Source organism: Nanhaiella sioensis (assembly GCF_046557775.1).
Taxonomy (GTDB): domain Bacteria; phylum Bacillota; class Bacilli; order Bacillales; family SM2101; genus Nanhaiella; species Nanhaiella sioensis.
Genome location: NZ_JBKAEG010000002.1, coordinates 115,343 through 173,013 on the forward strand (window position 1 = coordinate 115,343; position 57,671 = coordinate 173,013).

68 protein-coding genes and 2 pseudogenes (1 of these 70 cut by a window edge) are annotated in these 57,671 nt (G+C 32.9%); 11 read left to right on the forward strand and 59 right to left on the reverse strand.

Translation table 11 applies throughout. The features are described 5' to 3' along the window. Nucleotides 1-308 precede the first annotated feature (308 nt). The 5 genes and pseudogenes from V1503_RS23880 to V1503_RS23900 form a co-directional block, all read right to left on the reverse strand. Nucleotides 309-767: a hypothetical protein gene (locus V1503_RS23880; protein WP_410629656.1), complete on the reverse strand. Its 459-nt coding sequence runs from the start codon at nt 765-767 to the stop codon at nt 309-311. A gap of 239 nt (nt 768-1,006) precedes the next feature. Next, the gene (locus V1503_RS23885; protein ID WP_410629657.1) at nt 1,007-1,408 is read right to left on the reverse strand and encodes an RDD family protein; all 402 of its coding nucleotides are present in this window, start codon (nt 1,406-1,408) and stop codon (nt 1,007-1,009) included. Nucleotides 1,409-1,831: 423 nt separating this feature from the next. Then, nucleotides 1,832-2,686: pseudogene (locus tag V1503_RS23890) on the reverse strand (alpha/beta fold hydrolase). A 353-nt stretch (nt 2,687-3,039) separates the two neighbouring features. Next, nucleotides 3,040-3,324: pseudogene (locus V1503_RS23895) on the reverse strand (DUF1456 family protein); the annotation flags it as partial. 393 nt (nt 3,325-3,717) lie between these two features. Then, the gene (locus V1503_RS23900; RefSeq protein ID WP_410629659.1) at nt 3,718-4,191 is read right to left on the reverse strand and encodes a DinB family protein; all 474 of its coding nucleotides are present in this window, start codon (nt 4,189-4,191) and stop codon (nt 3,718-3,720) included. A gap of 309 nt (nt 4,192-4,500) precedes the next feature. Between V1503_RS23900 and V1503_RS23905 the strand changes: the two genes are divergently transcribed. Further along, a complete protein-coding gene (locus V1503_RS23905; RefSeq protein ID WP_410629660.1) occupies nt 4,501-5,214 on the forward strand; it encodes an ArsR/SmtB family transcription factor in 714 nt (237 codons plus the stop codon). A 168-nt stretch (nt 5,215-5,382) separates the two neighbouring features. Here V1503_RS23905 and V1503_RS23910 read toward each other — a convergent pair whose 3' ends face one another. The 7 genes from V1503_RS23910 to V1503_RS23940 form a co-directional block, all read right to left on the reverse strand. Next, the gene (locus V1503_RS23910; protein WP_410629662.1) at nt 5,383-5,817 is read right to left on the reverse strand and encodes a GNAT family N-acetyltransferase; all 435 of its coding nucleotides are present in this window, start codon (nt 5,815-5,817) and stop codon (nt 5,383-5,385) included. Nucleotides 5,818-6,354: 537 nt separating this feature from the next. Further along, entirely contained in the window at nt 6,355-6,858 is a 504-nt protein-coding gene (locus V1503_RS23915) for a hypothetical protein (protein WP_410629664.1), read from the reverse strand. Between the two features lie 650 nt (nt 6,859-7,508). Beyond that, nucleotides 7,509-8,042 (reverse strand): signal peptidase I, encoded by a 534-nt coding sequence (lepB, locus tag V1503_RS23920; protein WP_214484805.1) that lies wholly within the window; start codon nt 8,040-8,042, stop codon nt 7,509-7,511. A gap of 649 nt (nt 8,043-8,691) precedes the next feature. Further along, entirely contained in the window at nt 8,692-9,402 is a 711-nt protein-coding gene (locus V1503_RS23925; protein WP_410629665.1) for a hypothetical protein, read from the reverse strand. After that, nucleotides 9,374-10,252: an ATP-binding cassette domain-containing protein gene (locus V1503_RS23930; RefSeq protein ID WP_410629667.1), complete on the reverse strand. Its 879-nt coding sequence runs from the start codon at nt 10,250-10,252 to the stop codon at nt 9,374-9,376. The genes V1503_RS23925 and V1503_RS23930 overlap by 29 nt, the downstream gene beginning before the upstream one ends. 18 nt (nt 10,253-10,270) lie before the next feature. After that, nucleotides 10,271-11,443, reverse strand: coding sequence for a hypothetical protein (locus V1503_RS23935; protein WP_410629669.1), 1,173 nt, complete (start codon nt 11,441-11,443; stop codon nt 10,271-10,273). Between the two features lie 497 nt (nt 11,444-11,940). Next, nucleotides 11,941-12,324: a hypothetical protein gene (locus V1503_RS23940; RefSeq protein WP_214484801.1), complete on the reverse strand. Its 384-nt coding sequence runs from the start codon at nt 12,322-12,324 to the stop codon at nt 11,941-11,943. Between the two features lie 330 nt (nt 12,325-12,654). Here V1503_RS23940 and V1503_RS23945 point away from each other — a divergent pair, with 330 nt between their 5' ends. Beyond that, a complete protein-coding gene (locus tag V1503_RS23945) occupies nt 12,655-12,822 on the forward strand; it encodes a YncE family protein (RefSeq protein WP_214484800.1) in 168 nt (55 codons plus the stop codon). A gap of 350 nt (nt 12,823-13,172) precedes the next feature. Here the strand turns inward: V1503_RS23945 and V1503_RS23950 are convergent, their stop codons facing one another. The 8 genes from V1503_RS23950 to V1503_RS23985 form a co-directional block, all read right to left on the reverse strand. Further along, entirely contained in the window at nt 13,173-13,409 is a 237-nt protein-coding gene (locus V1503_RS23950; protein WP_410629671.1) for a phage holin family protein, read from the reverse strand. Nucleotides 13,410-13,714: 305 nt separating this feature from the next. Continuing rightward, nucleotides 13,715-14,263: a reverse transcriptase domain-containing protein gene (locus V1503_RS23955; RefSeq protein ID WP_410629673.1), complete on the reverse strand. Its 549-nt coding sequence runs from the start codon at nt 14,261-14,263 to the stop codon at nt 13,715-13,717. 377 nt (nt 14,264-14,640) lie between these two features. Next, nucleotides 14,641-15,051, reverse strand: coding sequence for an NUDIX hydrolase (locus V1503_RS23960; RefSeq protein WP_410629675.1), 411 nt, complete (start codon nt 15,049-15,051; stop codon nt 14,641-14,643). 256 nt (nt 15,052-15,307) lie between these two features. Further along, on the reverse strand, nt 15,308-15,712 hold the full coding sequence (locus V1503_RS23965; RefSeq protein WP_410629676.1) for a cytidine deaminase: 405 nt from the start codon (nt 15,710-15,712) through the stop codon (nt 15,308-15,310). Between the two features lie 989 nt (nt 15,713-16,701). After that, the gene (locus V1503_RS23970) at nt 16,702-17,067 is read right to left on the reverse strand and encodes a hypothetical protein (protein WP_410629678.1); all 366 of its coding nucleotides are present in this window, start codon (nt 17,065-17,067) and stop codon (nt 16,702-16,704) included. Nucleotides 17,068-17,509: 442 nt separating this feature from the next. Then, nucleotides 17,510-18,187 (reverse strand): alpha/beta fold hydrolase, encoded by a 678-nt coding sequence (locus tag V1503_RS23975; RefSeq protein ID WP_410629679.1) that lies wholly within the window; start codon nt 18,185-18,187, stop codon nt 17,510-17,512. Further along, nucleotides 18,180-18,377 (reverse strand): hypothetical protein, encoded by a 198-nt coding sequence (locus V1503_RS23980; RefSeq protein ID WP_410629681.1) that lies wholly within the window; start codon nt 18,375-18,377, stop codon nt 18,180-18,182. The genes V1503_RS23975 and V1503_RS23980 overlap by 8 nt, the downstream gene beginning before the upstream one ends. Before the next feature lie 160 nt (nt 18,378-18,537). Then, complete coding sequence (locus V1503_RS23985; RefSeq protein ID WP_410629683.1) at nt 18,538-18,948, reverse strand: hypothetical protein; 411 nt, start codon at nt 18,946-18,948, stop codon at nt 18,538-18,540. 150 nt (nt 18,949-19,098) lie between these two features. Between V1503_RS23985 and V1503_RS23990 the strand changes: the two genes are divergently transcribed. The 3 genes from V1503_RS23990 (at nt 19,099) to V1503_RS24000 (ending at nt 22,330) form a co-directional block, all read left to right on the forward strand. Next, nucleotides 19,099-19,854: a hypothetical protein gene (locus tag V1503_RS23990; protein ID WP_410629685.1), complete on the forward strand. Its 756-nt coding sequence runs from the start codon at nt 19,099-19,101 to the stop codon at nt 19,852-19,854. Nucleotides 19,855-20,538: 684 nt separating this feature from the next. Next, complete coding sequence (locus V1503_RS23995) at nt 20,539-21,627, forward strand: hypothetical protein (RefSeq protein WP_410629687.1); 1,089 nt, start codon at nt 20,539-20,541, stop codon at nt 21,625-21,627. A 433-nt stretch (nt 21,628-22,060) separates the two neighbouring features. Then, nucleotides 22,061-22,330, forward strand: coding sequence for a YolD-like family protein (locus tag V1503_RS24000; RefSeq protein WP_410629689.1), 270 nt, complete (start codon nt 22,061-22,063; stop codon nt 22,328-22,330). A gap of 543 nt (nt 22,331-22,873) precedes the next feature. Here the strand turns inward: V1503_RS24000 and V1503_RS24005 are convergent. After that, nucleotides 22,874-23,449: a hypothetical protein gene (locus tag V1503_RS24005; protein WP_410629691.1), complete on the reverse strand. Its 576-nt coding sequence runs from the start codon at nt 23,447-23,449 to the stop codon at nt 22,874-22,876. Next, nucleotides 23,433-23,966 (reverse strand): RNA polymerase sigma factor, encoded by a 534-nt coding sequence (locus tag V1503_RS24010; protein ID WP_410629693.1) that lies wholly within the window; start codon nt 23,964-23,966, stop codon nt 23,433-23,435. Before V1503_RS24010 ends, V1503_RS24005 begins: the two co-directional genes overlap by 17 nt. 166 nt (nt 23,967-24,132) lie before the next feature. Between V1503_RS24010 and V1503_RS24015 the strand changes: the two genes are divergently transcribed. Both V1503_RS24015 and V1503_RS24020 read left to right on the forward strand, forming a co-directional pair. After that, nucleotides 24,133-24,831: a hypothetical protein gene (locus tag V1503_RS24015; RefSeq protein WP_410629950.1), complete on the forward strand. Its 699-nt coding sequence runs from the start codon at nt 24,133-24,135 to the stop codon at nt 24,829-24,831. Nucleotides 24,832-24,922: 91 nt separating this feature from the next. Continuing rightward, the gene (locus V1503_RS24020) at nt 24,923-26,047 is read left to right on the forward strand and encodes a hypothetical protein (protein WP_410629695.1); all 1,125 of its coding nucleotides are present in this window, start codon (nt 24,923-24,925) and stop codon (nt 26,045-26,047) included. A gap of 776 nt (nt 26,048-26,823) precedes the next feature. On the opposite strand, the gene V1503_RS24025 is transcribed toward V1503_RS24020, so the two are convergent. The 3 genes from V1503_RS24025 to V1503_RS24035 all read right to left on the reverse strand — a co-directional run bounded on the left by V1503_RS24025 (nt 26,824) and on the right by V1503_RS24035 (nt 28,389). Beyond that, nucleotides 26,824-27,771, reverse strand: a complete 948-nt coding sequence (locus V1503_RS24025) for a helix-turn-helix domain-containing protein (RefSeq protein ID WP_410629697.1) — start codon at nt 27,769-27,771, stop codon at nt 26,824-26,826. A 14-nt stretch (nt 27,772-27,785) separates the two neighbouring features. Next, complete coding sequence (locus V1503_RS24030; RefSeq protein WP_410629699.1) at nt 27,786-28,007, reverse strand: hypothetical protein; 222 nt, start codon at nt 28,005-28,007, stop codon at nt 27,786-27,788. A gap of 85 nt (nt 28,008-28,092) precedes the next feature. After that, nucleotides 28,093-28,389: a hypothetical protein gene (locus tag V1503_RS24035; protein ID WP_410629701.1), complete on the reverse strand. Its 297-nt coding sequence runs from the start codon at nt 28,387-28,389 to the stop codon at nt 28,093-28,095. Between the two features lie 335 nt (nt 28,390-28,724). Here V1503_RS24035 and V1503_RS24040 point away from each other — a divergent pair, with 335 nt between their 5' ends. Further along, nucleotides 28,725-29,813 carry a tyrosine-type recombinase/integrase gene (locus V1503_RS24040; RefSeq protein WP_410629703.1) on the forward strand — a complete coding sequence of 363 codons (1,089 nt, stop codon included), beginning with the start codon at nt 28,725-28,727 and terminating at the stop codon, nt 29,811-29,813. Nucleotides 29,814-29,984: 171 nt separating this feature from the next. Here the strand turns inward: V1503_RS24040 and V1503_RS24045 are convergent, their stop codons facing one another. The 21 genes from V1503_RS24045 to V1503_RS24145 all read right to left on the reverse strand — a co-directional run bounded on the left by V1503_RS24045 (nt 29,985) and on the right by V1503_RS24145 (nt 43,494). Continuing rightward, on the reverse strand, nt 29,985-30,128 hold the full coding sequence (locus V1503_RS24045) for a hypothetical protein (protein ID WP_410629704.1): 144 nt from the start codon (nt 30,126-30,128) through the stop codon (nt 29,985-29,987). Continuing rightward, nucleotides 30,103-30,951: a hypothetical protein gene (locus V1503_RS24050; RefSeq protein WP_410629706.1), complete on the reverse strand. Its 849-nt coding sequence runs from the start codon at nt 30,949-30,951 to the stop codon at nt 30,103-30,105. The genes V1503_RS24045 and V1503_RS24050 overlap by 26 nt, the downstream gene beginning before the upstream one ends. 4 nt (nt 30,952-30,955) lie before the next feature. Further along, nucleotides 30,956-31,288: a hypothetical protein gene (locus tag V1503_RS24055; RefSeq protein ID WP_410629708.1), complete on the reverse strand. Its 333-nt coding sequence runs from the start codon at nt 31,286-31,288 to the stop codon at nt 30,956-30,958. Between the two features lie 13 nt (nt 31,289-31,301). Further along, complete coding sequence (locus V1503_RS24060) at nt 31,302-31,757, reverse strand: metal-dependent hydrolase (protein WP_410629710.1); 456 nt, start codon at nt 31,755-31,757, stop codon at nt 31,302-31,304. A 134-nt stretch (nt 31,758-31,891) separates the two neighbouring features. Further along, nucleotides 31,892-32,242, reverse strand: a complete 351-nt coding sequence (locus tag V1503_RS24065; RefSeq protein WP_410629712.1) for a hypothetical protein — start codon at nt 32,240-32,242, stop codon at nt 31,892-31,894. Nucleotides 32,243-32,272: 30 nt separating this feature from the next. Beyond that, on the reverse strand, nt 32,273-32,572 hold the full coding sequence (locus V1503_RS24070) for a hypothetical protein (protein WP_410629714.1): 300 nt from the start codon (nt 32,570-32,572) through the stop codon (nt 32,273-32,275). Further along, on the reverse strand, nt 32,559-33,452 hold the full coding sequence (locus V1503_RS24075; RefSeq protein WP_410629716.1) for a hypothetical protein: 894 nt from the start codon (nt 33,450-33,452) through the stop codon (nt 32,559-32,561). Before V1503_RS24075 ends, V1503_RS24070 begins: the two co-directional genes overlap by 14 nt. Nucleotides 33,453-33,848: 396 nt before the next feature. Continuing rightward, nucleotides 33,849-34,334 carry a hypothetical protein gene (locus tag V1503_RS24080; RefSeq protein WP_410629717.1) on the reverse strand — a complete coding sequence of 162 codons (486 nt, stop codon included), beginning with the start codon at nt 34,332-34,334 and terminating at the stop codon, nt 33,849-33,851. Nucleotides 34,335-34,398: 64 nt separating this feature from the next. Then, entirely contained in the window at nt 34,399-34,797 is a 399-nt protein-coding gene (locus V1503_RS24085; protein WP_410629719.1) for a hypothetical protein, read from the reverse strand. 130 nt (nt 34,798-34,927) lie between these two features. After that, a complete protein-coding gene (locus V1503_RS24090; RefSeq protein WP_410629721.1) occupies nt 34,928-35,065 on the reverse strand; it encodes a hypothetical protein in 138 nt (45 codons plus the stop codon). Then, nucleotides 35,066-36,325 (reverse strand): AimR family lysis-lysogeny pheromone receptor, encoded by a 1,260-nt coding sequence (locus V1503_RS24095; protein ID WP_410629723.1) that lies wholly within the window; start codon nt 36,323-36,325, stop codon nt 35,066-35,068. It lies immediately after the preceding gene. Nucleotides 36,326-36,938: 613 nt separating this feature from the next. Beyond that, nucleotides 36,939-37,220 (reverse strand): hypothetical protein, encoded by a 282-nt coding sequence (locus V1503_RS24100; protein WP_410629725.1) that lies wholly within the window; start codon nt 37,218-37,220, stop codon nt 36,939-36,941. Beyond that, on the reverse strand, nt 37,213-37,605 hold the full coding sequence (locus V1503_RS24105) for a hypothetical protein (RefSeq protein ID WP_410629727.1): 393 nt from the start codon (nt 37,603-37,605) through the stop codon (nt 37,213-37,215). The genes V1503_RS24100 and V1503_RS24105 overlap by 8 nt, the downstream gene beginning before the upstream one ends. 114 nt (nt 37,606-37,719) lie before the next feature. After that, complete coding sequence (locus V1503_RS24110) at nt 37,720-38,487, reverse strand: hypothetical protein (RefSeq protein WP_410629729.1); 768 nt, start codon at nt 38,485-38,487, stop codon at nt 37,720-37,722. A gap of 208 nt (nt 38,488-38,695) precedes the next feature. Further along, nucleotides 38,696-39,283: a hypothetical protein gene (locus V1503_RS24115; RefSeq protein ID WP_410629731.1), complete on the reverse strand. Its 588-nt coding sequence runs from the start codon at nt 39,281-39,283 to the stop codon at nt 38,696-38,698. A gap of 190 nt (nt 39,284-39,473) precedes the next feature. Then, entirely contained in the window at nt 39,474-40,382 is a 909-nt protein-coding gene (locus V1503_RS24120) for a ThiF family adenylyltransferase (protein ID WP_410629733.1), read from the reverse strand. A 62-nt stretch (nt 40,383-40,444) separates the two neighbouring features. Beyond that, entirely contained in the window at nt 40,445-41,101 is a 657-nt protein-coding gene (locus V1503_RS24125) for a Mov34/MPN/PAD-1 family protein (protein ID WP_410629735.1), read from the reverse strand. After that, a complete protein-coding gene (locus V1503_RS24130) occupies nt 41,101-41,457 on the reverse strand; it encodes a hypothetical protein (RefSeq protein WP_410629737.1) in 357 nt (118 codons plus the stop codon). Before V1503_RS24130 ends, V1503_RS24125 begins: the two co-directional genes overlap by 1 nt. A gap of 33 nt (nt 41,458-41,490) precedes the next feature. Next, the gene (locus V1503_RS24135) at nt 41,491-42,639 is read right to left on the reverse strand and encodes a hypothetical protein (RefSeq protein WP_410629739.1); all 1,149 of its coding nucleotides are present in this window, start codon (nt 42,637-42,639) and stop codon (nt 41,491-41,493) included. Beyond that, nucleotides 42,623-43,153 carry a hypothetical protein gene (locus V1503_RS24140; protein ID WP_410629741.1) on the reverse strand — a complete coding sequence of 177 codons (531 nt, stop codon included), beginning with the start codon at nt 43,151-43,153 and terminating at the stop codon, nt 42,623-42,625. The genes V1503_RS24135 and V1503_RS24140 overlap by 17 nt, the downstream gene beginning before the upstream one ends. Further along, the gene (locus tag V1503_RS24145) at nt 43,153-43,494 is read right to left on the reverse strand and encodes a hypothetical protein (protein ID WP_410629742.1); all 342 of its coding nucleotides are present in this window, start codon (nt 43,492-43,494) and stop codon (nt 43,153-43,155) included. The genes V1503_RS24140 and V1503_RS24145 overlap by 1 nt, the downstream gene beginning before the upstream one ends. A gap of 723 nt (nt 43,495-44,217) precedes the next feature. On the opposite strand from V1503_RS24145, the gene V1503_RS24150 reads away from it, so the two are divergent. Then, a complete protein-coding gene (locus V1503_RS24150; protein WP_410629744.1) occupies nt 44,218-44,862 on the forward strand; it encodes a hypothetical protein in 645 nt (214 codons plus the stop codon). A 44-nt stretch (nt 44,863-44,906) separates the two neighbouring features. On the opposite strand, the gene tnpB is transcribed toward V1503_RS24150, so the two are convergent. The 11 genes from tnpB to V1503_RS24205 form a co-directional block, all read right to left on the reverse strand. After that, nucleotides 44,907-46,028 carry an IS200/IS605 family element RNA-guided endonuclease TnpB gene (tnpB, locus tag V1503_RS24155; RefSeq protein WP_410629746.1) on the reverse strand — a complete coding sequence of 374 codons (1,122 nt, stop codon included), beginning with the start codon at nt 46,026-46,028 and terminating at the stop codon, nt 44,907-44,909. Nucleotides 46,029-46,239: 211 nt separating this feature from the next. Further along, on the reverse strand, nt 46,240-49,362 hold the full coding sequence (locus V1503_RS24160; protein WP_410629748.1) for a hypothetical protein: 3,123 nt from the start codon (nt 49,360-49,362) through the stop codon (nt 46,240-46,242). Nucleotides 49,363-49,493: 131 nt separating this feature from the next. Next, on the reverse strand, nt 49,494-49,970 hold the full coding sequence (locus V1503_RS24165) for an LPD11 domain-containing protein (protein ID WP_410629750.1): 477 nt from the start codon (nt 49,968-49,970) through the stop codon (nt 49,494-49,496). 73 nt (nt 49,971-50,043) lie between these two features. Then, on the reverse strand, nt 50,044-50,250 hold the full coding sequence (locus tag V1503_RS24170) for a hypothetical protein (RefSeq protein WP_410629752.1): 207 nt from the start codon (nt 50,248-50,250) through the stop codon (nt 50,044-50,046). Between the two features lie 24 nt (nt 50,251-50,274). After that, complete coding sequence (locus V1503_RS24175; protein ID WP_410629754.1) at nt 50,275-50,421, reverse strand: hypothetical protein; 147 nt, start codon at nt 50,419-50,421, stop codon at nt 50,275-50,277. A 13-nt stretch (nt 50,422-50,434) separates the two neighbouring features. After that, entirely contained in the window at nt 50,435-50,782 is a 348-nt protein-coding gene (locus V1503_RS24180; RefSeq protein WP_410629756.1) for a hypothetical protein, read from the reverse strand. Between the two features lie 13 nt (nt 50,783-50,795). Beyond that, nucleotides 50,796-51,830, reverse strand: coding sequence for a DUF6094 domain-containing protein (locus V1503_RS24185; RefSeq protein WP_410629758.1), 1,035 nt, complete (start codon nt 51,828-51,830; stop codon nt 50,796-50,798). 113 nt (nt 51,831-51,943) lie between these two features. Next, the gene (locus V1503_RS24190; RefSeq protein WP_410629760.1) at nt 51,944-52,243 is read right to left on the reverse strand and encodes a hypothetical protein; all 300 of its coding nucleotides are present in this window, start codon (nt 52,241-52,243) and stop codon (nt 51,944-51,946) included. A 190-nt stretch (nt 52,244-52,433) separates the two neighbouring features. Further along, nucleotides 52,434-52,622 carry a hypothetical protein gene (locus V1503_RS24195; RefSeq protein ID WP_410629761.1) on the reverse strand — a complete coding sequence of 63 codons (189 nt, stop codon included), beginning with the start codon at nt 52,620-52,622 and terminating at the stop codon, nt 52,434-52,436. A gap of 228 nt (nt 52,623-52,850) precedes the next feature. Further along, nucleotides 52,851-53,252 (reverse strand): hypothetical protein, encoded by a 402-nt coding sequence (locus V1503_RS24200; protein WP_410629763.1) that lies wholly within the window; start codon nt 53,250-53,252, stop codon nt 52,851-52,853. Between the two features lie 101 nt (nt 53,253-53,353). Beyond that, entirely contained in the window at nt 53,354-54,754 is a 1,401-nt protein-coding gene (locus V1503_RS24205) for a DUF3854 domain-containing protein (protein ID WP_410629765.1), read from the reverse strand. 303 nt (nt 54,755-55,057) lie between these two features. Here V1503_RS24205 and V1503_RS24210 point away from each other — a divergent pair, with 303 nt between their 5' ends. After that, nucleotides 55,058-55,762 (forward strand): hypothetical protein, encoded by a 705-nt coding sequence (locus V1503_RS24210; protein ID WP_410629767.1) that lies wholly within the window; start codon nt 55,058-55,060, stop codon nt 55,760-55,762. A 265-nt stretch (nt 55,763-56,027) separates the two neighbouring features. Next, entirely contained in the window at nt 56,028-56,474 is a 447-nt protein-coding gene (locus V1503_RS24215; protein WP_410629768.1) for a hypothetical protein, read from the forward strand. Nucleotides 56,475-56,571: 97 nt separating this feature from the next. Here the strand turns inward: V1503_RS24215 and V1503_RS24220 are convergent, their stop codons facing one another. Further along, nucleotides 56,572-57,174 (reverse strand): HNH endonuclease, encoded by a 603-nt coding sequence (locus V1503_RS24220; RefSeq protein ID WP_410629769.1) that lies wholly within the window; start codon nt 57,172-57,174, stop codon nt 56,572-56,574. Between the two features lie 243 nt (nt 57,175-57,417). Then, nucleotides 57,418-57,671 carry the 3' end of a DUF3895 domain-containing protein gene (locus V1503_RS24225; protein WP_410629771.1) on the reverse strand. The gene runs 787 nt beyond the window's last position, so 254 of the gene's 1,041 nt are visible here — the last part of the coding sequence; the start codon falls outside the window, past its right edge; its stop codon occupies nt 57,418-57,420.

Genomic DNA, 57,671 nt, shown 5'->3' on the forward strand with positions numbered 1-57,671 from the left:
AATCCAAATTTCTTTTAAGGCATTGTTCTAGAATATGGCCCAATACAAGAAAAAGACGCACTGTTAAATAAGTGCGCCAGATTGTGGAATAATATTTAATTAGTAAACTTTATTCCAAGACCCTTTCAATTCATTGGAGAAATTTTTCGATGTGGAGGTTGAATGTAGGTTGCTGTACCCCTTAAGTTATTGTCACATATGCTTGTATAACTCTAAAAAAAAGAGATTTAAACTCAATTATATTAAGTAAACTTCTTCCTTTTACTATCTTCAATTTACCAAATATATCTAATTAAAATACACTTTGTTTAATTATTGATGAAAAATTGTTTGTACTTTTTTTCTAATTTTGAATAATCCTTGTCGACCCATTTATTTTCTAAAAAATAATCTAACATCCGCTTTGCATTGTTTCGTTGGTTATTTTTTAGATAAGAGTCTATCACAAATGTGAAATCTTGGTGAAATGCAAAGCCTTTTTTATATTCTTCATCAAAAACTAAATCAAAGTAGTAGGTTGCTTGCTGATAGTCCCTTTTCTTCGCATACCATTTTCCTAGAATAAACATAACGTTCCTTTGTTCATCCTCATTAATCATCATATTAACTAAGGCATCTTCATATACTTTTTTTTCTTTATTTTTCAAACCAATAATACTATATATAAATCCTCTATGAATAACATCCTTATATTTTCTTATTCGTTTAAAGAAAAGAAAGTACACTACAAATAACAGGAATATCAAATTTAAGATGTGTAGTATCATCCTTATTTCAGCCCCCTAAATTTTACTTACTAAATAGTTTTCTGCTTTCTTAAGAGCTTTATCAATATTTTTTCCGACCCAAGTCTTATCAAACCATTTTTCATAGATACCAACTTTTGAAGCCCAGTATTGTATTTTCCTTCCCCAAGCAGGGAGCCAGGAACCTATAGCTTATACTAGATTATTGCGCCACATTGTGGAAAATTCACAGATTATAAAACTCCAATCTACACCAAATACTAAGTTCTATTTATAACAATAGTTCCAGCTAATAAATCATGAAAAGCACGATTATCTTGTCGCAAAATCACCATAAAAATGCTTATGATTAGAAGTATTCCAAATGAAATTAAATAGAGAAAACTTCCACCTATATATCTAATAACCATTGTTCCAATTGTAACCTTCTGGCCATTTGTTTTTACTACTCTGATACCCATTAAACGCTTTCCTATTAGATAACCATTCCAAAATACAGGTAATACCATCACATATAAACTGGTTATAATCTGAATTAGAAGTAAACCCTCTTCTGATTTAGTTATCAAGTAAATTGGTAGTGAAATAAACAAGAATATAAAGACGCTATCTATAAAATATGCAAAAAATCGCAACGCTAAATTGGCTGACCTCGGTTCCACTTAAACACTTCCCTATAAATAACTTATTTTAGAAAAGTATATCATCTATATTCTTTTTCGATTACTTCCAAATTTATGAAAGATAACATCTTTTTTTAACATAAGGCTAAACTAATAATACCTAGAAGGTAGTCTCTCTTTAATCAAGAAAGGCGCCATATTGCTGAATAACAATTTCAATTTGCATTTTTATACTTAATCTCGTAAGTTCTTTCTGATATCCTCTCTCTAACACAAATTCAGAGATGAAGCTCAAATTACCATGGAATATACGATTTCTAAAACTAGCTAAACAAAACATTCATCTTATCCTTCTTCTTAATCAATATTCTAATAGCATTTCCGGTTAATATACCTATAAGGACAGCTATAGAGTAAAAGACAATCTCCATTCCAGTTCATCCGCCACATAAAGAATAAAGTTCAAAGTGTAGCCTTTGCATTTAAAAACGAACTATATTCTTCAATAAATAATTGAGCCTCTTCTAAGAATGGATAATGATTACTTTTTTCAAATATTATCAATACTGAGTTAGGTATATTCTCACTCATTTCAAGAGAGTACTTTATCGGACATTGTACATCATATCTACCTCAAATTATTAATGTGGGTGTTGTTATAAGTTTCAATTTTTTGGTTACATCATATACTTGCACTTCTCTACTAAAGTAGTTCAACCTAATTGCTGACATTTCTTTACTAATTTTTAATGGAAAATATTCATCATACCTTGCAGGTTCAAATAAAGATAGTTTTGTTCTCGCAACTTTTAGTTTATTTCTTTCTTCTATTGATAAATTGGGCTTCTTCAATAATTCACTTAGTTCTTGCATTCGTTGGAATTGTGGGTGTACTGAATTATAAATGCAATCTATTGAGAACGTCATATATTCCCTTGCTGCTGCCCCAACTATAACATTGAAATTTAAATGGTCAGAAAAATAAATACCATAAATAATACCCAACATTCCTCCCGTTGAATGGCCTGCAAACCCCCACCTTTCAAAACCTAGGGATACACGGATTGCTTCTAAGTCAAAAACAGTTTCCAATAAGCTTAACTGATAGGGTTCATTTGCCTTTTCTGAATTACCCGCCTCTCTTAAATTTACTAAGATCACTTTATTAAATTGGGTAAATGTCTCTGCAAAATAATCTCCTGTCTCATTAAATTCAGAGTAATGGTGAGTAACACAAAGAGGTTCCCCATTACCCTTTGTATATATTTCAAATACACCACGCTTTGTTACGAGATGTTCCCTTTCCCATTTCTTCATACAAATCCCCTTTTCCTAAATTCTTGTACCTTCCCTAATTACTCCTTCCTAAACTTTAACATCATCTATTAATTTTATTATTCAACAATCGGTCCTAAAATGATTAATGGCACATATCTATATTTCAGATATGCGCCATATCGTATTATGAGGTCAGCCAGTAACATTTCTGGTTGACCTATTTTTAATAGGTATTAATCTTAAGGTAGCCGGGGTAGAACGCTAGCCACATTGGGACTCGATCCGTTCGGCAAGACTGTTCAACTCCTACTTGTAGAAACAGTTTATCCTGGTAGATTAACCTTCGTAATATAAGCTTAGCAAGAAGTATGGTTCAAGTCTTATCCCCTGTATCATATCGTTAGTCCTTTTAAGAAATTCCACGTGTACCGATCATCGCACACTTTGTAATTCTTATGGCCTTCTTTACGTAATAGGGCACCTAATTCCCCTTTTGTTATGATCACTCCAGTCACTCCAGCGTCTTCCAATATCTCGATCATATCCTCACTTGTCAAAGAGAGAGCGATTTTCATTTTTTTTAGAAGAAGATTATTCACATGTTCATACGTTAATGCTTGTCGTTCTGGCTGTCCCGGTTTTGGCGTGGTAAAGTTGATAAACGTACTGTTCAGAAATATTTAAAGCAACAGAATAAAAAAGAACCAGTAAATAATGTGCTTTCTGAAGATCTAAAAGGATTTAAATTCGACAAACAAAAAGCTGAGCATGCAGAAAAATTCCGCATGACTCAGCTTTTTTATCTAAATTTATTACTTAAATGCTATAGTTTTTCCACTCATTCTAAAATTGTTTTGGACATTTACATTTATCAAGACGGTACGATTTTTTTATAAACAGTTCAAATTGTTGGTTTAGAATAAAGTTTGATCAAAAACATTTTACAAACCTTACGGAATTCGAGATAACTTGTTATATGATTTTCGATTTAAGCCCCCAATTGTGGAGAAAGGGTACATAAAGTCATTTCAATTTTGTAACTATTTTAATTTGAAGGTATATATTGAAATTTAATCCCATATCATAGGCCTCTCCAAACCAGCCATCCGTAAATATTGTAAAAATTGACCTGCATGAACTGCATCGTGATAGGCAATCCGCAATAGCATGTCTCCTAAATATCGCTGGTAGTCAACATCACTTCTATCAATTAGTCTTGATTCAAACTCCTCTTCTGAAAGCGATTGGACATATTCTATAAAATCATCAAAATACTGATTTGATAATTCAACCTCTTTTTCAACTGAAACAATTGGTTCTTGAAAGTATGGAGGAGCTGTTTTAGTCTTAACCGATCCATTATTTCTTATAATCATATGGTAGTCAAAACTGCCACTCCATACATGTCGAATCATCTCTCCAAACGTCATCGCATCCTTGTCTGGCCTCCAAGTTATCCAACTATCAGGAAGAGACCTCCATAGTTTAATTGAGCGTCGACGTGTTTCTTTCAAATTCAATACACTAAGATCAATTACATTCATATTTAATTTCTCCTTACCATTAGATTCATGTTGATTGTAGGGGTCCTACCAACAAAAAGAGCAAAACATACGCTAAGGAAAAAAGTGTTGATATATATGGGTATTCCAATAATGACCGTTTTTGATGCTAGAATCTGTAGAGCTACTTTTTCTCTGATTATAAATTCAAGACCCAAAACTTATTCTCTAAAACAAAGTACCCTTTATATCGAAAGAAAACCCTTTTTGGTACTGTCTTAGCGTATGTTTTCTGCGAAATGTTGGCGTGACCCCATTGTAGCAAAATTATAATTAGGGTATCATCAAAATATGAATGTTTATCCGAATATCTCATATATAGCAAAACTAATTGCTGAACCTACAAGAGCAATAATTTTAGATTGTTTAATGAGTAATCAGGCTCTTCCTGCTAGTGAATTAGCTTATATGGCTAAAGTGTCACATCCAACAATTAGTTCTCACCTCTCTAAATTAGTCGAAGGTAATCTGCTTATTGCTGAACAACATGGTAGACATCGCTATTACCGACTTGCTAATCAAGAGGTTGCAGAAGTTCTCGAAAAATTAGGGACAATCGCACCAACTGTTCAAGTACGCTCTTTAAGACAGTCTGATCAACTAAAACAGGTTCGGTATGCTCGAACATGTTATGATCACCTTGCCGGAGAGCTTGGTGTAAAGATAACTGAGAAGCTAATTGATAAGGAATTTCTGACCTTGGAGGACGGGGAATACGTTGTGACTAATCAAGGCAAGGCGTGGTTTTTAAATTTTGGAATTAATATCGAAGAGGCAAATACAAAAAGGAGAATATTTGCAAAGCCTTGTCTTGATTGGAGTGAACGGCGTTATCATATTTCAGGTTGGCTAGGGTCTGCGATAGCTAAACTATTTTTTGAGCAAGAATGGATTACAAAAGTAGAAAAGAATCGAGCGGTACATCTTACAAAAAAGGGTACAAAGGTATTGCAAGATCAACTGGGTATTAACATGAATAAAGAGAAAAATGTTGGTTTGGAGTAAAGTTTGACAAAAACATCTCTCAAACATTTCTATTTTCCCTAACAAAAAGAAGCCATTTTGAAAAAGATTGATCAAAATGGTTTCTTCTCTTGAAGGTTAAATGTAAATTTTATAAAAAAGTTGTCTCAATTTCTACCTCTGTTATATCATCGCGCCAGATCGTGGAAGTCACCTTTCCAAGTTCTTTATAAATCTATAACCAGTTATTTCATAGCCGAGAAGTTTATATAGTTCGTGTGCCTGTACTCTCTCTTCACTTATTCCACTAAAGAGATATATAAAATTAGCTCCTCTTCTAATTGCCCATTCTTCTACATGTTTAACCAAGGATTTAGCAATACCTTGACTGCGATATTCTTTTTTCGTAACCAACGCTGTTATTTGAATCTTAATTTTGTTACTTGTGTAAGTTGTATGACTGGTTATTCCAATCATACCAACAAGAACTTTTTCTTTTTCTGCAACAAAGGTGTAGCAATTCGGATTAGAGTCGACACGTTCCATTCTTACTTTCATATCTTCCAATAAACTAGGATGTCCCCAATCAGCCATCAAACTTATGAATTGTTCTAAATCATTAGATTCATATTCTCTTATATCCACTAAGTAACCACCTTCTTCCCCGATATTATATCTTCTCTTCCATGATTCTCTTATTCAAGATTGCTGCCCTTTAACTTAAAACTAATTATTTCAAATGTTCAATACTTAGACAATCCTTTTTTAGTGAATATCTCACCAAAATGAAAAATGACGCTTATCTGTTTCAGATTTGCGCCATACAATGGAATAAATATTATGCATTGTTTTCTAAAATAAAATTGTTATATAACCAATTTATAGCATCCTGAAGATGATTAGCTATATAGTCTATGTTAATGTCAAATCCAGCACCAAAGGTTCTTAATGTCCTCCTCTTTAAAAAAGGATAATTTTCAATTGTTCAATAATCACTACCTTATAATTTAATACCAATTATTTTGAATTGTTATCATTCAGGCAATCCTTATTACAGTGCATCTCTCTAAAATAAATAAGACGCTTATCTATATTTCAGATGAGCGCCATATCATATTATGGGTCAGCCAGATACTTTTTCTGATTGATCTATTATTAAAATAGTTAATGTCTTAATAGCATTTACCTCCTTCTTACACTTCGGAGCAGTTCCTCTGACTTATTTATAAAGGTTTTCCAATCACGGCTGATTTTCATATTCATTCCAAAACCCACATTTTGAAGTTTTGATTGTAAATCTTCAAAATCATTTTTGTCATTCTGTGTTAATACACTAAACTCATACAATTCATCGTGAGGGTATTGTCGTAAAGCAACATCCAGTTGCTCCATAGTCAGTCGTTCACCATTTGAAAGCCAGCCTGAATATTTACCAATCTTAGTTGCTACATCAAATCCATTTAAAACATCGCTTAATTGAGTTGTAACTAAGTTAGGGTCAGACCAATCATTCCTTTTTTGATGTTCTATTAAACCATCAAGTTCAACAAGTTTACGTTGCACTTCTGAGTAAAATAACTCTTTATGGACTAAACTCATTTTTTGATATCCAATAACCAACCAAACAATCAAAAGTGCGTTTACTACTAACGAAACAATAAAAATGGTTTTCTGTTTTTTACTCACATTACTCCCCCTTAATGAATGCAATATAGATTTGAGATTCTTTTCATAATATCAAACATTAATACATTATTTTACCAATCTAATTATACGGAAATTGTTTGTTTAAAGAAATAAAAACTAATAGAAGAATAGGCTATATTGCACCTGTTTTATCAATTATAGATCTAAATCAAAAAAACTTGTTATTCCACAATATGGCCCTTTTCTGGAATAAGAAAAAATCCGGCTAACCTTTCAACAGGATTTTTGATCAATCTTTTTTATAAGTTATCGAACTTTTTTACAAATAAAACTTGGTTTTAAAGCTACACATATTAGCCATATCCTTTTAATTTTTTGCTTTTTTATTTTAGGTCTTGAAAAAACTTCAACCAAAGGGGCAAAGCTTCGCATCTTTTTTATAAACATCGTGACTTTATTTCAAATCTACAATAAAAAGGGGTACCTCGTACCCCCTTTTTTGCTTGTGTTTACTAAACCTTAGTACCATTTAACATTTTAAGCATACTATTTTATAGGATCTCCAGTTATTATATGCCAATGAAGGTGCTTAGAATCTTGGTAATTACCTAAGCAAGTCCTATTGAGTACAAAAATAAATACCTTAAGAAAATTGTCTAGTTAGGTGTTGACAGTTCAAAATACCAATATTATTTTGGTAAACCTATTTCATTTAGCGGAGAATAACGGAACTTTACTTCTCCAACCAAATCCTTTTCTGAAATAAAACCGAAATTTCTACTATCTATACTATTTTTACGATTATCTCCCAATACATATAACATACCTTTTGGAACAGTTACTTTTAAATCTTCTGTTAGTGTATTTCCTCTAGTATGTATACCGTTATGTGCTGTTAAGTATGGTTCTTCAAAAATATCCCCGTTAATGTATAAAAAATCATCTTTTATTTCTACTGTATCTCCTGGAAGACCAATAATTCTTTTTATATAATAAGTATTTTCATTTGAAGTTGGAGAGTTAAATACAATCATATCAAAATGTTGTAGTTTACTTATTTTAGAAACTATTACTTTGTCTTTATTTTTAAATGTAGGAGACATGGAATCCCCCTCAACTTTTATTGGTTCAAATATGTATTGTCGGCAAACGATGACTATAACCAATACCAACAAAATAGTTTTTATCCAGGACCAAGCTTCTTTTTCAGTACTTACTTTCACCTATATCATCCCCTAAATTAATTGACTACATAAATGTCACTTGCATTATACACTCATACGTGCAGATAGATGTACACTGAATAGAAACATATTTTTTAAAATAGTCTAAACACTGAAATAACTGAGGTGTATGTTTGGTACGAAGGGAAGCAATAGGGCTTCCAATGGGGGCTTATCCTGCAATTAAATCTATCATATTTTTTTAGTTAGCAGTTTTACAACTTCATTTAACTATCCTAAATATTTGCATTCAATTTCTATAATTCACTTCCTATGATGATGTAGCAATATGACTGCTCATTTGAACGTTTTCAAGAGAGCTAACTTCAAAAGTATAGTAATTCCTTACTGTCTGTGTTGTAAGTTCCATCAAGATCTTATTTATTCAAAAAAACTCACCTATGCTGTTTACTTTGTTAGATAGAAAGATCTACTTCCAAATCATCATAAATAAATTTTATTCCTTACCTACCAATCAATTTTTTAGTCCTTGACTTAAGCATTGGACTGACACTGTATCTATAATTAATTGCAAAATAAAAGAACTTACACCTTACGGTAAATTCTTATACTTTAACTAACCAATACAGCATTTTATTTTGAATAGCACACCGTTTTTCGATGATGTTTTTTTTGGTTTTAAACTTGCTTACTTTATAATCCTATTTTTACAAGACAGATATATAAAAGTAACAGTTAATAAAATCAAAATGATCCTGTTTAAAAAATAGTACTCTGGAGAAATAATATAGTAGTAATTATTTGAATGTGCTCCGATAGAAAATATATAAAATAATCTTCCACCTGATAATAAATCTCCACTAAAATAAGTCAGAGTAATTAATAAACCAAAATAATTGTTCTTCGTTAATGATGTCATGCATAATAAAAAAGAAGAGAGAAATAATATATTAGGTATGAATCTTAAACTTAGCAATAAATTTGTAGTATCTAGAAAAGAAATATTACGATAATAAAAAACTCCTGAAATAAATGTTCCAATACAAAAGACAATTGTATAAATAAGATAGCGCTTCAACATCACATAATTAAATTTATTTTTATTCAAAAACATTAAATATTTATATGCACTGTCTTTATAATCATTATAAAATACAATAAATATTATAAATGAAGATAATAATGGTATAGTATAATCAAATAAATTATCAATACTTATTAGCTTATATTGATTTTTGATAGAGATAAGATAATCTGAAGTAACCGGATTAAATACGGAAAATATAAGAATTAGGGTAATAATACAGAAGGTTAATTTAATTTTCAAACCATTTGTATCATATATTTTAAAGTAATGATCTGCTAGAGCTTTATCTTTTTTGAAAATAAATGTAAGCATTCTCCAATGATATCTCCTTTTCTCGATTATTTTCTATATCTATGTCTAACCCTTCGGTGTTAATGTAGCGTACTTTGATTTTATCAGAATTAATTCTTTGTTGTTCGATAATAGTGAAACTATTTTTAATTTCAAAAAACTCTTTAATCGAGAGTTCAATAGTACGTATATTTGGTATGCTTTCTGCTAATATTTCATCTATTGTGCCATTATAACTTATATGCTTGTCTTTCAATATTAAAAGCTTTTTACTAAATAGCTCTACATCTTCAATAATATGAGATGAAATAATTGTGATTGCATTATCACTTATTTCTGATAGATAATTCCTAAATTCTACTCGTTGTTCAGGATCTAACCCTACTGTAGGTTCATCAATAATGATTAGTTTAGGCTTTCCCAGTACTGCTTGGGCAATACCAAGCCTTCTTTTATATCCACCGGAATAACTTTTAACTTTCTTATTAATTATAGGGCCTAAATTGAATTTTTCTACTACCTCTTTTATTTCTTTATTTTTATCTCTATTATTTGAATATTTGGAATCATATACATATGACAGAAAATCATAGCCTGTAATATTATCGTAAATTTTGAATTCCTGAGGTAAATATCCAACTAAATTAATAGGGTATTCTTTTGTATCTACTAAATTTATTCCATTTAAGGTTATTTTTCCGTATTTTGGTTTTTTTAATCCTGTTAATAGATTTATTAAAGTTGTTTTACCGGTACCGTTATTGCCTAATAATGCAAAAATGCCATTATCACATGTAAATGATACATTATTTAATATGTTTTTATTTCCATATGAAAAGGATATGTTTTCTACTGTCAATTTGTTTGTCATTTCGGTTATTCCCCTTTTCTATAATTCTAAATAATTTACCAGTAGTGTATCATCATTCAATTGAAAGTATTTATAGTAAACTGGCCAGATACCTACTATAATACGATTGTAATTTTTATTTTGTATTTGTGCTATCTCAGCATCAGAATACTCTTTACTCGATAATTGTTCACTTATATTATTCAAATGTTCATTAAAACGATCAAAGTTATAACTTATGGGAATAATATACTCTACTCCATATTTATTAACTTTTTTATATTGTCCTGCAAAAAAAGATATACTTCCTGTTTTACCTTGGTAAAGGTCTGAACTTATTTCAGTTAAATTAGAAAATAAAGATACTTGAGTGTTAGTTTTAATAGAAAATTCACTTATTTCTTGCTTTGAATTTTTAGGGTACCAATAAAAAATATTTCCGGGTAAGTTAATTGCATTTTTTGTAACATAAAAACTAGGAACCCCTAGATCATTATTTACAAAAATTGTACCTTCATACTTTATACTTAATGTTACTCTTTCTCCTTTTTTATGAGGAGTATGTACTACTAATTTATTGTTAGTAAATGAGTAATCAATTGGTGAATTATTCATCTTTATTTCTTTAATCTTGAATACTTGATCTAACAATAAAACTATTTCATCTATATCATTTTCTATTTTTATATTCATTAACATGTCGTTTTTAATTTTTTCAGAAAAATCAATATTCATATTATAAGATGTTATTAAATATAAATCATCATTCACAGTTGGGTACTCAAGAGTAAAGGTTTGTTCAGAGTTTATTAAATATTTTGTAGTTACAACAACTGAAATGATACAGCTTAGTGATAGACATAAATATATGAACCGTCTTTTGGTATTATGAAATAATCCAACTAGAATTATAAACATTAGAATAAGTAATACAATAAATATCTTATCTAATATATATTGAAGATTAAATACTAATCCTAATAAATTATTAGTCATAACTCTAAGATTGTCATCATATATATTTAACATTTTTTGAATTGCTTTATTGTCTAAAGTTAAAGAACGCCAAATAAAAAAACTATAAATAAAGATAGAAATTAGTGCTGACCACTCATTTTTAATAATACTCCCTATAGTGGTTCCTATTGCAGCTGCAAGTAAATTTGTTAATATCCATATTATTAAAAAATGTAGAATTCCTACTGTAGTCATATTAGAGTCAATAGAACTATTCTTGAAGATCATAATAAATAATATTGGAATAATAGAAATGACAATGCTTAAAAAAGTAGACGCTAATAGTACAATTGATTGTTTTTTTATAATATTTCTTTCAAGGAAATTATGTATTTCTGAATTTTTGTTCATTGTAATCGTTGGAGCAATTAAGAAAAATAGATTAATGATGATAAAACCGTAATAAAAAAATTTCACAAAGTTAAATATTGAAATGTCTAGTGTGTTCTTTGTAAATAATAATAAAAAAAATAAGAATATAATTGAAAAGGTGAATAGCGGATTTTTGATTAACACTTTTAAATAATATACAGATGATTTTAGCATAATAATGTGTGAAGTAAGTGCTTATAAAAGCTATTACTAACTCCTTTCTAGATTCATTATAAAATAGCTAACACTACTAGAGAAAGAAAGTCTCTAATAGTGTTAATTAAAAAACCTAACTCTATTATTTTCTGATTATACTAGTATCAGTCGGTAACATGCAGATCTGCACTAGCTGTTGAAGTATCACCCAACCAACGAACATAGTAAGACTGCCCGTCACCAGCACTATTTGTCGATACGGCAGTAAAAGAAGAAGTCGCTGAATTTGGATTTGTCAGGTTTGTTAAAGTTGCTACTGAACTATCTGGAAACCATTTAACTATTTTCATGGCATGTGCATCACCTGATCCTTTTGTAGCTGTACCTTTTAGGTATCTTGTTCCAGAACCTAAACTATAGTCACCTGAATCTGCGCTTGTACCAGTAAGGCTCTGGGTAGGTATAAAAGTTGCAGCACCTGCAGAAACAGAGGTAGATAGTATTAATCCAGATATACCTAAAGCTAGTAAATTTTTCTTCAATGACATTCAAACCACTCCCTTAAATTAGATGTTTTTTCTGTAACAATAGTATAATTTTAAAAATTAATATATGTATACCTATATTAATTGAATAAATTACCTATTAATTACCACAAAACTAGTTTACTATTTTTCCCTTTTTTGGTCAATGATTTTATTGTAAAAATTTGTTGATTAATGTAAAAAATATAAATATATGCAAATTTATGGTGTGTGATGTTCATATATTTATATTTTATTAGAGATAGATCTACTGCATTAAAGTAGAATCAAAAGCTACTGTGGTTTGGGGATGCCTAAATAATGTATTCGATCTAGTAATTGCTATTTCTCCCGATGAGATTAGCTTATGTTGCAAATGATTCAAGTAACGATGTAACAGTCATTGATACAAAAACACAAAATATCATTGATACTGTTTCATTACCAACCTGTGTAGATTTTCCAGTTGGAATGGCAATTAACTCTTATGGAAATTATGTATATATCAGTGAAGGTAACTAACACAGATAGAATAAAACACATAGTGTGATAGCGACGTGACTTTTGGAGTCGATACGAGGGATATAACAATCACCCCTGACTAATCGAATTGAATAAGAGACTTCTTATAACCACTATTATGTGAACTAGAAAATGATGGTTGGTGATGTCATATATCGACAATTAAGTGTTTTGCAACTATTTATCACCTCCGTTGCTTTTATCTCTCATTTGTTCGAATACAGCTATAAAGCATGCAGAGAAAGGCACACCGAGCTTTGATAAATTTTCTATTATCCTTCAGTACCGATTAAGAACATCAATATGGCATTTCTCATAAAGCTTGATTCATTACCAGTTATAATTTCTACTTAAATACCCGCGAAGATTAATGACAGCATACTTGCTTTTTTTAGTAGTCCTTTAAAAGCCGATTTTGAAGATGTAGTCTTATCTCCAACGCTTGCTGCAGTTCCAATCCAATAATCTACTATCATCAATAAAGCTACAGTCTTTAGAAAATTAATTACTATTCCCATTAAAAAAGCGAGACTTGCAAAAGCTCCACCAGTGACGAATGTATATAAAGTATCTGTATTTTGTTTCATATTTTTCCCCTTTCCAAACGAGTAGAGGGAAAATAAGGACATTATTTTCGCCCCTCTCACAACACCGTACGTACGGATCTTGTATACGGCGTTTCATTTTACTTTCAGATAATGTTCTAAAGCAGATGGTACTCCCCTCTGCTTTAACCTTTTATTTGAGATTGCTCTTTGAACAACTTTCGATAATCCTATATAACGGTATCCTTTACGACAGAAAGTTAATTTCCTGGGTATCTTCCATTGCTTCCAGATGATTACCCTTATTCTTGAGAGTAGCTTCTCATCGATTCGTTTCAAAACTACTTTCATATTTGCGATTCTAAAGAGCTCACCCATCCTACTATGACTAGTTTCAGTTTCTCAGTTCGGTAGTCTAACTGGATACTCCAATTTCGCTTTGTCAGTTTTCTCAGTTTCCTTTGGAATTTCTGAACTGAATTTGTGTGAGGTTTTACGTGATATCTCTTGTTTTTAGTTTTGTAATAGTACCCAAATCCTAAGAATTTCAGTTCTTTTGGGCGAGATATTTTACTCTTTTCGGCATTGACTATCAACCCTAGTTTCTCTTCTATAAATCCCACGATTGATTTCATTACTCGATTAGCTGCTTTCTCGCTCTTCACAAAGATAAGATTGTCATCAGCGTACCTCACGAATCGTAATCCTCTATTTTCTAGTTCCTTATCTAGTTCGTTCAACATAATGTTACTTAAAAGAGGACTTAGATTGCCTCCTTGCGGAGTCCCGACTGGTGTTTCTTCACATCTACCATTCACCATAACCCCACTAACTAAGTATTTTCTTATTAGTGAGATAACATCTTCATCGTCTATTGTGTTAGATATAATTCGCATGAGCTTATCTTGGTGGACTGTGTCGAAAAATCATCAACCTAATTGTGCTGAAAGAGCTTCTTTGAAGTAAATATAAAATTTATAAAAGAAGAGGTTAAATTGTACCTGTTTATACGAAAGTTGATCTTCCACGATATGGCCCAATAGTTAAATACCAACATGTTATTTTTAACATAAAAACACCCTTTGAAAATGCATATCCAAAGGGGTAAATAGGTTTACCTTTTTTTAAAACGGTATAACTTTTTTCAAAACAGTACATCTTTCTTATAAACGGTACATCTTTGCTTAAAAGTCACATCATCTTAAACCTATTATAATTTCTTAAAAAGTATTGACTTATATTAGCTGGTATAGTTGAAGAACCGGAGGATTTATTAACCTTGAAATGTATAAGGAGAAGAGGCTTTTAGTAAGCTATCCACTCCATAAGGATGATAAGGCATTAATTCATTAGCCCTTTGTACGTCTACCCACTCAATTTCTGAAATTTCGTCTCTATCTATAATTGAAATTTCTCCCTCGATGATTTTTGCTTTAAATGTTATAAATAAAGCGTGATGTCCCTTTTCTTTAAAAAAAGCTTCATTGACAGCTATAACCTCAGCAACTTCAATTGTTAAACTTGTTTCTTCCTTAACCTCTCGAACAACTGCTTGTTCTAAAGTTTCCCCTTGTTCCACTGCACCACCAGGAAGAGACCAACCTCCACCCTTATTATTAACCATAAGGATTTTGTTCTCATCCTTCTTATAAATAAAAGCATATGCTACATTTACTCTATTCATTTATTACACACTCCTATCTATTTATTTCAGGATTAATTCCCATATAACAGAATATTCTGTAATTTTCTTGCCCCGTTTGCTTAACTAATTATTTCAAAGACAGCTAGTTTAGACAATCAAAAAATATAAAATAGACACAATTCTTATTCCTGAAATGCGGCCGATAGTCGAAAGCTTGAATTCGAGATAACTTGTAATATATTCTTCGATTTAAGCCCCCTTTACCTTAAGTACAATACTTCACAAACTCTACATTTTAGTTATCTTCATAGACTTTATACCAATGGTATGGTTGTATTTCCTTCAACATTTTATATTCCAGTTTTCCATTCGGATTGGTTATAGCTGCCTTTACATTTTCTCCCCAGTAAAATAATCTTTCTTGGCAGATACCACAAGGAGTTAAAATTTTAAATTCGGCATCTTCATCTTCTCGCACAACACAAATAGTGTGTGTGACCTTTGCATTTAATTTATGTGCTTCAAGAATTGCACCAGTTTCAATACACAATTCTGTTGAAGCATTGATAACTTCTGGTGAAACACTGGTTAAGATTTGACCATCTTCAGTGTACATCGCCGCAGCTCCTCCCCAACCAGAAGGATACCTTTTTTCTATTAACTCAATCGCTGACTGATAAATCCTCTCTTCGATACCCAATTTTATCCCCCTATTTCATCATTAAAAATAATACTACTTTTTTGAGAACCACTGTTCTATTAACCTGAAAAATCCCTACTAATTATTTCAAAATTATCTATATTCCACAAGGTTTTTTATTCCATAACACCCATTCATAAAGAAAGGGGCTTTTCTATTACAGAGATTTTTGCCTCTGATTCAGTTCTTTTAAGTTATTATCTCGATTTCAAGTCTTCCACAATCTTGCCCAAATCATAAATACAGGTGCATCTCTTAGAGAAATGCGCCATATCGTATTATAAGATTCGCAAATTAGTCCATTCTTAATAGACTTATCCTTAAGGTACTCAGGATCGCCTTAACTATATTCTTGCGCCATATTGCTGAAGATCATAATTTTGAAATTAGACTGCTCTGTTATTTAAATAACAGTACCTTACCGAAGAATTACTGTTGGGGTTACTACAACATAGTGTATTTATAATGTATCTGATGAAAGGGATAATCAGTCTTACACATTAACCCCAAACAATACAGTTTGTGATCACCCACCACTCGGCTGTCATATGTATCGTCTATCAATTTTGGATAATGGAACTGGTGCATCGCTAGTAACTATTGGCAATAGTTGTAGATGCATAAACGTCACTACCTTTCAAAAAGGTGAGCAAAGTAAATAAGCATTCAGTATTAAACATAGTAAATACACTTTATACTATGTCTTCTTCACTCTTTAGTGTGTACAAAAATAAATTAATTTGATAATCATAAATGTTCAATGGTGTTAAAAAAACAGAAAATGAGAATAGGTATGATGGGTTTTAATAAGAGTTTAAATAATTTAATAAAAATGGATATTTTATTGGATTCACAAATAACTATATCCCTAATATTACTCTTGAGGGCTCTGATAATGTTATTCTCACTATTATTCATGATTATTTTAATCACCTGAATCTCCCATATAAAAAGAGCATATAAAACTCCCACATGCTCCTTTATCTTTTTCAATTATTAATAAAATCCTTATTGTCATAGGTTGAATATGTATCATTGTTTGACAACCACTCTTGAATCCCAAGAATAGTATAGTAATTATCATCATCTGTACGTATGAATGGAATCCCACTGCCTAAAAGAACTTGATTTAAATCTATTCCATCAAATTCACTTATGGTAATCCCCATATACTCAGCTATTTCTGATTTACTATATAATCTCATTTCTATCTTACTGTTTTCACTTACTGAATTGACTGAACTAACTGAATTAGATTTTGCCATGTCTGATAAAGAATTGGAGATAAATAATGAACTGACTAAGATAGATATTGCTAGAATAATAATTGATATCCCAGTAAAATTTATTTTCATACTCCCGCCTCCCTTCGAACAAGCATGTAAATTCCTCTTCTTTGTATGATTATACACTATTAAGAATAATCCAATCGACAATTTAAGTACTCTTATTCTCTTAGACTACTGACACTTAGACTTAAAATTGTCATTTTATTTTAATTTACAGAGACTTCGTTGGGAAATTTTATTATATAATAGCGCCAAATCGTATTATAAGATTCGCAAATTACCTGGTGCTCATTCTTAATAGACTTATCCTTAAGGTACTCAGGATCGCCTTTACTTATTCTTGCGCCATTTCGTATTATGAGGTCAGCCAGTAACATTTCTGGTTGACCTTTTTAATAGGTATTACTCATAAGGTAGTAGGGATAGCCTTAACTACATTCTTGCGCCATATTGTGGAATAATCCAATGAGTTGTCTCAAATCATATCTTGTCACTAATTCCCTAACCTTTAGTAATAAGATTTAAGAAATTCAATTATCTCATTGTTTAATTTGTCCAAATAGTCTTCAGAAGGAAAATGCCCCATATCAAATGTTTTGAATGATATTAAGTTGGGGATGATTTCTTTAGTTACCTCTTCTAATCTACTTTCGGGAAAGAAAATGTCCTTTTTCCCTACTATAGTTAATGTAGGAGAACTGTATTTTAGTAGTTCATTTTTCTCAGTTAATTTTGGCATTTCTTGTTCAAGCTTTACATACTTAAAAACATCACCTATTATTTTTTTGTCAAGTTCCTTCATAGAATCGGAAGACATAATTTTTGTGATTTTATTAAGATACTTATCAGATGATGTCACATTAAATAAAATTAACGGAATTAAGATATCCTTAATCATACTAAGTTTAGAACCTAGCTGTATTCCTGCCGGTGAAACTAAGATAGAGCAATCTATTTTTTCCGGCATAAATGTGGCTAACCTCAATATAATACCTGCTCCATATGATGGACCTATAAATGCACTACTCTCTATATTTAAGTAATCCATCATTTCTTTTATCCAAAGAGCAAAACTGTTATCCTTTGCAGAAATTCTATTTTCATCACTATATCCTGGATGACCTATTGTATCTGGAGCATATACTCTGTACTTGCTTGTTAATTGTATTGTCATAGGATTAAACACAGTTACCTCCTTGAAAGATAAACAGGGGCTTTCCTTCAGCTGGACCTGATACGAGAATGTGGGTTTTACCAAAACTAGTGTCTATATACATTCGTTTTACATTAAATTTCAGTGTATGTAAATAATTTTCATAATGCTTTTGAATGTATTGTTTACCTTCTTCACTTTTATAAATTGTATTACTCCTCATAATAGCCCCCAATTTTTTAAACTACGTCAGAACTAGTTTAATTAAATGTGTTTCAACAACTTAATACCAATTATTTCAAATTAAATTAGTATAGACAACCATTTATTTTACAAAGAAAAAAAGCCTCTCCTCAAGAAAGGCGCCAGATTGTTTAAGATCTCTAATCTATTGACTTGGGATCAACTTCTACTTTCGGATAGCCGTACACATGACCAGCATTTGTATTGAAATACCCTGGAACGTCTTTCAGTGTAAATTCAAGTAAGTGATTTTCTGTAAATGTTTCAGCTGTCATATAGCCATAATCTACTTTTGCTCCTTCTCCTTTTAACGCTGCATCTAAAATCCATGTATAAGTTAAATTTAGTAGATTGCTATGAAAGCCGTAAATCACAATTGCCTTTTCATGGTCATAGCGTACTCCCGATTCAGAAGTTGCATTATAAGTAAACCACATTTCTCTTAAGGTTTTGTCAGACAGACTAAACTCTCCCTCATCCTCATAGGATACATACACATAGTCTTTTCCAACATTATATGTCAAATCATCAAACCAAGCATAAGCTACCACATCTCCCCTTAGTATGGTTCCTTTTATAGAAACTAAATTGGGTATATATATGTTAGGATAGAAAAAAGACTATGGAGAATCATATATATTTAAATTAATAATTTAAATATGTATTTTAATCTTTTTGTTACCAATTATGGGGGAAGTTAAATGATAGAAGGAAAGTTTTTGAAAGATGTAAAAACATTGGTGAAAATGCACTCTAAAGGTTTCCTTGGTGGAGAATTAATGCCTGAAGACGTTTTAGTTGATGTTGTAGTAGAAGAGGAATTACAAGATGTTTTAACATTAGCTATGGCTTTAAATTATCAAAGGAATTCTTATAAACTGTGGGAATCTGTAGTAAAAGCATATCAAAATGATGAAACAAAATGGATTTTTAATCTACGAGTTGTTGCTAATAGTAACATAGATGATTTACGAGAGGCATTGCTTTTTCATCGTGTAGGATTACAACCTAATCGGCATCCAGAGATTTGGCAACGTGTAGCAAAGGGAATTGTAAACTCTTCAGAAAAAGGTAATGTACAAGGTCTTATAGAATCTGTGGGATTTGATATCCTTCCTCTGAAAGAGCTCATGCAGAAAACTCGTAAATCTGATTTCCCTTATCTATCCGGTCCTAAAATTTTCAACTACTGGCTTTATGTTTTGGAGAATTATACAGGTGTTTCTTGGAGTTCTCGTGAACTTATTACAATTGCACCAGATACTCACATATTAAAAGCTACTGTTAAATTAGGATTATGTTCGGAAGAAGTATTAACTGGTAATTATACTGATAGAAAACTAGTGTCAAATGCTTGGGAAGTGGCACTTAAAGGCACAGGATTAGCACCAATAGATGTACATACCCCATTATGGTTATGGTCTAGGGCTGGGTTTCCTTCACTCATAGAATCTTAAAGCTAAAAGCAGTAGAAGTCTTTTTCAATCACGGTACATTAGTGGAATAAGTATCATAAAAAGTCGATCCCTTAGCGTTAGCGTACAGGTATCGGTTTTTTTATGATAAAAATAGGCTTAGCGTACAAAATTTCCGAAATGTTGGCGATACCCCCTTTAGTTCTATTAATGTAAAATCCTCAAAACTATTTTTCTAATATATGTATACAAATAATATAGTTTCTGTAGTGATTAAATAAAATAATATACTTTTTAAATGGACTACATGTTATACGTGTAAAATTATTGATTGGAAAATACTTTGTGGGGCTTATGTACTTTGTCCTCTTATTATAAATATGAAGCGCTCCAATCACCCCCTAGTCAATTTTCTTAAATCTTAACACAGATATAATAACCATTAATCAGCCTTTTCTACTATAAACACTTCACCCAACCCAAACAATAACATAGTGAAATTGACTCATTATTTAAAATTATTACAATTTACTCAAAAAAGTTGCGACCAAAAATGAACTTATTCGTCTTATATGTACAATTTAATTTAAGGAGGAGATTTAAATGATAAGCTAACTAGAAATGCGAGCTACCTTTATTTTCACTTCAGGTTATCAAAATGTTTAAGTCAACAGATAGAAAGATTTTTGTATCCAATCAAATATACTAAAACATGAGGTGTTAATTATGAAGAGAATAATTAAATTACTAATTTTGCTATTAGCTGTAATAATTACATTCAACCCGGCAAATTCATATGCGAATCAAACTGCACTAGAAAAAAATAATAAAGATAGTGATGATGATATTTTCGTAGAGCAAATAATCCTTACAAAAGATGACATTAAAAAGTACAGAAAAGATAATAAAATAAAGTTTAATCCTCAAGATTTACAAAATAATGAAGAATACCTAACTAATAAAACTATTGAAATTGAACTAGATCACGATAAGATTGAAGAAGCAAAAACTGTTGCACTTTCTAATGGTTATGATTGGGAATTAGGTTCTATTTCAATAGAAAGAAAATTTGTAGATAAGAATGGGGAAAAATTAAAAATAAAAGATTTTAAGAAACTTAAAAAAGAAAAAATATATATAGTAGATCCCTCTAAAGACGATAAAAATATGGATACTAGTTCATTAATCTATGCAGCAGGAACGGAAATAGGAGATTATCGCACTGAGTATTACACTTATGTTACATCAAGTATCATAAGTTATAATATTACAGACCCAAACAAAACAACAAGAAACAGAAGGCATTATATTTTTGCACAGCATAACTTTGGCGATGAGCATCATCAAGGTGGTGCAGTCGATACCAATGATTCTGATGGGGATCCTGATGTGGCTATCTTAGCATGGTCAATAGGTCCACAAAATAATGATAGTGAAAGATTTATAGATGCTACATATGAAAATGTAGATGGTTCTTTCACTGAAACTAAAGATGAAAGTGATTTGGACAAAAATGCTGATGGTACTGATACAAATTCAATTGCATATAACATTGATGAAGTTTATATGTATGCACCTGCTAGGTACGCATATATTAAACTTGTTAATATGGCAGTTTATACTGGATGGTATGATAAAGGACAGTTTGGAGAGGACGGAAAAACTGAGACAGTCTACGCTCATGGTTTTAAAAGTGATTCACTATCAGTATCGGTAAGTGTAAGCCCACCAAAAGGTGTTGCAATTGGTGTAACACCTACAAGCTCCTCTAGAGTTGAGAAAGCTAAGGCATACTGCCTTTTAGAGACAGAGTAATATAATTTATTATGAGTAAACTCAACATGGCAGGAAACGGAGTGCTTCCTGCCTATTAAAAAGATTCACTATAAACTCAACTTGTTTTTTGCTAGATTCCTTCCCAAATAACAGAAATATACACCCTCTGTCAATCACATGGTGTGGTCAGGGAGTGTATATTTGATCAAAAATTCTGTAATACATATAATTCTAAATACTGTCTATTATTCTAATGGCTCTTTGTGTGATTGTTCCTTTTTGATCTATATAAATAATATCTAATAATACTTGTGTGAATTTCGCTCTTTTTAATAAGCCTCGCATTCCAAGCATCACCTTTAATTACATTATAAGCGATTACATATTCTAATACAATGAATTAATCGAACGTATTTTCGTATATACTATTGTAAAGGAGTGATACGTTTGAAGGACAGAGGAATAGTTTAAGATGATGAAAGAAGCTAAGGCTGATTATTATAAGGTGCAAAAGTTTGTATTAGATGAGCATGAAATAGAGGAAATTAACACTATAATCCTAGAAACTATGGAGTTTACACAAGAAGTAACAATGACGTATTTTGAGGATGGTGCGTTTAAACCGTGCATGGGATATATTCATTTTGTAGATCAGCTCAATAAACATATCAGAGTAATGGATAAATTTGAGGAAGTTCACAGAATTAAATTTGAGGATATTATAAACATACAAATAATATAACAGCTCCACATGCTCTGCAGGGCTGTTTTTTCGTGGTCGTCATTCGTGATGTATTTTATATTATTCAAGAGTTGTTTTTTGTATTCGTTTTTTAAAGACCAGCTATGGTTTATAGGATTAAGAAATATTATTTCACTTAATGTTATCTACATTTTTCAATTCCTTTTTCCACTTTTTCACTTGTAATAATGTATTGTTTTCTAACTATTATTAGGTCTAGGATAACGGCATATTCCTGTAACAAGTTAGATGTAGTTCATCACCTGAATTGAATGAATGGAAATAGACCAAAGTAAGAAAATGTCCCCCTCACCCCCACCTTGATTCACGCTAATTTAGATTTAAGTGGGGGCTGTTAATTAACAAATAACTCCAACCTTCTATTAGAGAATTATATAATTGTAGAAAAGTTCCACTTTTTCATTCTGAAGAAATGGAACTAATCGTCTCACTAATCATTGGTTGAATTAACTGATCTAATAAACTAGTACAAGTTAACCCTAACTCACCCCAAGAATTTATTACAAACGATTTTCATCTCATCTAATAGTTTCTTACTCGTAATTGATATTTCCCTCCAATATTACCTGCTTGAGTATAAACCTTTATTTTATATAGACCTGAACCATATTTACTTAGATCAGCTGCAAATAACCTCTCTTGAGTATCTGCAGTTATAGATTCTCCAACCAACCTTCCATCAGGAGCATAAACTTTATATTTATAGTTGTAACTACCATGTAGATTATTTAAATAAAAATTGCATTCTGATCCTACAGTGACATCTATATTTACGTAATGTAAAGCCGAGCTGCCATTAAGTGTTTCTTCCGTACTAAATACAGCTTCAGCCATTTCCTCCACAGGAGCAGACGCACTTCCTGAATTCTTTAAGTTTTCTTCAAACTGTGAGGCTAACAATATACCGACAATACAAAGTGCAGTAGCCACTCCAGCCATAGGGAGTAGTTTAAATATTAGTTTGTCCTTTTTGCTTTCTTTATTAATAGTCTTCTCTATTTTTTGTCTTAACTCTAATTGTTTTTGTGAATCCCAATGTATGTTTTTATCCAGATTTTTAAACTGATTAAACTGATATTGTTTAGGATAATTTCTCATATACAAACCCTCCTTCCGTTAATTCTTTATGCAATGCCTTCAGTGCTCTAGATAAGGTTGACTTAACCTTGCTGTCAGACCATCCTAAAATTTCACCAGTTTCTTTTATGGATAATTCTTCTATTTTTCTAAGAACAATAACTTCGCGGTAAGTGGGTTTTAGTTTGCGTAGAGCATTATACAATTCTTTAAAATTTTCATTAATGATCATAATGCTTTCTGTTGAAGGGGTAACCTCTTTTTCACGTACATGTAATTTAAGATGTTCAAGGATATTAAATTTGTTTCTCCTTATATAATCGATGGTTGTGTTATGCGCAACTTGAAAAATCCACGTTTCTATTTTTTCCTTATTATTAATTTTGTGCAATGAGTTACTTACTTTAAGAAACGTATCATGTGTCAAGTCTTCAGCTTTATGATAATCATTAGTGATCATATAAATAAACTTTAAAACTCGATTACTATAAACATCGTATAAATGAAGAACTTCATTAGTTTTATCTTCTACAAACATTGTATCGCCACCTTCTTTTCCACTAAAAACTATAATATCAGTGGTAATATATGGTCTGTTTTTCAATATCTACATTTATTCTATCTTTTTTTTCGGAAAAGTGCGACAAAAAATGATTTTATTCGTCTTACATATGTATTAAAAAAATTTAGGAGGGGTAAATATGATTCAATCAGTAGTAAGATCAGGAAAGAAAACACTCTTAATTTTTGTAGGTTTGCTGTTAATGGTAATGACAATGTTTTCTGGGACAAGTTTTGCAGCATCACAAGGTGCTGTAAAAGTCATTACCAATAACAAAAGTTATACAGGAATTACGGCTGACATCAAGCTTTCTAGTAATGTTGATGTCAATACAGGTTATGTTAACTGGTATTTAGGTATAGGTGCAGCTAAGGTTGAGGCAGGAATTTCAAGAACTCCAATTGGGTATAAAGTCTTCCTTAACACGGGTTGGAAAGAATCTGGAGAACAAGATGAATATTGGATTTCTTCATATGATTCATCTATTGAAGATGGAGATACAGTGAATTTGAAATTGGTTAACAATGGAGACGATACTATTACTATGTATGTGAATGGTGAGGTATATGTGAATGAGGATGGTGTAAGATACGAAGAACGTCCTATTTATGATGGTTTAGCTCAATATGAACAAGTGAAGATGGTGATGGGCGTTGAAGATGATGGGAGTAATTCTTTCAGCGAAGCTAGTTTCTCTAATGTCCAACTAAGAGCAAATGCATCAGGCTCTATTTATAAAAAATGGGATAGTTCAATTTCTTCAGAATTCAGTAGATATTCATCCTATGGTGATGATTTCAACGTATCCTCACAAGTACCTTTAAGTGCTAGTTTGCGCTAACACCTATAGCTATCTATTAAAAAGGGATTAAAATTATCAATGTCTAGATGTCCAAAATACTTTAATATTTATTTGAAAGGTGGAAATTTATATGAAATCGAAAAAAAATTCCAGTTTTAAGATTGCGATATCTACTTTTTTAGGTCTTACACTTTTCTCAACTTCTGCATTTGCTTGGTCAAATAGTAATAATAATGACTATTGGTTTCCATATACAGGGTCATTTTCTGTTTCAAAAGATATAAGCAGCACAACGATTCCAACGATTGATGCTGATTTAAACTTTAAGTTTAATACAAGTCAAGCTAATCTAATACATGCAAATATCAGTTATTATCCTACATTTGATGTACGGGATGATTCTAAAGGTGCTTTTGATGGTAATTTTATTACTACTAATTTACCAGACCCAAAATATGATTATGAAGATGATAATGATGATGGTTTTGACGATGAGCTGGAGGTTATTGTAAAATCACAATGGGATGTTGAAGCAAATAAATCTTATTATGTTGATACTGGTTGGATAGCCTATTCTGAAATAAATGATCCCGCATTAATATCCTATGCTTCTGTTAGTGTTGCTCCGTTTTTCCCCGGAGGGGATTACAACACCGTTGCAGGCACATCAAAATATTTAGGTGGGGTTAAGTGGAGTCAGATGAGTACAAATAAAGTCAGTGTCTTATCTCCTGCCAAAAACAACAGTAGAGTTGATTTTAACGCTGTTAACAATAGCGAAAGCATTATGAATTTTTCATCACTAAAAAAACAAGATTCCGAATACCCTGAAATTAACTCTAAAGATAGTTTAGGCAAATACAAAACTAAATCCCATGGTTTGATAAAAGAACTAAAAAATAATGAAGAGTATTCTTTTGTTATTACTCTTGATCAACCTATTAGTATAGAGGATTTCTATGACTTAAGTGATAGTTATGATATAGAAATTACTCAATTAAATGCCAGAGCAATAGATCAAAACGATGATAAAGTAACTATTGGAACAAATAAAATTGAAGATGACGTTTTAAATCAGATTAAAGAAAATGAGTCTTACGATTTTAGTGGTATTGTCGAGATGAAGGGAATAGGTACAGGAAAGTATTTAAAAGATTTATTGAAAGATGAAAGAGTTTTTATAGTAGAAGTAGAAAGTGAAGGTAACGAAACATTTGGTTTATATTGGAATCATGAGAAGTTTAATTTAAAATAAGAAATGAATTTTAGATTAGCCAAACATAATGGCTGGGACATAAGTTGAAACCTAACTGATTTTTATACAATACGCAAAAATAAAACCGCATGAAATCAAGGTTTATAAATTTGATTTCGTGCGGTTTCTTCATTTTAATTGGGTTTTGTCCCAGTCTCAATAAAATTGGAAATTCCCATCCGATTTATAAAATATGTACTCCCTAACCTTTTAGTGTAGGCTAGGGAGTTCGTGATAGTCAATCGTGGTGTCCTTTATATTATGCAACTGTTATTTTTTGTATACGTTATTTCAACGCTCGATCAACAATAACAGTATTTAAAAATATTGCTTCATCTAGAGTAATTTCTTTCTTTTTAGTTTTTTCTACCCATTCATTGCTTTTTAAAATGTTTCGGTCATATGCGTTTTGGTAGGCTGCTTGTAAATCCTATACTCCATTGGTCCAGGTTAAACATCTTTCCGTTCATAACAGCTTTTGTTATAAGTTCTTCAGGGGCTTTCTACCTCGTAGCAAAGCTTCATATCCTATTATACGGTGTGTTTTAAGTCAATTATCGGTTGGTATACGTTATATAATGCTAGGGATTTAAACATTATTATCTTTCCTTTCTCCTTATGTCATTTGGTAGAAAAAAAGACACAAAGCCCCTATAAGGATTTTGCGTCTTCCGCTACATTTCCGTATGCTATTAACCTTAATTCTATCACACTACTCAAAAAGAAGTGAAGCGTTTTTAGAAAATGTTAGCAAGGTAATCATCTTAAAAATATGATTATAATTTTCGATTATTCAGTTCGTTTTTTAATAGATCGATTACGAATTCCTGAAGGTTCTTCCCTCTTTTTTTAGACTGGTCTTCTAACGCACTAAGCATTTCTTCTGGAAAATAAAACGTCTTAGAAACAATACCAGTTCGTAAACTAATGATACCTTCCTGGTATTCAATGCTCCCGCTTTGTAAGTACATATTTAATAGAAGAAAGTCGTTTTCAGTACCGGTAAATTCCATTTGGCGACAACGAATCATATAGTCTCCCGCTTTTCTTTCGTATATCTGAAGGTTTTTCTCCCCTACTTGTTCGAGCATATGATATAAGGTTGTATATGTTTGATGTTCCATATGCCTTGGTATAGGCACAATAAATTCAATAAAGCCTCTTTTACGAATGTAAGGTACATCGTTCCATTTCGGCTGTTGTAAATCAATATCTTTAACACTTAAGATTTGGCCATCTTCTTTTAATAATTTAATCGGAGCGGTGTCAACAACTCGTACTAATTCTCCTTGATAGACAAATTTCTCAAATAAACGTACATTGTTTTTATATGCTTGTAGTTTCTTACCATAATTAGCACTTCTTTTAGTATGTATCCTAGCATCGAGGTCTTCTTTTAGTTTTATACAGGCTTCCTCTTCAAACTTTCGCACCTGTTGTTCTCCGATTTGAACGAGTTCACTTTCGATTATTCCTTGTCTAGTAAGAGAGTTTAAATACTGTGGGGTGATACCGACCATTTCTGCTGCTTGTTTGAGTGATAGTCTATTATCAGTGTGCAACTCTTTGAGTCTTTCAAATTCTTCTAATGTGAAGCGGTATCCCCCGTCTCTTCGATACGTATCTAGGTTGACAGGTCTTACTGTTCCTTGCTTAATAGCATACTGGATCTGTCGCTTTGTTCTTCCTAGTTTTGTTGCTAGTTCTTCAATGGATAAGTACAATTTTTCCCGCTCCTTTAGGTGATGAACAGTACGATGACTCCAAATGTTAAAGATGTAGCTCCATAGCTTAGTGTTATGATTGAGAATAACTTTTTAGCTTTGTTATTAGTGATTGAATCTAACTCGCTTAATGATGAGGCGTTTTTAATTAGTTTATGATGACGCTTCTCCAAATAAATGTGTACGATGGCTAGTAGTAAATAGATTAATAAAAGAACAGTTGCTAATGTTTCCATATATATTATACCTCTTTTCTAGGAATTTTGAATTGTAGAAATCAGTTTTGACCCTTAGGGATGCTTATCAACAACTTGGGTTGAGTCATACTGCAGCAAACCATTCTTTTGGGTCCCCGTTATACGATTTAGAGTCTCTATTTTCTATTTTTCCAATATGAATCACCTTTTTTTCATCATCAATAATGTAGAAGAGGCGAGCTCTTTTACATTTAACTCTTTTCACATCTCGATTCTTATTTAATGCTTGAAATTGTAAAGACACTGGACGTGGATTTGCTTGTAATACTTTTATCGATTTCTCTATTAAGTTCTTTTCTTTAGAATTAAACTTATTAAATTCTTTATTAACCCTTTTAGATGTAAATCTTATTTTATACATAACCAACTCTCCTTCTGAGATTAATTATTGCTACCTTTAAGGTGACCTGTTAAAGGCTCTCTTTTTATGTAGGTGGTAAATTAAGTTAATTTTATATTATCAGAATTGAACGTTAATCACAATAAATAAAATAGTAAAAAGTATTATTATTTTATTTATTGTAATTAAATATAGAATAATTATCAATTTTTCTATATTTGTTGTTTTGTGGTTTAGAATATTTAGAGTATAATAGTTTATGAAATGTAATAACTAAAATGTGGAAAATAGAGATTGGTTACGTTTCTTGATATAAATTACATAATTTGGATTTGAATGAAGTGGGGGAAACTAGGATGGAAGTTGTGAAAATTTCGAATCAAAATTTGGTGATAAATGAAAAAGATTGGTTAGATCAATCCCTGTATGTTCAAATAGCTAGACAAGGATTCAGAAATGTGAATTGGAGCGAAGTTCCTGATGAGGTTATGTTGTATCTATTTTTGCATGACGAACCAGCGCACGGGAGAGAACGTTCGAATCAAACCAAAAAAGAGTATTTTCGAGATATACGCGATTTATTAGCATTTGCATCTGAATTTGGTGGGATTCGTTATGTGAACCAGGATGACATCGAGGTATATCAGTCTAGGATTCATGAAAAATACAAAGCAACGTCTTTAAGAAGAAAGTCAGCTGTAATCAAACAATTTCTTCGTTATCTAAATGTAAGAGGAATGATTAATCAAGATTTATCATTAATGATGAAAAAAGTAGCTATCAAGAAAGAGGATCTCGTAAATCGTGATTTGTATGAACATGAAGTTAAACAGTTACTTGATTATTTTAAGAAAAAAGATTGGTTTGCTTACACATTGATTTTTATCTTAGTGAGCACTGGTTTACGTATTGCGGAGTTAGCGTCTGCGAATTGGTCCTCCCTAATGTACCATGAAAAATTGGACCGGTATTTCTTGACGGTCATTGGGAAAAGAAAAAAGGAACGTCCAGTGGTGATATTTAATGATGTATTAGAGGTAGTGAAAGAACTGAGGAGAAGAAAAGGATTAACAACAGAATTGAATCCTGAAGATGAAACAGCGTTCTTCCCTAAATCAAATGGTTCACACTACAATAGCAGCTATTTGAGTAATGAGTTCAGTCGATTAATCATGTCTACTGCAGATGTTCTACCGTTGGTAAAGCAACGATTGAAAAAGGAAGAAGATTATGAAAAACAAGGTAACTCAATTAAATTTCGCATCACAGCACATACTTGTCGTCACTTTACAGCAACTTATTATAGTGATCAAGATGGAATTGATGTGAAAGATGTACGTGACTTACTTGGCCATGAGTCAATCACAACCACGGAAACTTATTTACGTAGAAAAAGACGGTTGGAAGAACATGCGGGGGTTAAATTAGGTGAAAAATTCATGTGAAATTACTGTTGGATTTAAGAGGTACTTATGAGAACGCCATATGTTCACTGTCAGCCTTTTTATTTAATTTGATACTTGTAGCATTAGGCTTTGGTTGAAAATCTCTTAGAACAAAAAATAGGAGCCCGTTATTAAAAAAACTGCAAAAAAATCCAGCCAATTTCTCCTCGTTTATGGAAAAATTGGCTTTTCTATATCCTCAAATTTGTCAGATATATCTATTGAGGATTCCCACCCTGTTCTCCAAGCATCATTCTTAATAATATCAAGGACTTCTTCAATCAGTATATCAAGTTGAGCTGTAACTTGTTCCATTATCGTTTATATCCTTAGTATCAAGAGGATTATGCTCGTCTTTTCTTTGAGGAGAACTGTTTAGCTTATATGAAAACAAACTTTTATTATATTGTTCGGGTAATACGTCTGCATTTTTCAAGAATTTATAACAGAACTTAACTTCTAAATACATTTTTTCATGATTAATTTCTTCTAGTTGCTCTAAGACTGAATCAACATCATCAATGAGTCTTTTCCCCTGAATGTGTTTAAACTTTAAATCAATTTTCCCTTTATTATGTAACTCATAAAGGTTATCAATGGTCTTCTCTAAACCAATACGTGGGATGTATTTATATTGGAAGTAGACTACTATTAACACTGCTAAGCATGCAGTAGCAAGCTTTATAATTAACATTAAGCGTAAAAAGTATTCAATTTTTACACTATAGATATATTCACTTGCAAATAGTTCTCGGAAGAACAATAATAGATCACCGACCATTATTAATAGAAAGTAGGTCACTCCGAAATAAATGATAGTCTTTTTAAGGCTTGGGTGCATATTTTTAATCATTTTTATAAAATTTAAACAAGGTATCACAATAACCCGTTCTATTAGTAATTGATAGTCTTTAAATCTAAAATCCTGCTTCCTCTTTTTCCTTGACCATGCTTCGCTTAAAAGAAGTATCAGGAAGGGCATTGGCAGGAAAGTTGTTATTATTTGCACAAAATCAAAGCTGAATAGCGAACCTGTAATGATACTAATGACAATTGGTGAAATACCAATGATGGTTGCTACTACAAGGATTTTTTTAGTTACAACCCTTTCGTTCATTAAGGTATTTTTCTTTTTCATAAATTCAACCTCCATATTTCTTTCGGTATAAACGTACTAAATATTCAAACAATTTTATCGTTATCCATAACAAACCACTTATCAAGAATACGAATCCAACTCTACTTGAAGCAAAGATAATCGAATCCCAAATATATATTATCCAAGGGTCACTTTTTAATCCATTGTAGGAAAGAAAGTCTCGTTTTCCCTTACTAATGTACATAGAAAATGCAAATAAAGTGGACCATAAAGCTAATGTACTAAGAATCTCCCATTTTAACTCTTTTACTAAGTGTTTATTTTTGGGACTACTATTGAAGTTCTTCGTCATATTTGTTTCATCATAAATACCCAACACTCTCCGCTCCTTAATGAATTAATTTAATAGTGACAATTGTAAATAATAGAAAGCATATTTGTTCTATTACACCACCAGTTTTAAAGTTGAAAGGAAATCTTATATAATTGCCAAACGGGTAAAGAAGTTTCACACCAGCTGGAGTTAACATGTCTCCTATGATATGCCCCGCTGCTCCAATAATTATTCCTGTGACAATGGATTGTGGGAAAAAACCATACAGAAGAGTTAAGCATACCAGGAACAAAACGCTATGAAAAAAAGTACGGTGTGTAAAAATAGTTGATACTAAGGATGGAATGATAGGAATCTTGTTGCTAATTTTACTTTTTGGATGATCTATATCAGGAAGAATAGCCCCAACTGTCAATCCAATGATGTACATTGTTGGATCTGTTACAGGTATCAAGGACACCACTGAGAGTCCAATCATTCCTGAAAAGGCAATATGGGTGTGGTATTGCATTAGTTAACCCTCCTTTCTGAAGCCATAATAATTTCATCGTATTCAAGTTGTTCTAGACATTTCAATTTCATTGTGGAGTTTATAATTTCTTGCAACCGTTTTGTCATTTGATATACCTCATGACCTACCGTCGATTATTCTTCATTTTTAGCTCCTCTAACAAGATAAACCAGCCTTCTAAAGGTATCCTCGTCCTTTACAATATCCTGAATGATATACTTTATAAAGAGGATAAAATGTTCATCATTTTTAAAATCATGCTCAATGAATGAATTAAGCATATCTTTTAAGGATAGTTGAGGATGTTTCCTGATAAAGAGTGTTAAAGCATTCATTTGTTTGTCCAGAAAGAAAGAATCGGATAAAAATTCTTTTGCAATTTTTGTGAGTGCTGCTATTAACTTATCGGAATTATATGTCGTGTCCTCAGAAACTTCATTTAATTCTTCGATTACCATCACATTTAATTTTTCTGCAACTGTCATTTTTCTCACCTTTCCAAATCTACCTATTATCTAACTAATATCAATGTCCTTATTACAACAAGCTGATATAAAGCGTAAACATTCAACTACAGGGTATCTTACTAATTTGAGAGATTGATTGAACTGCACGCCTTCTCTTTGTAGTAAGGTCAACAGTTCGTCAACGGTTAACTCATTCCTATATACTTTGTTAAAATGGTTTAAAACTATCTGTTTCCACACTTTCGAAGGAGTAGAAATGTATACTTCTCCATCAACGTAATGATTGAGAATTATTTCCATTTGCTCTTCTTTTTTCTTTTGTTTGCTTCTTTCCTCAAGTGTTGTCATTATGCTCACTCCCCACACTTGTAGGTTCATTTTCAATTACCTTCTTGCGTTTGAAAAACTCTAGGTATTTTTTTGATTTGATTAACATCTCTGTTTCTTGTTTTTGTTGAAAATCATTTTTTCTCAAGTGCCCATATATCAATACATCTTTGTCTTTAAGTTGACTTTCTTTGTAACTGAACTCTTTCCAGTAACGTTCAAAAACCACAATCGTGAAGTTCACATCATTCACAGGATAAAAATTAATGTACATAACCTTTTCTCGTTTGACGATTTTTTGTATCTTCCCGTACACAAAATAGCCGAGCTTAGGTATGGTTTCATCAGACCACAGCATATTGTGAGCTCGCTCCTGATTTATTACTACTGAAGACAGTGGTATTTTCATACCTCCCCCTACATTAATAAGAATGGATGCCAGGATGTCAGGCTCGTAAGACGTTAATAGCTTTACTACACTCTTAACTGAAGATATGTTTTTAGGTGTTTCGTTGTCCCCTTTCACTTTCACTTCTTTTTCTTCGCGAGAATTCTTCTTTTCTCTTTCTATCGAATTGGGCTCATAGTCTGGATCAATGCGATTCATTGACAATCTAACAACGGTTTCTTTCATACCTTTATCAAGTATATCCTCCTGATACTCTCCAACCTTCTTAATACTGTCTATTAGATCTAGTGGTTCGTAGAATCCGCATTCGCTAATGTGTTTTGACTCACCTCTTCCTGTTGTTTTAAAATGAGCGTTGGCTTTTCCTTTTGATACAAACACAACCGGGGCCTTGCACTTTTTATCGATGCAATATAATCGTTGCCCGTGACTCTCTGGTTCATACTGATCTGCTGATATTAATTGACCGTTGTGAAGATAAGCAGCATTCATATTAAAAACTCCTCCTTATTAATTCATTTCGGGGTCCTACCAGCAAAACGCGGAAAATATACGTTAAGAGTTTGTTCAGAATACCTTGAGTTGCTGAACACCTTATGAACAAAGGATTTATATGAATTATAGTCATTTAGAATTGTTCAATAACCTATTCAATAATCAATGTTCAGTAAGGAATACGAGACCCCATTTGGTGAAATAAAAAAGACGCACTTATCCCGTTAAGGTATAAATGCGTCTTCCGCTACAGTTTAAATTTAGTTGTCACTTACCTGCTTTATTATCTATTATTCTAGCTGATTGTTTCCCATAATTCAATGAAAAATCCCTATATATGGGTAAAAAGACATCTTAGGGACATTATTTTAATGTTATTATTATTCGGAGTTGCTACTTAGTAGGGTGTGGATCCCATGCGTCAGGCTTTTCATAGGGAATCCAGATTGTTCCGTCTTTTCTCACGATGCAGTATTGACCGTATCCATCTTCATCTACATACCAGGTGAGTTGTTTTCTAACTTCGACCGATTGAATATGTACCGGTTGAATTGGAGGTGCTGTACTTTTCCTTACAAATGGTGACCAGCCAAAGATGACATCATCAATCTGACGTATTTCTTCATGAGATTTGTTAATGACCCAGACACCAAAACGTTTCATTTCACTCGCATACCATATCATTTCATCAAGTATAGGATCGCAAGGTGGTTCAAAGGGAAACCCTTCGTATATTGTTTGTTGTTTTACTGTATTGCTCCAATCTACCCCTAAACGACAATACTCCACATAAGAGTCTGCTACTTCTTTAGGGAAAAGAGTGTAAACACTTGCTTTGTATTGACCACTTGGTGGGAATGGAATAACATTTGACTTCATGTCTAACACCTCCTAGTACGTATGTATGTATTATAATAGGGAATTATTATTTTGTCTAGTTTCTTCAATTCTTGTTTTTAATATCCATAAAGGTGACTTTTCCTTTAATCGTGCAACTTTGCATATAACCATTTACAAAAGTAAATTGTAAATCTCCAACCGCTGTGGAGCTTCCAAAGATAAAATGACGTATTAAATACTCTATACTTTCCATACTTTGTCGAAATCTACTATTATCTAGTTTGTTAGACATACTCGTAACCGTTGGTCCATCTTCCGTATAATTTGTGTGAAGCACTCTTTCATACTCGCACCTTGGTTCTTGGTGATATTTTAGCATTAACGTTACTATTCCCCTCTCTCCCTCATTAGTCAGGAATTTGCAATCATTCTTTAATAATTCTTCAACATTTTTTATAGCTTGTTTTGTTAGTTTATTTCGGTCAACTTCTATTTTTTTCATGTAATATTCCTCCTAAAAAAGTCCTATGAAATGTTGATGTTTTTATTTTTTTTAAATTCCAAAAACTAAATACATTCCTTAAAAAGTACGAAAGACGTCACTCATAATGAGTAACGTCTTTGAAATAATATTAGCCAGTTGGTCGATTTTCTTCTGATTTTATTTTCATATCAGCTGCTGCAAAAGCTGAACTCTGGGTCAAATTCAACGAAAAAGCACTTAATGTGATAGCTAATGCCAGTATTACATATGAAATTTTTCTTTTCATTTAAAATCCCCCGTTTCTATAAAGAGCATTAACGCCTACAGGATTCTCTCCTAATTTAATCAATTCATTTCGAGGTAATTTGCCAAATAATTTTTCTCCCCTATTACTGTAATCTTCAAGCGATAACCAATGATATGTTGGGTCTGAAGTAGCTAAACCTCTTAGCCACAATCTTTGTGCTTGCAGGCTGTCTTTAGAATCAATCCTATCAAGAATTTCTACTGCCTCTTTATTTCTTCCATGTTTGATTAACCAATAAGCTTTGTTCTGTTCATGAATTATCTCTTCTAGTTTTACATCAAATCCCCAGTGGATTTGAGTAAATTGGATTTTTTTCATAATCAATACTGCGACTTCCTTCATTCCTATTCTATCATAAAGTTGGATAGCTTTATTGAAATTTTTGATTGCTTCATCAGGATTATAAAACATATCTGCTTCACCGAAGGTTACATAGCACCCTGCATCATTTTTTATACTAAAAGATTTCGCAAGACCTTCTCTCGAATATTCTTTAGCCTTTTCAAAATCACACAAATTTCTAACACTAACAAATTGGAGTAGTTCATTTAACTTAACTTCAAAAGTTATTTTTAATGTATTATCTTCAACCTCCTTAAATAGTTTCTTTATTCCTGTTAACTCTGCCTGCGTTTCTTTAAAAAACTGAAGATCATTTTTAAGATACGCCTTCAATATTTTTTTTAATACTCGATTTTCTGTATTACTTGTTTTTAAAATTTCAACTAATCCAAGTAACCTAAGTAGTTTATTCCTCCTACTTATTCTTTTTTTGTTGTTATTACTATTATTAGATATCTTAACTAGCTTTTCGTATTCTTTTTTTCGCAAATAATTAATTCGATACAATCTACCTGTTTCTCTTAACATTTCATTGTGATGAGATTTTGCTACTCTTGTTAAATGGTCAAGCTCTTTAAGATAGTTGTTTTTATCGCAATACCACATTGCACCATGAATAAGTTCTATTTTTTCGTCCATTTCTGCTATGAATTTTTTCATTAATATTTCTTCATGATTAGAGTCTGTTATAGTATCAAAGCTTTTTAAGATATCCAATACCTTATGAAATTTTGTTACAGATTCTCCTTTAAGGAAATCACTCAAGTAAGACCTGCTAACACCAGCTTCCGTATATAACATTTTACGTGAAACTCCATGCTTATCCATTAAATCTTTTAATAAACAGCCTGTAGAATTACTTATTTTTGGAGATCTTAGAGTGGTTACCAATTTCACCATTTCCCCTCTATCTATTTTTAGAAAATAAAAAGCTAACCTCCACAAACACAGAGATTAGCTTCACATACCAATAAAAAATATAGGAAAATATTTCTTGATTTGATATGATAGGAAGCGTATCCTAGTTCATTAGTCGTGGTAGGATACCGAACTTCCACCTTGACGACCAAGAAAAGGTGGAAGTTTTTTCATTTTCTATTTTTATTCAATAATAATTAATGATTCCTTTTTTTCCATCATATTCTATGATAACAGAAAGAAAAACCTTCAAAAAACCTTTTTATCTGCTTTAAATGGGGATTTTATGTACTTATTACTCAGTTATCTTATTATTTCTACATTATTCGTAAGATGCTATAAATATATTAATATTTTTTAATACTTTTTACTTATATTAGGTTTACATTTTCAATTTCTATAGATGGGTAATTATTCGTATATATACAAGCAATTATTTTCAGTAGGGAATTATTACTAAAAAGAGGCTGGGACAAAACCCAATTAAAATGAAGAAACCGCACGAAATCACATTTATAAACCTTGATTTCATGCGGTTTTACTTTTGCGTAATGTATAAAAATCAGTAATTTTTAAACTTATGTCCCAGCCTCTAGTAAAAATATAAAACAACATATGGAAGAATAATAAAAAGGATTCCAACAAGGACCATTCCGTAACTTGTAAATTTCCAAAAGCGAACTGCCTTAGGGTTTTTACGTATTTTAAATATTTTAGCTGCGATTACACACATAACCGCTATTAACAAGACTATTACAGATCCCCACTTTTGTAATACGTGGAATAAAGAGAATAAGAATACTTCAATTTCTTCGTCCCCTGGCATCCGTGGCAACAACGTATCTTCTTTAAAAACAGGCAGTTTGTTACTCATGGTCTTCGATATCCTTATAAGCAACTCGACCTTTAATGGTACAACTTTCTATGAAGCCATTTACAAAAGTAAATTGCAGATTTCCCACCGCTGTCATACTACTAGAAACAAAATGACGAATTAGATACTCGATGCTTTCCATACACAAATCAAATTTTTGATTATCAAGTAGGTTTGGTGTTTTCTTAACGACTGGGCCCTCCTCATCATAATTTGTTTGAACAACTCTTTCATATTCGCACCGCGGAAATTGATTATAATTTAGCATTAACGTTACAATCCCCTTCTCCCCTTCATTAGTCAGGAATTTGCAGTCATTTTTTAATAGCCCTTCGATATTTTTTATTGCTTGGTTTGCAAGATTCATACGCTCTATTTTTTTCATGATGAGTTCCTCCTAAGCTATTATTGGTTTAGATGGGGGAATCTTGATCCCTCCCCTTTTCAAGGTAACTGGCTATTTTCATAGTTAGCTTGAAAAGAACAGGGAAACTTCCCCCTAAAAAATTACTGAATTAATCTCTGTTTCTGATGGTTCTTGATACACCCTCACAGGTTTTACGATTTGATCTTTTACTTGAATTTGAATGGTTGCATCTCCTAAAACAACCGATTTGTTAAAAATAAAATAAAATTCACTCTGGTCAATCTTCACTTTTGCTAGATTATCATCATATTTATCCAAAATTACTGCTTCCACTAGATGATAGCCTTCAGAAAATTGATACGAAGGTACAATATTACTATCTGGTAAATCTAGGGTTAGTTGTTGTTCATTGACTGATTCATAGTTTGTTTGTCTTGGGTCAAATGTTACACAATTAGTATCATGTGTCACAAGGGATTTTTCTCCTTTTCGACAAACATCGACAACGTTTTTTTCGTTTACTATAACTTTTTTGATTTTATCTAAATATTTTTTCGATGATTCGTCTAGCTCTACTACTTCCAATACCTTGCTTTCAGTCTCTTGTTGATTGGTTTCATATGTTATTTTTTCTACTCTCTCAATCGTATGAAATACTTCTAAGGAATGGTTATCACTAACAATGTTCTCACTTGTTATTTCTTCTTTTGACTGTTGTATGGAGTCTTCAAATGGATAAGATGTTGAATTTTGTTGTGATTCTAGTAACTCTGTCTGTTCTTGTTGTAACCAAAATTCCACTTCTCTTCTTTTCGCTCTCTTAAAAGCTGAACTATCTAACATATACTTGATTGAGACTAGTAAAAATAGCGAAGTTATAATGACTACCGCTTTTAACAAAACCCTTCTTCCTCCTTTTGGTATCTACTATTTCCTTTAAACAACGCAAAAAGCCCCATGAGGACATACTTCTTCCGAAAAAGAATAAATGCCACCCATAGGGCTTAAATCTCGTTACAGGGCTCAGAATAGAGCAAATAATAAATAATATACTTGAATTATAACTTACTCCTATGAAAAATGCACTACGTATTAGAAAAAAATTCTACTACTTCGATATTTTGCTATAATTCTTCAGCAATGACAAGTAATACTCTTTATCATGATGTACAATATATCGTTTTAATCGTGTTTGACTTCCTGGGAGCTTAAAAGATACCGTATCCATTAATCCGTTTAACCTCGAGACGACTGAACGACTTCTCTCTAGGTAAACTTGCATTTTACTAGCTGACAACCAGTTATTATCTAATAGTTGTGTAACTAAATATTCCTTGTCATCCTGTGAAATATCAGTGAAGACCTTTTGTGTAACATCATTATCTTCTACCATATTTTTTGTGAAAATTAATTCACCTTCATTACAAAGAAAGTGCATGATGTCGCTAACATCAATATATACCTTGTATTTTAAGCCTGCTGTCTTCCGGTCTTTAATTGCAAAATGTCTTATCTCTGATTCCTTAAATAGCTGTCTCTCGAAAGCTGAACGTGATAAATTCAAAAATTCCATTAAATCAGGAAGTGAAATAAGATAATCAAAAGCATAAACTTTTTTCAATACTTCCGAATTCAACACACTCGAAGGACTGTTTGTATCAAAATACTCTTTTAACTCTATTTCAATTCTATTCATAATTATCCACCCAACACTAAAATGATGATATATATATATGTATTGTATTAGGTATCTAAATAATTGACAACACTAGTTGCCAAAAACAACTTGAAAGTGTAGTTTGGTTGCAAAGACTGAGAAAGGCTTATTTCATGAGCTTTTATTAAAAAAAGAGCAAGAACAATATTTGCTCTCACTCCCTGTTTACTCATTGTGCAACTTGTTTTAACTCCTCAAACCGTTGGTATTGTTCTTTCGTTATTCGTGATATTCTCCCCCCAGCGTCACAAAACTGAGCATTAAAGTTAATAACATGATTATAGATGGACTGTGTGTGAAACAGGTTGTTCATTACATTATTAGCTAGTAACGCTGCCATTTTATTGGTCGCAGACCTTTGAGGGTTGTTTATAATCAATTCTCCACAACTCTCGTCTGGAAAATGGGATGCTGCATCTTCTAATATGTTTGGAAACATTACAGTTGCCGGTTCTAGTATCACAACACCTTTGTACTTAAATCCAACAACAATTTGACCACTAAAGCCACTTTGTTCAACTGATTTCCTCTCTTCCTCTGTCTGCTTACTTTCAGTATCTATCAACTCAACACCTGTCACTCCCGTATCAAGCCAGATTAGATTCTCTACCTGATCAGAGTAAAAGTAATCATGAAACAGCTGTCGTGACTTGTTATTATCAACCATTCCACAAAGAACTTTAACTTTTTGGTATTGGTCACTTATGTCGGTAACAGTAAACAATTTATGAAGTATGTCAGCACTTTTTATATACTCCGTAACGCTTTTAACAGAAATATCATATACACCTGCGTATCGTTCTGCTAATGCTTCTACTTTATATTCGCCTATATCATCTTCAGTACAGAGTTGATTCGAAAGGTTTTTTCTTTCATATTTATCAGCATCACAAATTGTTAAATCTACTCCGAATGTGACACGATTTATGTTATCTCCCTCATCAAAGGCATTAAAATGAGTACGTATATCCTGGCATAATGAACGGAAAAATTGTCCTCCATTTGCACCTACACCAACTGTTACAACCTGAAAGTATAATTTCTTTTTCCCCTCTTCTAATAGCTTAATAGCTTGCATAAATAATTCCTCCTTAAAATAGAAAGAAGAAAGCCACTGGACTCTCTTCTTCAGAATACTTATCAAATAATACTCACTCGTTTAGTCCATTCTTCAGGATAAGGCACATTTTGTGATACATCCAAGAAGGTTGTGTCAAAAATATAGTCTAATGAAAGTCTATAGAATGTACCGTTTACACCTACCCGAATTTTTATGTCAGGTTCCTGTTGGTCTAAGCGTCCTACTACTCCGTATAATAAAAACTGCTGTTCATCATTATTATCAGTTTCAGAAAAGTACGCTTCCATGCTATTGTGCGAATGTACCTGCATAACTTCAGTTAAGTCTGGAGCTTCATTATCAAGTTGTGCCGATACCCTTGCTTTACTCACTTCCTGAGTTGGACAGTCAACAACAAAGTATCCATTATTGTGCCAAAATAATTGAAGCATAACCTCATGGTCAAGGTTTTCATTGCAATATGCACGAAAGAAGGAAATAATTTGCTGTAATAAGTATCCTGGTATTCTAGGTAACTTCATCTGAAACCCTTTTGGTACTTGTTCGATCCTTCTGAGTTGTTCCTCTTTTGCAGGAGTTACGATTGTTCCTAGTAACGAGTTCCTTATTTCATAGAGCTTGCCATCTTTTGATGCAACAATGTTATATGGGTGCGCCTCTTTATTGGAAATATAGTCTGATAGTCGCCAGAATAACTGATAGATTCCTAGATTCATCAGACCCACCCCTTAGCTGCACCTGATACACGTGGGAATAACCGCTTATTTTCTTTATCGTGGTCCCATGAAGTACGGTCTTTTGACATTTCAAAGAAGTCTTGGCTCATTGATTCCCGAAGGTGTTCAAGTGTAATCCCTTCCTCTGGTATGTCCTCAATAAATTCTTCAACTGAGAAAGTAGCTCGTGCATAATGGATAGACCAATCACTCTGAACTTTAATATCCTCTACTTTCTTTTTCGGGGGTGTTGAGGATGTTTTCTTGCTTTGTTGTTTACTAGATGAACTTCTAGTATTCTCTTTCGCTTTCTCTTCTTTTACTTCTTCTTCTCCAAAAAGATTAAGTTGTGCCATAAGTATTTCCTCCTAAGTTTTTTTATATTTTTTCTACACATCCTGAGTCGGTAATTCAAAGAAATCACCTAATGTATATGGTGTTTCTTCCAGTATCTCATCATCGAAATCCTTGTTTTCAAGCTCTAAGAATCTCTCTCGTAGGTTTGTCCCGCTATATAAATCATCATTAGACGGTGAATTCAAAAATAGATAAGGTAAACTTCCTATCATACTGATATCCTTTATTTCCATTTGACGAACATCTGACCAACATGCTTGGAAGTTATTACTTACATTTGAAAAAGGATAACGAAAAATCTCTGTAGAGGATTTTAATACGCTATCTTTTACCGCCAAGACTTGTGATGAACACACATGTTGTCCATCAATTCGAAAAATGAACAGGAGTCGGGGGTGACCGACCTGTTTAAAGCTTCGTCTATGATAATCTATATTTACACGTTGTTTATCAACTTCTATACCTACTACCTTTTCTCCATTCATTAATTCCTGATATAGAAAGCATCCTTTTGGCAATATTGGGCTTGTACACTTCTTTTCATTACGTATATATGGTTGTAACACATCCATAATCCATTTCTTTTTCGCTTTTTCAGCTGTTACTTTAAATAAACTGTGAATTAGCTCCTCATGCTTTGAAAGAGTTGCACGTTTGAGCACTTGAGATAGAATTGTTTTGATATGTTTATCTTTTACGCCTTCGATTAAGTTAATCTTATCGATTAGCGCACCAAGAATGTTACTTAGTACATCTTCATTTTCAATCGATTGAACTTTATGCAGCAACTTCTTGAAAATCTCTTGAACAGCTTCATCTGCTAATTCTATTGGGTCAAAGTGCCAAGATACCGTGTTTAATATCGCTGTAATAATAGATTGGTCATCTGCTTGATCGATGTAATCAAACAACAATGACAATACTTGAAAAACATCATCTTCAAGATCTCTTTCGTGATCTTTATCCATCTCAAAGAATCCTGAAAACACATCTACTAACGATTTATCTTCTAATAAGTGTGAGACAATGTCTTCATTATCTATCATGTCAAGCATGGCCAATGATAGATCTGTAGCAGTGACACGTTTACGGTTTACTTTTATTCCATTGAAGTATTCCTCAATACGTGGCAAGTCTTCATCTCGCAATACAATACGTGTTTCATCAATTGGCTGTTCCATTCAATATTCCCCTCCAATATATAGTGCGTTCTTTAATCATTTCCTCAAATGATAATAATGCTTCTACCATTTTGTGATACATACCTGATGTGCTGAACCCCTCAAAGGATAATTCAATACCTATGTCAATGAATTTTCCATTCATAGATAACTCAAAAAACTCACAGGCAGCATCTAAAGTATTAACAATGCTATTATTATCCTTGTTGAATTTATCGTTTCCCTTAAACTCTGTTTGAAGAGAATGCCAATATATCACATCACGATGATTCTCTATCCTAACTTTGAATGTCTCTTCTTCATTCTCGACAATCTCAATGTGACAACCCAAGAAGATTACCTCCATTGCCTTGAAGAAAAAGAAATTATCATTGAATGGTGAATCAACATAAAAATGTAATGAGCTATCTAAAGGCATTCCTGCATCATGCATAATCTTAGCAATCAAAATGTTATCGGCTGTAAATACATATTGATAGATTACTTCAGATGTTAAAAACACACTCTTCCCCACTAGAAAAACCTCCTTTTAACACGCCTTACCGGAGGGGTTCCTTTAACCAATTTCCGCACATGAGCAATCCTATTTAATTCTGTAATCGAATTCTCACGATTTGGATTCATGTCATACGGTTCAGACGATTCATCTGACTGATAGAAATGAATATTTTCTAGGGCAAAAAAAGCATCCTGTTGGGTAAATGAATCAAAATCAATATCCCCTAGCGTTTCTGATGATGAATACATCATGTCAAATAAGACATTTAATAATCTTTGCTCATTATCAGCACTTTCATCTAGTAAACCCGCATCTTGAAGATTCTTACGAAACTTCTCCAAATTAACTAATTTCACAGTACTCCTCCTCCTTTTTTATTGCATATAAAAAAGCCAAAGACTCTTTTAGACTTCAATAGTCTCTAAAAGTGAACTTTGACTTCCTACATGCTATAAATATCTTCCTAAAACGCACAAAAAGCCCTATGAGGACATACTTCTTCCGAAAAAGAACAAATGTCACCCATAGGGCTTAAATCTCGTTAAAGGGCTCAAATAAGAGCAATAAATATATATAACTATTATCATACTATCAAAATCAACCTAATGAATCAAGATACCCGATACACTTCCATTTAATGTTTTGAGTAAAATATATAATGATGTATTTTAAAGCATCAATTATTACCTTTAAAAGAAAAGATTGTTCAAGGCTTCCATTTACATATTATTTCATCGGAAGGTGTAGTAATTCGCTATTCTTATCAGATTCATATGATTATTAAGCTGGTATAATAATACTACTGAATAGAGAATTGTCAAACGATAATAAAGAGTTTAAAAACAAAAGAACGTTTCAAAAATAATATAGTTATTTAAAAATGATTACATAAAACGCATTCTATCGTTTTTTATAATGAGTACCGTGTTTTTCTGTAACAACGCAAAATGAAATAACTTTAATAAGAGAATCAATGCCGATACAACTGTAAGAATGCACCTTGTACAACTTATTTTTAAATGACTTTATTGTCACTACACAATTCTATCTAGAGCAAAAAGAAGAAAGGTGTGTACAAAATGGCTGATTGTAATAATGAAAATAAAACGTTAGTTAACGATTTATATCAAATGGATTTAAAAGAATATCAAAACTATATTAAGGAGCGTTTAATATCTCTATATCCAGATACAGAAATTATTACAGAATGGAATGCAATGAAAGATGAGAGAGAGCTGGACTTTTATTCACCTCGTATTGATGCAGCAATTGGTCCTTTTGCAACTAATGGAAGGTATGAAGATGTATACGATCAAATGGTGGAAAACCCTAAATGGGGTGCACTAATAAATAGACTTTTGAATTTTAATAATGACAATTTAGCTGGTTATAATCAATTTACTAGACCCCCTGATTATCATGAAATTGTCTACCAAAACAGCAACGCAAGATGCTTTATGGGGATAGAAATAGAAAACAAAGTTAGTAGAAAACATTTACTTGGAGGAGCTATCAATGCATCTGCATTAAGTAGGATAGGTATTGTGATTCCATGGTCAGATGATAAATTACGAGCATTTATTAGATTAGTTAGGTACTTTCAATATTTAAAACTTGCAGAAAAAAATACCTTTAACACGACAAATTTACTTATAATTACAAAAGAACAATTTCTATCTGCCTTGAACTACCCACCACTTATCAGACCTCACGGTCTTGATTGAAGCGGGGGATTCCTAAGTACGGAAACCTAACGGTCTCTAATTGATTAGGCTAGCTCCGTAGTTCCTACGGTTAAGTGACGAATCGCTTCGTTTCTAAGGTTTTGTCCTGCGTTAATATCTCTATCGTGATGGGTTCCGCATGATTTACAATCCCATACACGTAAGTTTAGATTCTTAACGTCTTTGTTTTTGAAACCACAATGAGAACAAAGTTGGCTTGAAGCAAATGTTTTGGATACTACAATGACTTCTTTACCGTACCATTTAGCCTTATATTCAAGCATAGTACGAAACTTCGCCCAAGATACTTCACTAATTGCTTTTGCTAGATTACCATTTTTCAGCATGTTACCCACTTGCAAGTCTTCAATACCAATCATGTCGTGGCTTTTGACAATATCAGTAGATACTTTTTGCAAGTAGTCATTTCTAGCGTTCATTATTTTTTCTTGTAGACGTGCTACTTTGATACGCTGCTTATTCCAATTCACCCCGCCTTTTGTACGTCTAGAAAGAATACGTTGAGCAATTGCCAGTTTTTCTTCTAGCGTTCGAAAGAATTTGGGGTTTGAATATTCCTTGCCGTCGGATAGGATAGCGAAGTGTTTTAGTCCCATATCAATGCCAATAGACGAATTTGTTTTCTCTAATATTTGAACTTCAACTTCAGCTAAAAGAGAGACGAAGTACTTTCCACTAGGATTGCGCCTAATCGTTGCACTAATTATACGACCGTCAACATTACGGCTATTAGCATATTTAACTAGACCAAGTTTAGGTAACTTGATTTTGTTCCCAACAATGGCAATGTTACCGTTTGTATGTTTTGTCGTATACGATTGAACTTTATTCTTTTTAGATTTGAATCTAGGAATATCATTTTGTTTTTTGAAAAACCGATCAAAGGCATCTGCAAGGTTGCGTAGTGACGATTGAAGAGAAATACTGTCAACTTCCTTAAGCCAAAGTAGTTCTTTTTTTAACTTGGTTAGCTCGGCAGAGCAAGTACCATATGCAAGACCTTTACCAGTCTGTTTATATGTATCATTCCATTCAGCTAAAAAATGATTGAACACAAAACGACTACAACCAATGGTTTTAGCAATTAACAGTTTTTGTTCTTTGTTTGGATAGATACGAAATTTAAACGCTTTATTGACCAGCATTTTCTTCACCTCACTTACCGATTAATAGGTTAATTATACCATATGCCAAGTGAGTTTTGACTTACACCAACGGTCATTCATCCCCCACTTAACCTTCACTCGCTTCGCATTGTTTCGGTTTGAAGTGAGGGTCTTCTGTCCGACAAATGATAAAATGTATAATTTCATTCAATAATTTGAGGGAGGAGTATTATTCTCCTTCCCTCTAATCTTAAAAATTAAACGCCAGCTGATTCTCAACTGGTTTTTTTCTCGAACGTTTTTTATAACTCCTTATTTCTACTACCTGTATATCGTACATCTCAAATGGATCAAGCTGACCGCTTTCGTTACTATACGATTCAGCAGCAGAAAACAAGTTATGTTCTTCTTCAGCTGTAACTTCTAATCTCTTCGTATTAATATCTATAACTGGTACACCACATAACCTTCTCGTTTCATTGGCTAAGTCTATCATACGTTGTTCCAACACTTCTTTAAACATAGATTCTTCTACTATTTCTAAACCTTCTAGCTCTTTAACTGCAAGTGTCGTCCAATCTGTTGCAACATTAGAATCTGCGAAACAACTAGCTAAATCAGACGCTAAGGAAGATTGATCATCACGAGCATACTTTGCTAATTCTCCTCGATCTAACCTACCTTCTGTCATTAAAGCGTGTCCTCGAGCTGCCATGATTTTTAGGAATTGAGCCATCTGCTGTGTTCCATTATAAACTGGTATGAAGACTCTACATTCTTTATGTTGTCCTATTCTATGACTGCGTTTTCCTGATTGACGAACAACGTTAACCTCATAGCTAAGTTGATTAAAGATAATTGTTGGCCACGCTAGCATATCAAGCCCAACCTCCACAAGCTTCATATTAGTGATAATGACCTGTACACCATCATTTGCTAGTTTATTTAATACGTCACCACGTTTTTCAGTATTAGGCTCATTCAAAATCTCGCTCTCAATGCCATGATCTCGCAAAATCTGCTGTGTACGCTCATTCATTTCATATTCTCCAGTATAGTTATTATAAATAACCACACCCCTATTTTCACTAAGTTCTTGTTTAACTCTATCTATTAGCCATCTCTCTTTTGCATGATAACCTTCAATTTTTGGGGATGTAATGACTGTATCTTCACCCTCCATATTTGGGAAGGTATAATAAGCACCCAAATCGGGTCTATCAGCATAGTTAATAGTAGCAGGTACAAACTTACTCCATGCCCCTTTAGAACCCGTCCATGCCCTATTCTTACACTCCTCATACATTTCTTCATGGAAGTTGCTATAAAGGACTCCATGCTCTGGGTCCATGTTAATGAATATAGGCTTCTCATGTAATTCAACAAGTGGCAATCCTAAGTCATCTAAATCTAAAAATGTAGTCTTATGAAGTAGAAATTGAGCTGTCATTTGCGGTGAAATGCCTGGTTCTTCTACTGGTTGCTGTGGTTTCCTTCTTTGACGAGTGACCCATCCGTTTTCATCGACTTCATCGGATAAAGTAACCACTTGCTTAACCTTACCAAACCGCTCCGCCCATGCAATATCTCCTGTTTTATCAGAAATACCATGTTCTATTAATGCGTCCTGATCGGTTCTCCATAAAATCTCTTTAATGGATGTAGATTTCCCGTTAACAAGTGTGCCAGTAAGAAGTAGATTTTTTTTAGCTGCTCTCACCATTTGAGCGAATGCATCACCACGACCACTATTTCCTTTTGCTTGGTGCACTTCATCGCATATATATATGTCAAAATACTTTTTCATCCTTTTGAAGATTCGACTGATATTCACACGTGGACGATTTCTCGTTTCACCTCTGTTTTTAACAGCTGGTCTCCATAATTTCGAATGACAACTCGCTTCCAGTATTGCTTGTTTGTACAGTTCCTCATCAGCTTTACTCCTACTCCGTTCTAATAGCTGTTGAACTTCACTCTCTGGAAGATATCCACCTACTTCTTTTCGATATGAGCATTTAGTGAATTTCTTGCTTTTTCTCCATTTGACTTTATATCCCTTCGGTAAGCCATTAGGGAGTCGTATCTTTTCACCTAAATCAGGGTCTGTTGGTTGCGTTCCCCATGCTACATCAGACCATTGAAGGGGAATCCAATCGTTAGTCCCTTCTTCCTTTTTGTATAGAAGTCGCCCGCAATCAGGACAATGCCACCCATACACGCTTTTTTTACCTTTCACACGTTTCCAAACCCCTGCAAAAAATGGTTCAGATCCCAATTTCGCTTTGTCGATACCAATTAACGTATATTCAATATCAGTAGGTGTTGGTCTGTATCCATTCCTCACTTTATTAAGAAGTCTAAGCGCTTCCTCACTTGAACGGATAATTTGTGTCTTTGCATGAGGTAGTGTTTTACCGATTTCTTTCTTCTCCCATTTAGTTAATGTAATACCAGGAGCAGAAAGTAAAACAGTAGTACCACGTTTCGCACCATTACGTCTTTTACGATTATGAATGACATTTACAACACCGTTGGCTTGAATAGATTTTCCGCACCCCATATTTGCAGAAGTCGTTACAGAATTTTCAACGTCTAACCCATTCACCAATGCTTGAATGACGTGAGCTTGGGCAGGAAAAGGTACAACACCCATCTGTGCAATAGCAGGCTCAAGGTTGTCAGTAGGCATATGCTTCGGTCGCATTTCTTGAAGCTTTTTACCCATAGTTTCAGCATTATTGACCATGTACTCTTTCATACTCCATGAACGGTCAAAAACACCATGAACATCAGATTGTGGAATACGTAGCATCCCATTCTTGAGTGCCATCTCTACCATTTCTAGAACCTCTGATTCATCACCATCAAACCTTATGGCTCTAATATTAGGATAGAATGAACTAAACTCAGGATTTCGAACGATGTCTAGTTCGCTGTAAAAAGGATTGAATAAAGAAGAATAATGCTCTTTCCATTCATAAGGCAATCCAAAGCGACGAATCACATGTTCAGCAACAGCATCATCCATATTGCCATCTACTGAAATAATATATGCTCGGTTACTTTTCTCTCCTATTTCTTCAACACCTTGTATACTAGCAAGAGAGTTATAGATGATCCCATGTGCAACATCTCCTAAACCGATGCGCTTTTCCATCCGTCTAAACGGATCTGCTCCTCTATGATATTCTTCACCTTCAATTATTACTGAGCGTGCTTCAATAATTCCCGCTGATACAGCAACTACAGATTCAGGTACACCTACGTAGCTTGCAGCTACAATATGATTCTCATTCTTCACCCGCTCCGAGATGACAAATTGTACAGTAGCATCAAAAAATCTTTCTGAAGATTGCAATGTTATTTTCATAGTTGTTACCCATGAATACCTATCCTATGTACAGAAAAGGGTAACCCCCCTGTCTGTAAGAAATAAGTAGACAGAGGGGCTTCCCTCCTTTGTTATTTTTGATTACCTTTTATTACATTGTTTTTAAGAATTCAAACTAAAAATCCCGTTTTATTAATTAATAATTCTTCATATTGTAAAATTTGTTCATATGTTAACCATTCTGGTTTTTCATTATCAGAAAAACTATTATACAATTCTTTCATTTTTTTAATTTGTTCTTTTTCGTTTTTTGCCCACAGATTGTTTGCATTTCTGTTTCCACTTCTTAAATAATACTCACAATCACTTCTTAATCTGTCTAATAATAAATAGTTAAATCTATCTTCTTGATTTATTTGTTTTACTGTTTCCTTAAAATGTATTTCTAGATCATTTTTGATAGGCCAACCGGGTTCACCATCAAAATCATTACTACAACAATATAAATCGGGGTTATCGCTGCCAAGTGTTATGTCTTTATATAAGTTTCCTGTTTCAATACATTTATAAACGGGTCTACCCCAATAATCATCACCTATATATTCCATAGTTCTAATATTCTTACTTCCCAATGTATTTCTGTTCATCTCACATTCCTCCAAATGTTGTCTTTAAAGCTTCAAAGAGCCGTTATTTTAATAAATTTATTCTCACTAAATCTCAATCCCAAAACATTGTTAATTCAAAAGTCATACCATCTATATGAGTAATATCAAAACCAGGCATGTCTCCAAAAATATCATCTTCATCATAGTACCAAATGTCATACGTTTTCTTTTTTACAATATTTAACACCTCTAAAGAACCTTGAATCCTCCCATTACTATGTAATCGTTTTACTTCTTGTTCTATTAATTCAGCATTCATGAAACTACCTCCCTAAATCTCGCTTTACTCTTCTTCAACAAAAATAGCATACCCTTCATCAACAAAACCTTGTAAGGTTTCTATTTGTTCAGATTCTAAGTATCTACCTTCTTCAGCATGAAAATAATTAGCGTACGAAAACGGTTTGATAAATTGGATCTTTTTATACATATGTCCCTTCCTCCTACCTAGTTAATGTTACTTTTCTCTCATTATTTCTATTTGTTTGTTCGATAGGGTATATTTTCTTTTCTTTCTTATCGTAATAAATACTTGTTGCCAATTGGTTTTTGTCTATGCTAACTAGCTCATCAGTTTGTTCCTGTATTAAGTTAGACTGCAGCAAGTGTTCATCAGTCTCATTAATGTATGGAACAATTTGATTTGCAGAAATATACACTATCCGATCTACTTCCTCTTGAGTGAGTGGACGTTGATGAACCATTAACCTACCAGTTCCACCGCACACCAAACAAAATTGTAATTCGCCTCGACAATCGCACTGAACTAACTTCACCTTTTGTATGTTCATTATATTTTTCCTCCTATTCAAGTTCGTGAATTCCTGTTTGTGTAAACACTCTCACGATAGACTTATGATGCTTTATATAAATCTCTCGTTTTTTTAATCCTTCATCATCAAATTCTTCTTCCACATCAGTGACAGGTTTTGTAATACCGGTCACAAGGTGATTGCCCATGTTTCCTGAAATCGCCCCGCTCGCAACTGCAATACCCATATGAGTAGGTTTTAGAGGGAGTATGGGATTTTTCATGGTTGCTCGGTTACTTTTCTGTGAGATTCGCTTAGAAAATTCTTCAAACACAGATGACTCTTGTAAGTCTCTTACAATCTCTTCTGGCTTTAACTTTCCTGCACGAAACACATTTACTTCTTCCAATGATGCCTTTACAACAAAGTCTTCCTCTATATCTTCTAACGTTGGTAGTATGTCCGGTCCCGACTTTGCAAATTCTTTGAGTCTAGCACTTATTTCCTTTCTTTCATCAAGTTTTGCTCTACCGTAATATCCAAACACAACAACTTGTTGAAAAATGGGATAATTCTTATCAGTGAATCGATAGACCTGAACATTGTGGAATCTGCCTGCTAAAACACTTGCACATGCTCCAAGTACATACTGGGGAACACAGAACATTAATAATCCATTTTGCTGTAACACGTTTTTTGATTTACTAGTGAGAGTACGTAGAAAACGTAATTCAGTACGTTCATGAAAAACCTCATCATATACTGGATTGAGCCACATCAAGCTGTATTTAGGATCTGTTCTCACATTCTCGTATCCATCTTGTATCACGTGATTTATTACTTCTCTAGCCATATTAGCTCTTGTTATTTCTAGCTCTACTGCGTATGTTTGAACATCAGCACCTAGTCTATTAAAATGGTTACCTATTGCATGAAGAGCTTTTCCTTCACCTGCACATGGATCACACAGGTTTAGCAGTTTATTTTCTTCTCCACGTTCAAAATATAAATGTTCAAAGATGAATGCTAGCTCCTCTAATGGTGTTGAATAATAGCCTCCTTTTGATTGTGAAGCAATTCTTGCCATGACAGTTCCTCCTTGCTATGAATTCGCATTGAAAAAATAAACAAAGTCGATTTCACTTGAAGGAAAATCGACTTTGTTATTATGTAGAGTCGTTTAGTTAATCATAAAGATGGTCAAACGATTCCTCTTCTTCTTTTAGTAATTAGTTTCTTCAGTTTCATCCATCCAATTACAAACCTATTCGGTATATATTGATTAGGCATTATAATCTCATGTCCATTTTGAATACAGTCTTCCTTTAAAGCGACTTTACTGCATTCAGAATCTAATATTACCCTGCCATCTGATAATTGTAAGATGATTAATTTCTCATCATTTCTTATGATTGTTCCCTCAATAAGTTCTGAATTTGAAAATAAGACCCAAACTTCCATCCCTACATAGGGGGATTGTTCCCGATAAGTATCTTTCATATATAGTTCCTCCTTGTGTGTTGTTCAAATTTCATATACCATATAGTTTCAGAAAAATTCTATTATCTTCTAGTTGAACCTTACAGCTCTTAGCTTTTTCATTAATAATTTCCTCACTCTCCAACGACGAGTCATATTAAAGAAAAGTCTATTTAAAAAATTCATAGTAAATTCCTCCTTAGTGTTCTTTCTATCTGCGATAACTGTAAAAATCACAATCATTAGCGGATATAGTCCTTCCGTCATTCAGTTCAAATAACATAATGTTAGGTATCCCCACATCTTGCCTAATGAGCTTACCTGGTATTACGTCTTCTTTAAAATGTATCCATACTTTCATACCCACAAAAGGGGTCTGAAATGGTTTATCCCTTCTCATTTAACCCCTCCTTTTATGCAATACAGGCATGAAACGGTTCTTCATTAATACAATCGATAAACCAATCATTTATGAAGCGAATTTCTCCGTTCCAGTTGATAACTAAGAAATAACCTTCAGGTCGGTCTTCTTTTTGTTGCCACCTAACAAAATCCGCTTCGATCCTCTACTTTTGACCGCTTAATCGTACCCTTATTTCTTCATTTGATTTGAATGTTGGATAAGTAGTTACTGACATTTTCTATTCACCTCCTTTGAAGGGAATAGAAGAATCGTCATTGTATCCTTTTTATTCTTAAATCGTTCTTTTGCCCAACTTCTTACTTCTGTTTCAGTCCCTAACTTCATTAGAGAAATCGGTTGTTTTTCTTTCCTTATGACTTTGATGCGGAATATTTGTATATCGATGATAGCATCCCTTTTGAATGAAACAGGGGCCTGTTCAATTTGATATACAATGTCAGTATTAATTATCCGTTTTTGTTCACCTATTTGAATATAGAACACCGCAGGTTCACCGACTTGTAGCTCCTTTAGTTCCACTTCGCTTAAAGAAAAGTGACCATTTCTTGAATAACCTTTTTCCTCTAACACATATTCCACATTTTCTGTCTTAAATTTAGCAATCATTATAAATCCTCCTTATTGAGTTAGAGTTTCTCTTCTTAAAACATAAAAAAGGAGTCACAATAAAAATTGCGACTCCTGTGTGTTTTATAAGTTCTTACTACTTAAGTAATCGGATGGATTTGAGGTTCGAAACCATTATTGTAAATGTCATCGATTCCTTTTCCTTTTTCTATCGGCCATATAGCAATAGAAAGTCGAATACCTAGAGGAGTAAGTTCTTTAGTAGCTTCCTTAATGCAGTTTAAAACATTTACTTGTACTGAATCAGTTTTGGTTTGTGCATCAGCATCAAAGCCAATAATGACGTGTTTAGCTTTCAATGCAATAGTTGGTTCAAGGAGCAATCTCCAAGAAGTAACACCCGATACTTGTAAGTGGATTTGTTTAGTAAAATCAGCAGCAATATCACCTTTAAGTCCTCCTTCTCCCCACCAAATGGTGTCTGTATCCACACCATGTTCTTGGATCTCTCCTTTATGGAGTGTCCAATTTAAAAGTGGTCCAGCGGGAACAGCCATATGATATGGAGTAGGGTTTGCGATTTCTGCACCTTTTAAAATCCCTTTACTTTCATCGGCAGTTGAAGACAGCCATCCGTATTTAGAACCTTGTTTTGACTGTACCTTTCCTTCTGCTAGCACAAGTGGCTGCTTTGAAAGCTGATTACGAGTACAATGTTCAAGAACTTCACCGGTACTCTTTTGCACAACCAAGAAATGCTCATAATCGTTCATGTGAACTTCAAGATCCCCTTCACATTCAATAAATGTTGGTCTTTCATCATACAAGATTTGAAATCCTTGTACACGATTATGAATATCTCTGTAAGGTATCAGCAATCCCGCTCTTCCAGCTGTTGTCCAATATGGACTATATTGTCCTTTTTTGAGAGCGAATCCAGGAATACCATCTAACTCACGCACATGACGCAACAAAGCTTTTGTAGCTATGTAGCGATCTTTGTTGTTGTGAGTTAATGACTTAAATTGCCTTATCCTTGCAATCTGTAAAGGAATTTTCCGTACTTCCTTAAGGTGGTCAATGTGCCTATCATATAATGGTAGTTGCTTTAACCATGCTTGATAGACTTCATTGATACGTTCAGCAGATGCTTTTTTATTTTGGTTTTCTTTAGGTGTAAAAGTGGGCGTATAATCCACTGGCTGAAATTCTTTTGTTTGACCATCATCATATTCAATGGTGATTCCAGCAAGCCTACAAACCTCTTCCACCGCTTCAACAAACCGTTTATCCTTTGGATATGGTTCATTAAAACGTCTATATGCAACAAAAGAAATGGGGCATCTACCTGAAGCAACACCTCCAAAATCCTTCCAAATACCTCTTTGGGGGTTAATACTAAGAGAGGGTGTACGTTCTCCCCCATTTCGGTACGTAAAATAACTATGACCTGACCTTTGAAGTGACTCGCCTAATTGTTCAGCTATAAAAAGTAAGTCTACTTTTTTGGCTTTTTCAACCGTTTTGTCACTAATCCTCATACATGCTCATCCTTCCTACAGGTTTTAAATACGCAAAAAAGCCCTATGTGCAGACATACTACTTCCTAGAGTAATCATGTCACCACATAGGGCTTAGTTCTCGTTACAGGGCTCAAAATAGAGCAAATTTTAATAATATATGGCTATTATAAGTGATTTTTTTGGATGGGTCTATGTTTTTCTGGAAATTCTTCCTACTTTCACGTATATAAGTTGGCAGTTCAGTCAATACTTAATGTTGTCGGACATGTCAGACAGTAGGACACGTCACACAAAATTAATAAAAGGGTGTGGAATCTACCTATGAAGAAAAGTACAGAGAAAATTTCAGATAGATTATACAAGGATACAATTAGTCGAATTCAAGATATTGCTACTGATCACGAACAAAAAGCTGATGTGTACGAAGCACTCGTACAGGCATATGACCTAGTGAATATACAACAACATAAGCATTTAAAGAATGTCTCAAAAAATTTTTGGATACTGTTGAATGATTTATCAAAGAGTTTTTTAGATTTAGTCAATCAATCTAACTCTCTCTTACAGGTTGAAAAAGAAAAAGTGAAACGTTCAGAAGAGCTTTATAAGGAAAAGGTATTTGAACAGACTGAGCTTACACAAGATTATGACAAACAGCTAGTAGCCAAAGATGAAGAAATTGAAAAATTGAACGCAAAGATTATAACATTCGAAACGTTGGAACAACAATTGAAAGACAAAGATATGATTATAGACACATTAAAAAAAGAAAATGAAGCTTTTGAAGCTAAACTCGATGAACATAACTTAGTCATGGAAGAAAATACGGCTCTATTACGCAAGCTTCAATCCCATAAGGATGATTTAAACAAAGAGAAGGCAGCAAACAGATTATTAACAGAAACCATTAAGCACAAGGAAGAACTTATTAACAATCTTCATGACAAGGTCACAATTAGTGAAGGAATTAAAAGATTGTTAAAAAACAAACAAGGTGAAGAAATTGAGAAAGCGACAGGGTCGTAAACAATTTCAATTACAATTCATCCTAAAAGCTCGAATTTCTTTACATTGAAAAATTAAACTGAACTATACCGCAATGTAGATTCCGTTATGTAAAATAATAAAAGTTCCAATTTTTCTTTTTTGAAGAACTGGAACTAATCAACACACTATTCATTGTGTTTCTTTGATCATTTAGACAATTGACAGTTGCATATTTAAATAGTCAGACATTCACTGAATAAAAGGAACATGTTTACATCTTAAAACTTAAAAGGAGTGTAATTGAATGTCTGATTGTAGGTGTAAGGGAAAAGGAAACAATGAATTATTTTGTAAATGTGAAAAAACACCTATCACTTTCACAAACGTTAATGTTGGAGTAGATCCAATACCCTTAATAACGTTGACAACTGATAATCTATTGATTACTGAAAAGGATTGGGTTGCAAAAATAGATTCAATGTTTGTCATACAAGCTGATGCGACAAGCCCCTTGTCTGTAAATTATGAAGTTGAACGTATTACAGGGAATACTACAAAAATATTGTGTACCTACACAGTGAGGGAAAATCGAAATGGGCAATATACACTTACTCCTAACAATACTGTATGTGATGAACCAGGAATAGGATGTCACAAGTATCGTTTATTTGTCTCAGGTCTTCCCCCACAAGGAACACTTAATTTTACTTGCAGGTGCATCAATGTAACTACTTTTCAAAAAGGTATGTAAACATTAGAAATGCCCTACTCTATTCAAAGAGTGGGGCTGTTTTCATGTCATCATGCAGGTGCATTACATATTATGTTTTCTTGATTTGTTCGTGCATTCAATGAGAAAAATAGTTGTTCAACACAATTTCTATTTTGTTTCCTCGTAAAATAAATCCTTGTTTAGTAACACAATTTTTTATCTCATCGTAAAATGGCGTTTCTTTATCCATAGAAAATCTCCATATTTGCTTCTCAAGCCTCTTTTCTTCTGCAATATATTTTTTTCTTTCCTTGATTCTCTGTTCTATCGGGAATTTAAAATAATAATGAGGATTTCTTGGATGATTCTCTTTTTGTTCTCTGAGATGTTTTTTAAACTCTTCTTTGGAACAATTATTTACATGCATGAAATGTTCAATCACATAATCCATGTTCTTACTGTTAATAATTGTATTATTAAAATGCTTAACACTATGGCAGAGTTTGCAAAGACTCTCAATGTCTTTTAGGTGTAACACACAGTTATCTATATCGAATTCCCATACTTCATGACCTTCTAGATGACTTTCATTTCCACAAATTTGACATCTGTTTTTATTATCGTTGAAAATTTCCTTCCTAACTTTGTCCCAAAGTTTTTGTGGCAAAAGGCTTCTTATATTTTTCCCTTGAGCATAGCTAGGTAGTGCTATTTCTATAGTTAAAATCATCTCTGCCATGTTATCTTCCGTCCCTTATATTATAGTTGACTCAATATCATTGTTGTTTACTACTTTGTTATAACACTGGAAATTTCTTTGGTGTTGTCTATTATCCATGTTTCCCGTATTTTTTGTTGATGCTTCCTCCTCACCAATCATATTATTTGTTTTGTTCTGTTTTGAGTAATAACCGTAAATACAGTTCGCTTAACTCCCTATAATAATCTTATAATTTAAATATTAATTCTGAACAAAACCAACCTAAAACATACTCAACTGCTTTCCATCTACATTCTCTTCACAAATTTGAGCACCACTTTGAATTATATAGTGTCTATTCTGTAGGTCAGAAATTTTCAGTTTCAAAACATCTTCCCTAACTAATACATCTAAAAACAGAGCGATATGAGGGAATATTCTAGGTTTCCCACCTTGATACGTATCATTACTTGCACCAAAATCTTCAATTAAATACCTACAAATTGACAGTACATCAATAGTACTTTTTGGGTATT

Excerpts from the sequence above, each read along its gene's own strand:
- V1503_RS24010 (WP_410629693.1), bottom strand. The coding sequence starts at position 23,966 with ATGTTTGTAGAAGATAAAACTAATGAAGTTCTTCATTTATACGATGTT.
- V1503_RS23880 (WP_410629656.1), bottom strand. The coding sequence starts at position 767 with ATGATACTACACATCTTAAATTTGATATTCCTGTTATTTGTAGTGTAC.
- V1503_RS24125 (WP_410629735.1), bottom strand. The coding sequence starts at position 41,101 with ATGAATCTAGGAATCTATCAGTTATTCTGGCGACTATCAGACTATATT.
- V1503_RS23950 (WP_410629671.1), bottom strand. The coding sequence starts at position 13,409 with ATGAAACAAAATACAGATACTTTATATACATTCGTCACTGGTGGAGCT.
- V1503_RS24050 (WP_410629706.1), bottom strand. The coding sequence starts at position 30,951 with ATGAAAAAGAAAAATACCTTAATGAACGAAAGGGTTGTAACTAAAAAA.
- tnpB (WP_410629746.1), bottom strand. The coding sequence starts at position 46,028 with ATGCTGGTCAATAAAGCGTTTAAATTTCGTATCTATCCAAACAAAGAA.
- V1503_RS23930 (WP_410629667.1), bottom strand. The coding sequence starts at position 10,252 with ATGACAAACAAATTGACAGTAGAAAACATATCCTTTTCATATGGAAAT.
- V1503_RS24085 (WP_410629719.1), bottom strand. The coding sequence starts at position 34,797 with ATGAAAAAAATAGAAGTTGACCGAAATAAACTAACAAAACAAGCTATA.
- V1503_RS24190 (WP_410629760.1), bottom strand. The coding sequence starts at position 52,243 with ATGAAAGATACTTATCGGGAACAATCCCCCTATGTAGGGATGGAAGTT.
- V1503_RS24020 (WP_410629695.1), top strand. The coding sequence starts at position 24,923 with ATGAAATCGAAAAAAAATTCCAGTTTTAAGATTGCGATATCTACTTTT.
- V1503_RS24170 (WP_410629752.1), bottom strand. The coding sequence starts at position 50,250 with ATGAATGCTGAATTAATAGAACAAGAAGTAAAACGATTACATAGTAAT.
- V1503_RS23970 (WP_410629678.1), bottom strand. The coding sequence starts at position 17,067 with ATGAAAATAAATTTTACTGGGATATCAATTATTATTCTAGCAATATCT.
- V1503_RS24080 (WP_410629717.1), bottom strand. The coding sequence starts at position 34,334 with ATGAAGTCAAATGTTATTCCATTCCCACCAAGTGGTCAATACAAAGCA.
- V1503_RS23995 (WP_410629687.1), top strand. The coding sequence starts at position 20,539 with ATGAAGAGAATAATTAAATTACTAATTTTGCTATTAGCTGTAATAATT.
- V1503_RS24185 (WP_410629758.1), bottom strand. The coding sequence starts at position 51,830 with ATGGCAAGAATTGCTTCACAATCAAAAGGAGGCTATTATTCAACACCA.
- V1503_RS23990 (WP_410629685.1), top strand. The coding sequence starts at position 19,099 with ATGATAGAAGGAAAGTTTTTGAAAGATGTAAAAACATTGGTGAAAATG.
- V1503_RS24040 (WP_410629703.1), top strand. The coding sequence starts at position 28,725 with ATGGAAGTTGTGAAAATTTCGAATCAAAATTTGGTGATAAATGAAAAA.
- V1503_RS24070 (WP_410629714.1), bottom strand. The coding sequence starts at position 32,572 with ATGACAACACTTGAGGAAAGAAGCAAACAAAAGAAAAAAGAAGAGCAA.
- V1503_RS23905 (WP_410629660.1), top strand. The coding sequence starts at position 4,501 with ATGAATGTTTATCCGAATATCTCATATATAGCAAAACTAATTGCTGAA.
- V1503_RS23945 (WP_214484800.1), top strand. The coding sequence starts at position 12,655 with ATGAGATTAGCTTATGTTGCAAATGATTCAAGTAACGATGTAACAGTC.
- V1503_RS24165 (WP_410629750.1), bottom strand. The coding sequence starts at position 49,970 with ATGAACAGAAATACATTGGGAAGTAAGAATATTAGAACTATGGAATAT.
- V1503_RS24150 (WP_410629744.1), top strand. The coding sequence starts at position 44,218 with ATGGCTGATTGTAATAATGAAAATAAAACGTTAGTTAACGATTTATAT.
- V1503_RS24210 (WP_410629767.1), top strand. The coding sequence starts at position 55,058 with ATGAAGAAAAGTACAGAGAAAATTTCAGATAGATTATACAAGGATACA.
- V1503_RS23955 (WP_410629673.1), bottom strand. The coding sequence starts at position 14,263 with ATGCGAATTATATCTAACACAATAGACGATGAAGATGTTATCTCACTA.
- V1503_RS23960 (WP_410629675.1), bottom strand. The coding sequence starts at position 15,051 with ATGAATAGAGTAAATGTAGCATATGCTTTTATTTATAAGAAGGATGAG.
- V1503_RS24195 (WP_410629761.1), bottom strand. The coding sequence starts at position 52,622 with ATGAGAAGGGATAAACCATTTCAGACCCCTTTTGTGGGTATGAAAGTA.
- V1503_RS24090 (WP_410629721.1), bottom strand. The coding sequence starts at position 35,065 with ATGAAAAGAAAAATTTCATATGTAATACTGGCATTAGCTATCACATTA.
- V1503_RS24135 (WP_410629739.1), bottom strand. The coding sequence starts at position 42,639 with ATGGAACAGCCAATTGATGAAACACGTATTGTATTGCGAGATGAAGAC.
- V1503_RS24115 (WP_410629731.1), bottom strand. The coding sequence starts at position 39,283 with ATGAATAGAATTGAAATAGAGTTAAAAGAGTATTTTGATACAAACAGT.
- V1503_RS23940 (WP_214484801.1), bottom strand. The coding sequence starts at position 12,324 with ATGTCATTGAAGAAAAATTTACTAGCTTTAGGTATATCTGGATTAATA.
- V1503_RS24160 (WP_410629748.1), bottom strand. The coding sequence starts at position 49,362 with ATGAAAATAACATTGCAATCTTCAGAAAGATTTTTTGATGCTACTGTA.
- V1503_RS23925 (WP_410629665.1), bottom strand. The coding sequence starts at position 9,402 with ATGCTTACATTTATTTTCAAAAAAGATAAAGCTCTAGCAGATCATTAC.
- V1503_RS24180 (WP_410629756.1), bottom strand. The coding sequence starts at position 50,782 with ATGAACATACAAAAGGTGAAGTTAGTTCAGTGCGATTGTCGAGGCGAA.
- V1503_RS24220 (WP_410629769.1), bottom strand. The coding sequence starts at position 57,174 with ATGGCAGAGATGATTTTAACTATAGAAATAGCACTACCTAGCTATGCT.
- V1503_RS24060 (WP_410629710.1), bottom strand. The coding sequence starts at position 31,757 with ATGCAATACCACACCCATATTGCCTTTTCAGGAATGATTGGACTCTCA.
- V1503_RS24035 (WP_410629701.1), bottom strand. The coding sequence starts at position 28,389 with ATGTATAAAATAAGATTTACATCTAAAAGGGTTAATAAAGAATTTAAT.
- V1503_RS24005 (WP_410629691.1), bottom strand. The coding sequence starts at position 23,449 with ATGAGAAATTATCCTAAACAATATCAGTTTAATCAGTTTAAAAATCTG.
- V1503_RS24120 (WP_410629733.1), bottom strand. The coding sequence starts at position 40,382 with ATGCAAGCTATTAAGCTATTAGAAGAGGGGAAAAAGAAATTATACTTT.
- V1503_RS24075 (WP_410629716.1), bottom strand. The coding sequence starts at position 33,452 with ATGAATGCTGCTTATCTTCACAACGGTCAATTAATATCAGCAGATCAG.
- V1503_RS23900 (WP_410629659.1), bottom strand. The coding sequence starts at position 4,191 with ATGAATGTAATTGATCTTAGTGTATTGAATTTGAAAGAAACACGTCGA.
- V1503_RS24175 (WP_410629754.1), bottom strand. The coding sequence starts at position 50,421 with ATGTATAAAAAGATCCAATTTATCAAACCGTTTTCGTACGCTAATTAT.
- V1503_RS24045 (WP_410629704.1), bottom strand. The coding sequence starts at position 30,128 with ATGGAACAAGTTACAGCTCAACTTGATATACTGATTGAAGAAGTCCTT.
- V1503_RS24130 (WP_410629737.1), bottom strand. The coding sequence starts at position 41,457 with ATGGCACAACTTAATCTTTTTGGAGAAGAAGAAGTAAAAGAAGAGAAA.
- V1503_RS24100 (WP_410629725.1), bottom strand. The coding sequence starts at position 37,220 with ATGAGTAACAAACTGCCTGTTTTTAAAGAAGATACGTTGTTGCCACGG.
- V1503_RS24200 (WP_410629763.1), bottom strand. The coding sequence starts at position 53,252 with ATGATTGCTAAATTTAAGACAGAAAATGTGGAATATGTGTTAGAGGAA.
- V1503_RS23935 (WP_410629669.1), bottom strand. The coding sequence starts at position 11,443 with ATGACTACAGTAGGAATTCTACATTTTTTAATAATATGGATATTAACA.
- V1503_RS24000 (WP_410629689.1), top strand. The coding sequence starts at position 22,061 with ATGATGAAAGAAGCTAAGGCTGATTATTATAAGGTGCAAAAGTTTGTA.
- V1503_RS24030 (WP_410629699.1), bottom strand. The coding sequence starts at position 28,007 with ATGGAAACATTAGCAACTGTTCTTTTATTAATCTATTTACTACTAGCC.
- V1503_RS24105 (WP_410629727.1), bottom strand. The coding sequence starts at position 37,605 with ATGAAAAAAATAGAGCGTATGAATCTTGCAAACCAAGCAATAAAAAAT.
- V1503_RS24065 (WP_410629712.1), bottom strand. The coding sequence starts at position 32,242 with ATGACAGTTGCAGAAAAATTAAATGTGATGGTAATCGAAGAATTAAAT.
- V1503_RS24215 (WP_410629768.1), top strand. The coding sequence starts at position 56,028 with ATGTCTGATTGTAGGTGTAAGGGAAAAGGAAACAATGAATTATTTTGT.
- V1503_RS23980 (WP_410629681.1), bottom strand. The coding sequence starts at position 18,377 with ATGAGGAGTAATACAATTTATAAAAGTGAAGAAGGTAAACAATACATT.
- V1503_RS24205 (WP_410629765.1), bottom strand. The coding sequence starts at position 54,754 with ATGAGGATTAGTGACAAAACGGTTGAAAAAGCCAAAAAAGTAGACTTA.